Below are 57,671 nucleotides of genomic sequence, written 5' to 3'. Positions count from 1 at the left end.
GGTTGGCCACGATAATGGTCATTTTACCGACCAGCACAGAGGGATCGGGATAGGCGGCGCGGATACCCGAGAAGATCTGACGCTTTTCACCGCCCAGGTCGAGCTGCAGGCGCAGCAGCTTGTCCGACCCCTCAACCAGTTCCGCTTGCTCAATCAGCGCCACGCGCATATCAACTTTGGCGAAATCGTCGATGGTGATGGTGTCACCTACCGGCGCATCGGCCAGCGGGCCGCTTGCGGCCGGTGCACTGGCGGCAGCGGCATCCTCTTTCGAGGCCTCAATCAGTCCTTCAACCTTTGCCATCTCAATGCGGCTGTAGAGCGCTTTGAATGGCGCAACCTGGTGGTCGAGCAGCGGTTGCGCGATAGCATCCCAGCTCAGTTCGCAGTTCAGGAAGCCTTCTGCGCGGGCGCTCAGTGACGGCAGCACCGGCTTCAGCCAGGTCATCAGAATGCGGAACAGGTTAATGCCCATTGAGCAGATCGCCTGCAGATCGGCATCACGGCCTTCCTGCTTCGCCACCACCCACGGAGCCTGCTCATCGACATAACGGTTCGCCAGGTCAGCCAGCGCCATGATCTCACGGATAGCCCGGCTGTATTCACGACCGGCCCATGCGTCACCAATCTTCTCTGACGCGTCCACAAAAGTCTGATAGAGCGCCGGATCGGCCAGCTCAGCCGCCAGTTTGCCGTCAAAGCGTTTGGTGATAAAGCCCGCGTTACGTGACGCCAGGTTAACCACTTTGTTGACGATATCGGCGTTTACGCGCTGGACGAAATCTTCCAGATTCAGATCGATATCGTCGATACGTGAAGAGAGTTTCGCCGCGTAGTAGTAACGCAGGCTGTCCGCATCCAGATGCTGCAGCCAGGTGCTGGCTTTAATAAAGGTGCCGCGCGACTTCGACATCTTGGCACCGTTAACGGTGACATAGCCGTGCACAAACAGGTTGTTCGGCTTGCGGAAGTTGCTGCCTTCCAGCATCGCTGGCCAGAACAGGCTGTGGAAGTAGACGATATCTTTACCGATGAAGTGATAGAGCTCGGTCGTGGAGTCTTTACGCCAGAATTCGTCGAAGTCGATGTCGCCGCGCTTGTCGCACAGGTTCCTGAACGAGCCCATGTAGCCGATAGGCGCATCCAGCCAGACATAAAAATATTTGCCTGGCGCGTCCGGGATTTCAAAGCCGAAGTAAGGCGCGTCGCGGGAGATATCCCACTGCTGCAGGCCCGATTCGAACCACTCCTGCATTTTGTTCGCCACCTGATCCTGCAGCGCACCCGAGCGGGTCCAGGCCTGCAGCATGGCGCTGAACGAGGGCAGATCAAAGAAGAAGTGTTCAGAGTCGCGCAGAACCGGCGTTGCGCCAGAGACCACCGATTTTGGCTCGATCAGCTCGGTCGGGCTGTAGGTCGCGCCACACACTTCGCAGTTATCGCCATACTGATCCGCAGATTTACATTTCGGGCAGGTGCCTTTTACAAAACGATCCGGCAGAAACATCCCTTTTTCCGGATCGTAAAGCTGGGAGATGGTGCGGTTCTTAATAAAACCGTTCTCTTTCAGACGGCCGTAAATCAGCGCAGACAGCTCACGGTTTTCCTCGCCGTGGGTCGAGTGATAATTGTCATAGCTGACATTGAAACCAGCAAAGTCGGCTTCATGCTCGCTTTTCATTTCTGCAATCATCTGCTCCGGTGCAATCCCTAATTGCTGAGCTTTCAGCATGATTGGGGTGCCGTGCGCATCATCGGCGCAGATGAAATAAACCTGATTGCCACGCATTCGCTGATAACGCACCCAAATGTCGGCCTGGATATGCTCGAGCATGTGGCCGAGATGGATTGAGCCGTTCGCGTAAGGCAGTGCGCACGTTACCAGAATTTTTTTAGCGACTTGAGTCATAGTTTGCGTAGCTTTCTGTTGATTGAAAAAACGGGCTTAGATGGTAACTGAAGGCTTCTCCTGCGTAAACACAAGGGATTCCCCACTGCCAGTCACCGCAGATCCACGAGCATCTGATATCATTGACAATACATCGCTGAAACACAGCGTAAGCACAGCAGAAATAAGGAGTAGGGGATGACAGCACAATCCCGGGAACCGCAGACGCCAGAAGGCCTGCGCGCCATCGTGGCTGGCGTATTGAGAAGCTTTGAGCATCCGACGCTTAAGCAGAATCTTACTGCCCTGAAGGCGTTACATCACGTGGCGCTGCTTGACGGTACGCTGCATGTAGAGCTGCTGATGCCGTTTGCCTGGGCCAGCGGGTTCGACGTCCTGAAGGAGCAGGTCAGCGCTGAACTGCTGCGTCAGACCGGCGCCCGGGCTATCGACTGGCGACTCAGCCACGACATTGCCACCCTGAAGCGGGTGAAAAACCAGCCGGGCGTCAACGGCGTAAAAAATATTATTGCGGTCAGTTCCGGTAAAGGTGGCGTGGGTAAATCCAGCACCGCCGTGAACATGGCGCTGGCGCTGGCTGCAGAGGGAGCGCGGGTCGGCATTCTGGACGCCGACATTTATGGCCCGTCAGTGCCGAACATGCTCGGCACCCAGGATCAACGGCCTTCCTCGCCTGATGGCACCCACATGGCACCGATCATGGCGCATGGGCTGGCAACCAACTCCATTGGTTATCTGGTCACGGACGACAATGCGATGGTGTGGCGCGGGCCGATGGCCAGCAAAGCGCTGATGCAGTTGCTGAACGAGACGCTGTGGCCTGAGCTGGATTATCTGGTGCTGGATATGCCACCTGGTACCGGCGACATTCAGCTGACACTGGCGCAGAACGTACCGGTCACCGGGGCGCTGGTGGTGACTACGCCGCAGGATATCGCTCTGATTGATGCCCGCAAAGGGTTGGTGATGTTTGAAAAGGTCAATGTGCCGGTGCTTGGCGTGGTGGAAAACATGAGTCTGCATGTCTGCAGTCAGTGTGGCTTCCATGAGCCGATTTTCGGCACTGGCGGCGCACAGAAACTGGTAGAGGATTACCAGACGCAGCTGCTGGCCCAGCTGCCGCTGCACATTGACCTGCGTGAAGATCTCGATGAAGGTCAGCCGACGGTGATTCGCCGGCCCGATAGCGAGTTTACCGCGCTGTATCGCCAGCTGGCCGGACGCGTTGCTGCCCAGCTTTACTGGCAGGGCGAAGTCATCCCCGGCGACATCGCCTTCCGCGCGCTTTAAGCCCGACCCGACCCGCTGGCATATTGCGAGGCCAGCGGGTAGTGCATTAACACGTAGCCGCCATGTTCGCCTTCGCCCTGTGAAATCATTTTCCAGCCATGTTTCAGGTAAAAGGCCTGCGCCGCTTTATTCTTCTGCAGGCACTTCAGCGCACCGGTTGAGGTAAAGCGCGCCTCTGCCGCCTTAAGCAAAGCGCTGCCCACGCCGCGACCCTGCCAGTCAGGATCGACATAGAGACTGTGCAGGAAGTTATCGTTCTCCAGCAGGCCGGCAAATCCGACCCGCTGCCCGTCAGCTTCCGCGACCAGCACGGTTTCACCCAGGATTGCACCATCAAAATCTTCCAGCTGCCACTCGCTGCCGTCCAGCCAGCGCCAGTTATGCCGACGCGCCGCCAGAAACAGCGTACGCAGGAAAGGACGATCGGCTTCAGTAAACGGACGAATCTCCACAAGTCAGCTCCCTTTTAATCCGGTCTTACAAAACTAGCAGCGATTTGCGGAGAGGGGCGAAAAAGATAAAGCGGGTTAAATGTCACGTAAATCGCTGTACACTGCCTGTCGGGCCAGAGAGCATCAGGCTCTCAGCGTTTGATAGCTTTCGTTAATCAGATTGATAACGTCTGCATATTAGATGTTGGCCCGAAAATTATGTAACCTGCATCACATATTTTAACGGAGGCCACCAGATGTCTATTATCAATACCAAAATCAAGCCGTTCAAAAACGCAGCATTCAAAAACGGCGAATTCATCGACGTAACCGAGAAAGACGTTGAAGGTAAATGGAGTGTGTTCTTCTTCTATCCAGCTGACTTCACCTTCGTCTGCCCGACCGAATTGGGCGACGTAGCTGACCATTATGAAGAGTTCCAGAAACTGGGCGTAGACATCTACTCCGTTTCTACCGACACCCACTTTACCCACAAAGCCTGGCACGGTTCTTCTGACACCATCGCGAAAATCCAGTACGCGATGATCGGTGACCCGACTGGCGCGCTGACCCGCAACTTCGAAATCATGCGTGAAGACGAAGGTCTGGCTGACCGTGGTACCTTTATCGTTGACCCGGAAGGCGTTATCCAGGCAATCGAAATCACCGCAGAAGGCATTGGCCGTGACGCCTCTGACCTGCTGCGTAAAGTGAAAGCGGCTCAGTACGTGGCTTCTCACCCAGGTGAAGTGTGCCCGGCTAAATGGAAAGAAGGTGATGCAACACTGGCTCCGTCTCTGGACCTGGTTGGCAAAATCTAATCCCGCTTCGCCCTTTCGACCATTCTCCAATCGGGTGCTGCGGCACCCGATTTTTTGACCAGGATATCACTATGCTCGACACAAATTTGAAAACCCAGCTCAAGGCTTACCTTGAGAAATTAACCAAACCTGTTGAGTTGATTGCCACGCTGGACGAAGGTGCAAAATCAACCGAGATCCGTGAACTGTTAGTTGATATCGCCGGTTTGTCTGACAAAGTCAGCTTCCGCGAAGAGAACGATCGTCAGGTGCGTAAGCCCTCATTTCTGATCACCAACCCAGGTTCGAACAGCGGCCCGCGTTTTGCCGGTTCACCTCTGGGTCACGAATTTACCTCACTGGTACTGGCACTGTTACAGACCGGTGGGCATCCGTCGAAAGAAGCACAGAGCCTGCTGGATCAGATTGCCGCGCTGGACGGCGACTTCCATTTCGAAACCTACTATTCACTCTCATGCCATAACTGCCCTGACGTCGTACAGGCGCTGAACCTGATGGCGGTGATTAACCCGCGCATCAGTCATACCGCTATCGACGGTGGCCTGTTCCAGAACGAGATTCAGGAACGTAACGTGATGGGCGTGCCAGCGGTTTACCTCAATGGTAAAGAGTTTGGTCAGGGGCGGATGAGCCTGGCAGAAATCGTCAGCAAAGTGGATACCAATGCGGATAAACGCGCGGCGGAAGAGCTGAACAAGCGTGACGCCTATGAAGTCCTGATTATCGGCAGCGGCCCGGCGGGCGCAGCGGCAGCCATCTACTCAGCACGTAAAGGTATCCGTACCGGCCTGCTGGGTGAGCGTTTTGGCGGCCAGGTGCTGGACACGGTTGATATCGAAAACTATATCTCCGTACCGAAAACTGAAGGGGCAAAACTGGCCGGTTCACTGCGCGCACACGTGGATGATTACAACGTGGACGTCATTGAAAGCCAGAGCGCCATCAAACTGATCCCGGCAGCGAAAGAGGGCGGAATGCACGCCATCGAAACCGCCTCTGGCGCAGTATTGAAATCACGCAGCATCATCCTGGCGACCGGCGCTCGCTGGCGTAACATGGGCGTGCCGGGTGAAGAAGAGTATCGCACCAAAGGCGTCACCTACTGCCCACACTGCGATGGCCCGCTGTTTAAAGGCAAACGCACGGCAGTGATCGGCGGCGGTAACTCCGGCGTGGAAGCGGCCATTGACCTGGCCGGTATCGTTGAACACGTTACGCTACTGGAGTTTGCCGGTGAGATGCGCGCTGATCAGGTGCTGCAGGATAAGCTGCGCAGCCTGAAGAACGTGGATGTGATCCTGAACGCCCAGACTACCGAAGTGAAAGGCGACGGCACCAAAGTCACCGGCCTGCACTATATCGACCGTACGACGCAGACCACTCATGAGCTGCCGCTCTCCGGTATCTTCGTTCAGATCGGTCTGCTGCCGAACACCCCATGGCTGGAAGGCGCGGTTGAGCGCAACAAAATGGGTGAGATCATCATCGATGGTAAATGCGAAACCAGCCTGAAAGGCGTGTTCGCCGCGGGCGACTGCACCACCGTACCGTACAAGCAGATCATCATCGCCAGCGGCGAGGGTGCTAAAGCCTCACTGAGCGCTTTTGACTATCTGATTCGTACCAAATCGGCTGAGTAACATTTAGTCAGCCAGACAATAGCCCTTCAGCACGTGTGCTGAGGGGCTTTTTTTTAATAGCCCGCCAGCGTCATCAGCATCATCCAGACTGGCGTTGTCACCGCCGCAAACACGGTAGAAAAAAGCATGCTCGCCGCCGCCGGGCCGGTAATGACATTAAACTTCTGCGACATCAGATAGACGTTAACCCCGACCGCCATCGATCCCAGCAGCACCACCACTTTACTCTCCAGCGGCGGCAAGTCGGTCAGCCACGCGATAGCCCATACCGTCATCGGTTGCAGCACCAGTTTCAGCAGGCAGATGGTATAGCTCTCTTTTAAGCCATCCCGCACCCGATAGTGCGCCAGGCTCATGCCCAGCGTCACCAGCGACAGGGGGGCGGCCAGTGAGGCCAGCATCTTTAACGGTTCCGCGGCCAGCAGCGGCAAGGGACGTTGCAGAAAGCTCCAGGCTGTACCGCTGAGAATACCGATGATCAGCGGATTCTTCAGCACGCCGAGCAGGGTGCGCCAGAGTCCTTCCAGCGAGAAGCTACCCTGCTTTGCCCACTCGACCGAAACGGTCAGTAAGGTCCAGAGGATCAGGCTGTTAAACACCAGCACCAGTGCGACCGGGGGCAGGGCTTCTGGCCCCAGCAGTACCGTGGCCACCGGGATCCCCAGCATCACGTTATTGGAAAAGATGCCGCCCAGCGCAAAAACCGACGCCGCTACGCCATCCAGATTAAACAGCCTTGTTGCCAGCAATCGCCCCACGATAAACACCAGCAGGCAACTGCCGAAAAAGGCCAGCAACAGGCGTGCATCCACCGGCGGACTTTGCGAGAAGGTGCTCATCACCCGAAACAGCATGCAGGGCAGGGCAACATTAAACACAAAGCGGTTCATCCCTTCGCTGATGCTGGAGGGCCATTTCCCCAGGCGCGTCAGGCAGTATCCCAGCAGGATCAGGATAAACAGCGGGGCTGACAGGTAAATTTGATGGCTCAAGCTTTCAAACAGCTGTGACATAGAGAGAGTCTGGTCAGACGATGATTAGTTACCAGACTAACAAATTGCTAACTAACTGTTAACTTTAACTGCGTCGGGAATGACCGTTGCCGGGACGTTAATCTAACCAGCGGCGCGCCTGCCGATCGCTGATGTCGCGATAATAGACCCGGTGAATAATTTCGCCACAGCCTGTGCAGCGGGCGGAAATATAGGTGGAGAGATACTGTCTGCCATTGGGTGCTATGGCACCCTTGCGTTCAATATGAATATCCTGCCATCGATGGCGGTGTGGAATAAGCGCTAAAAATCGCATCATACATCCCGAATAGTATGAAGTTCCGCTTCAGGAATTTCTAACTCCATGAAATAAATTGTTTTTTACGATGATGCTACAAGCAGGTTAATTATTATGGGGAAACCAGAGTCTCTGCGGGAAATATTACCCGTCCGGGCAATAAGCGGAGCTACCTATAAAGAGGTACCTCGTTAACCCGCAGCATTAAGCCTTTTTTTGCACCCTCAGGCGTTGATCGGGATCATGTGAATTGTTTCAGCTCTGATTATTTCCCAGGCGGGAGTCGCTTGCTTTCGCTGCGCGGCTTGCCTATGCTGCAAGCCGTAACACGACTCGGGGTGCCGCTTTCCGTCAGGAGAGGGCTGAGAAAAACCCGCTGACCTGAACTGGATAATGCCAGCGTAGGGAAGTCTGATGCCTGACCGCATTCGCCTTCTTGTTCGCCGGTTGGGAGCTACGATGACACATCAATCTCAACACCTTTCTGCCGCGCATTTCGCGCCCATTCTGCACGCTTTTCGCCGCCAGTCACCGCTGGTGCACTGTATGACCAATGACGTGGTCCAGAACTTCACCGCCAACGTGTTGCTGGCACTCCATTCCTCACCGGCGATGGTGATCGATGCCGTTGAGGCCGCCCAGTTCAGTCGCATGGCCGATGCACTGTTGATAAACGTGGGCACCTTAACCCGCGAGCGCCAGCAGGCGATGCAGGCTGCCGTGACCGCGGCTAATCAGGCGGGCACGCCCTGGACACTCGATCCGGTTGCCGTCGGCGCACTGACGCTGCGCAGTGACTTCTGCCAGCAATTGTTAAGCCAGCAACCGGCGGTGATTCGGGGAAATGCGTCAGAGATTCTGGCGCTGGCACAACAGGCCAGCGGCGGGCGCGGTGTCGACACGCTGCATCAGGCGGATGCAGCACTCGATGCGGCCCAACAACTCGCGGAAACCTGGAGCACGCTGGTGGTCGTCACCGGTGAAGTGGACTACGCCACCGATGGTCAGCGACGCCTTGCTGTACAAGGTGGAAACCCGTTAATGACACGGGTAGTCGGGACCGGCTGCGCCCTCTCGGCAGTGGTGGCGGGGTTCAGCTCTCTGCCGGGCGATCGGCTGATGAATGTCGCGGCCGCCTGTCAGGTGATGGCGCGAGCGGGTGAAAAGGCGGCGGCGCAGGCTGCCGGCCCCGGCAGCTTTGCCACAGCGTTTATTGATGCACTCTGGACGCTGGAGGAGAAATCATGAAGCGCATTAATGCTCTGACGATTGCCGGAACCGATCCCAGCGGCGGCGCAGGGATTCAGGCCGATCTCAAGACCTTTTCCGCCCTTGGGGCCTATGGCACCAGTGTCATCACCGCGCTGGTGGCACAGAACACCTGCGGCGTGCAGTCGGTTTATCGCATTACGCCTGACTTTGTTGCCGCCCAGCTTGATTCAGTGCTCAGTGATGTGCGCATCGACAGCGCAAAAATTGGCATGCTGTCTGAAACGGCTATCGTGGAGCAGGTTGCTGAACGGCTGAGCAATGCGGATATCCCGTTTATCGTGCTGGACACGGTCATGGTCGCGAAAAGTGGTGATGCGCTGCTCTCGCCAGACGCCATAGCCAGTGTACGGGAGCTGTTATTGCCGCAGGTCTCGCTGATCACACCTAATCTGCCGGAAGCGGCGGCGTTGCTGGACTGCGCCATTGCGGCAGATGAGGCGGAGATGCGCGAGCAGGGACGGGCATTGCTGGCACTGGGTTGTCAGGCCGTGCTGATGAAGGGCGGTCACCTTGCGGCCGCGGAGAGCCCGGACTGGCTGATCACGCACTCAGCAGAGCAGCGATTCAGTACGCCGCGCGTGAATACCCGTCATACGCATGGCACCGGCTGTACGCTGTCGGCAGCCTTAGCCGCGCTGCGACCGCGTCATACTGACTGGGCAGAGACGATTGGAGAAGCCAAAAACTGGTTACAGCAGGCGCTGCTGCAGGCGGATTCGCTGGAGGTCGGGAAAGGTATCGGACCGGTTCACCATTTTCATCAATGGTGGTAATGACGAAGGCCCGCCTCGACCTGGTCATCGGGCGGAGCGGGCGGCTTCAGGTTCAGGGTGCTTCAAACCAGGCGCTGTTACGCTCGGCAATCGGGGTGATAGAGAAGATCATCTCCTGCAGATGACGGCGCATCGCCGCTTCGGCTGCATCGGCGTCATGACGCTTCAGCGCGGCAAAAATCTCTTCATGCTGCTCAATCAGCTTGTCCGGTGGAGAGACTTCACTCAGCGTCAGAAACCGCACCCGGTCCATGGCCGCTTTGATGTTCTCCACCGTTTCCCAGGCCAGCTTACAGTCAATGCTTTCAGCAATCAGGCGATGAAACTCATCGTCCAGAGTGAGAAAAGCCTGGCTGTCATGCCGTTCAGCGGCCATGCGCTGCAGTTGCAGGTTATGCTCCAGCGCCATCAGGGCCGGATCATCAATCTCCAGTGCCGCACGGCGAACCACCGACACCTCAACGGCCTCCCGGATAAAACGGCCATCCGCCACCCGCTTAGCGGAGATTTTGCGCACGAAAGTGCCACGCTGCGGCAATACCTGTACCAGTCCGGCTTCGGCCAGCTTGATGAACGCTTCGCGCACCGGCTGGCGTGAGACGTTGAAGCGCGCGGAGACCTCTTTTTCCGAGAGCAGCGAGCCCGGCTGAATTGCGCAGGTGACGATATCTTTGCGCAGATACCGGTAAATCTGCTGATTTACCGGTTCGCTGGTAGTAATGGTATAGGCGATCGACATGCAGCAATATCCATATTACGGCTGACAGGGGCCAGCGCGATGGGAAAGTGTCAGTCTAATCAGCGCGCTGCGTCTGCGCCAGCGCTTTGTCACCAGGCTGTTATGCCTGGCGCATACACTGTTGCACCGTCGCCCGCGCGCCCTGCGTCGTCAGCTGCTGGTAATGTGTCGTCAGTCGGGCAACCAGATCGGCGTTCTGCGCCAGATCGTCGCCAAAGATGTCGCGCAGACCTAATAGCGCACGGACACGCGCTTCGCCTTCTTCGCTTCCGGCAACCGTCTCTGCCAGCGTGGCTTTCAGCGGATCGCGGATCTCAATCGGTTGACCCTGTTCATCGACGCCGCCGACATAGCGCATCCAGCCCGCCACGCCCAGCAGCAGCAGGTCGCAGCGGCTGCCGCGCTGCAGGTGCCAGCGCAGACTGTCGAGCATGCGTTGTGGCAATTTTTGCGACCCATCAGTGGCGATTTGATATGTGCGATGTTTAATGGCACGGTTTTCGTAACGGGCGATCAGCGAATCGGCATAGGCGTTGAGATCCACGCCCTGGGTACGCAGCGTCGGTGCCTGTTCATCGAGCATCAATGAACGGGCGGCGGCGCGGAAATGGGGATCGGCCACGCAGTCGCTGATGTACTCATAACCGGCCAGAAAGCCGAGATAGGCCAGGAAAGAGTGGCTGCCGTTCAGCATGCGCAGTTTCATCTCTTCATAGGGCAGAACGTCACTGACCAGTTCTGCACCCGCTTTTTCCCACGCCGGACGGCCACTGACAAAGTTATCTTCTATCACCCACTGAAAGAAGGGCTCCGCTTCAACCGCCACCGGATCACGGGAGCCGAGCCGTTCGGCTAAAGAATCAAACGCTGCATCGGTCATCGCTGGCACGATGCGGTCAACCATGGTCGACGGAAAGGTAATGTGTTGCTGAATATAGTCTGCCAGTGCCGGATCCTGATGCTGTGCCAGTTGCACAACAACGTTGCGGGTCACGTGACCGTTTTCCGGCATGTTGTCACAGGACATCACGCTAAAGGCGGGTAAGCCCTGATCCCGTCGGCGGCGAATAGCGGCCAGAATCAGACCGGGTAGTGAACGCGGCGAATCAGGATTCTGCAGGTCATGCACGATATCAGGGTGATCGGGATTTAAATTGCCACTGGCTGGCTGGTGACAGTAGCCTTTCTCGGTGACGGTCATGGAGACAATCGCCACATCAGGCTGGCTCATGGCATTGATCACCGCCTCAATACCGTCACTTTTGCCGTGCAGCGCCTGAGTAATGACGCCAATCACCCGGGTTTGCAATGAATCATCGGCCATCTCGGTGAGGGTATAAAGCAGATGCTGCTCTCGCAGGGCCACAATCAACGCGCCGCTGTTGAGGTTCACTTCACAATATCCCCAGTCGCTGCCCTGTTCAGCCAGCTTATCGCTGCAGAGCGCCTGATGGGCGCGGTGAAATGCACCAAAACCGATATGTACCATGCGGGTTTTTAACTGGCTGCGGTCGTAAGCGGGGCGTTTGACCTCCGCGGGCAGGCGATCAATCTGTAACATAGTCCATCCTTATGGCAAACGGGGCGCAAAGCGCCCCGAAATCATACATCTGTTAGCGAAACAACACTCAGACCGAAACCGGTTTATCCTGGGTTTTCGGACTGCGAATCACAAATAACACCAGGAAGGCACCCAGCGCGGCGACACAGCCCGCAAGGATAAAGGCGCTATCGAATTTACCGGTGTGCTGAACAATGAAGCCGGTGACGATCGGCCCGATGATGCCGGAGAGGCTACCCACCAGATGGATAAAGCCACTGATGCTGCCGATACGGCTCTTGTGCACCACATCCTGAATAATCGCCCAGTAGATTGCACCGGTGATGTAGAGAAAGAAAATCGACACCGACATCATAATTACCGCAGGCACCACATCTTTTATCGTACCCGCCAGCGCCACACAAATTGCGGCGGCCAGCAGTGAGACCACCAGCACAATTTTGCGGGACAACAACAGCTTGCCGGTGATGTTAAAGATCTTATCGGAGATCCAGCCACCCAGCGCCAGGCCAACAAAACCGACGATCCACGGGATCATGGTGGTGATGCTCATCGATTTGATATCCAGGCCGTGCGCCTGCACCAGGTAGGCCGGGAACCAGCTCAGGAAGAAGAACAGAATGTAGTTGTAGCAGAAGAAGGCAAAAGCGGTGACCAGGATAATCGGCTGGCGCAGGTAGTAGCCAAACGGATGTGACGTTTCCGACAGATCGACTTCATCATTCGGGTTCGTTGCTTTCAGGCGATCAATCAGCAGACGTTCCTCTTCTCTGACGCGCTTGCTCTTTGCCGGATTATCAGCGGCGAAGAACAGCCAGAACGCCATCCACACCAGACCGATACAGCAGACAATCACGAACGCCGGACGCCAGCCATAGGCCAGGGCCAGATAACCAATGATCGGGCCGGCGACCGCGCCACCCAAAGGTGATCCGGCACTCAGTAAACCCATCGCCGTTGCGGCCTGTTTTTTCGGGAACCAGCCGTTAATCGCTTTGTTGGCCGAGGAGCAGATCGGGCCTTCAGCCATGCCGAACAGCACACGCAGGATCAGCAGCGACCAGAAGCCGGTGGCCAGTGCGGTCATGCCGCAGAAAATGGACCAGGCACCTACTGCCACAGCCAGCACGATTTTAGGGCCATAGCGGTCAGTGGCAAGGCCGCCAAGAAAGTTAAACAGGGCATAGCCAAAGAAAAAGCTGCCGAAGATCATGCCAAACTGCTCAGCATTGATCGCCAGATCTTTCTCCACCAGCGGCACCGTCAGCGACAGGGCGACACGATCGAGGTAGTTAATCATGTAAACCAGGAACAGCAGCAAAACGAGGGTCCAGCGCAGATTCTTGAACATACAAACTCCGTGATCTGTTTTATCTTTATAGTCATGCCGGCGGGTACGCACCGGCTGAGGAGACCTGGTGTTCAGCGGATAATTAACCCATCTGAAGGATGACTTTGCAGCAGGTGCGCGGATCTTTTTCGAACAGGGTCATCGCACGCTCAATCTCCTGCAGCGGGAAGTAGTGCGTGACCAGTTTCTCTGGCTGGATTAACCCTTTTTCCATCCATTCGATCACCTGTGGGAAACGATTGCTGTTTAGACGTGAGGTAAACAGCGACAGCTCCTTGCTGGTCAGGCTCTGCTGCGTAATGCTGGATGGCTCGCCGGAGAAGCCCAGCAGGCCGATGCGCGCGGCCGGTGAGGCGAGGGCAGCCGCTTCAGCCAGAATGGTGGGATGGCAGGCCGCGTCGATAATCAGCGTAGGCTGCACGCCCTCAAGCTGTGCCGCCAGCGGGATTTCGCTGTTATCGAACCGTTGATCGGCACCGCTCTGCTCTGCAAGTGCCAGCCTTTCCGGCAGGCGATCCACCACCATCACCTTTTTCACCTTATAGACGCCCTTCAGCACCTGAATCGCAGTGAGTCCCATCGGACCGGCACCGTAAATCAGTGCCACATCATCTGGCTGGGGCTTGAGAAACGCGGTGATATTGGCGGCGATAGTGAAAGGCTCAACCAGACTGGCGAGCCGATCGGGGATGCTGTCCGGCAGGGAAAAGGCATTTTTTGCCGGAGCCAGCGCAAACTCGCTGAAGCCGCCGTCACGGTGCACGCCAATCACCTGCAGTGTGGTGCAGACATTGGGGCGTCCCACCGAGCAGGGATAGCAGCTGCCGCAGCTCACCACCGGATCCACCGCCACGCGGTCGCCCAGCCGGGCTGGATCAACACCGTCGCCCACCGCGTCAATCACGCCAAAAAATTCGTGACCAATTACCCGTGGATATTTCGCGAACGGGTTATGACCGTGCCAGATATGCACATCAGAGCCGCAGATACTGGCATACGCCACTTTGACCCGGACTTCGCCTGCCGCCGGTTGAGGCAGCGGACGTTCAGCCACCACCAGTTCACCCGGCTGTTCAATAACAACGCTTTTCATCAGCTTCTCCTTACCAGTTCCACAGTGTGCCATCTTCAAGACGGGCGACCGGGAGGTAGGCAGGTTCATAGGGATATTTCGACGCCAGTTTCTCGTTGAATTCAATGCCGAGACCTGGTTTGTCGCCTGGATGCATGTAGCCCTGGTCAAAGGTCCAGTTTGCATCAAACAACTCCATCATCTGTTCGGAGAAGCCCATATACTCCTGCACACCGAAGTTCGGCACCCAGAGGTCAAAGTGCAGTGCAGCCGCCATGCAGACAGGGGAGAGATCAGAAGGACCGTGCGAGCCGGTGCGCACCTGATAGAGCGAGGCAAAATCAGCGATACGCCGCATACCGGTAATGCCGCCGGCATGCGTAATGGTGGTGCGGATGTAGTCGATCAGCTGTTCTTCAATCAGCTGCTTACAATCCCAGATGCTGTTGAACACTTCACCCACGGCAATCGGCGTAACAGTATGCTGGCGGATCAGGCGGAAGCACTCCTGATTCTCAGCAGGCGTCGGATCTTCCATCCAGAACAGGCGATAATCTTCCACGCTTTTGCCAAAACGCGCCGCTTCAATCGGCGTCAGGCGATGGTGCATGTCATGCAGCAAGTGCTCGTCGAAACCAAACTTGTCACGGATGGCCGCGAACAGTTTCGGGGTGAAATCGAGGTATTTCTCGGTTGACCAGAGCTGCTCTTCGGGCCAGTTGCCTTTGGTTGCAGGCTCATAGGCCAGACCTTTGCCTTTCGCCATACCGTAAGTGGTTTTCATGCCCGGAACGCCGCACTGCGCGCGAATCGCTTTGAAGCCCAGCTCTTTGTGCTTCGCGTAGTCATCCATCACTTCATCAATGGAGTGGCCGGTGGTGTGGCAATAGACCATTACACCGGTGCGTGATGCGCCACCCAGCAGCTGATAAACCGGCATATTGGCGGCTTTGCCTTTGATATCCCACAGTGCCATATCGACGGCCGAGATAGCGGACATGGTGACCGGGCCACGACGCCAGTAAGCGCCCTTGTAGAAATATTGCCAGATGTCTTCGATCTGATGCGCATCGCGGCCAATCAGCTGCGGGCAGACGTGATCTTTCAGGTAGGAGGCGACCGGTAATTCACGGCCATTCAATGTGGCATCGCCAATGCCGGTCAGACCCTGATCGGTGGTGATTTTTACGGTGACAAAGTTTCTGCCTGCGCAGGTTACAAATACTTCTGCCTTAACAATTTTCATCCTGGTTGCCTTAAGTCAGCGTTCAATGATGAAAAAGTACGCGATTTAATACTACCATACAAGTTGGGGTGGCAGAGTTGTGAACGGAATCACAGAGTGTTTACATTGCCTGAAAACGCCCGTTAAGACGTGATAAAGCGAGGCAGCAGGGGGAATGTTACGAAGAAAATAGGCGCTATTGGCAAGAGAAGAAAAAGGGGCTTTCGCCCCTGATGCTGGTTCAGGCAAGCAGCGCGCACTGTGGCGGCAGGCGGCAGCTCAGCGCACCCGCCATCACCTCAATCACGAATTCGCGCCCGGAAAGCGGCTCGCCATCAAGGTTAAAGGTCATCTCATGCGGAGAACGGATCGTCAGTGACTCCAGTTGCGTGGTGACGATGCCGGGATTGTCATCATCGCCGGTCAGCGAGTGCAGCAGGGTCGGCAGCAGCTCCTGTGCGGTGACAATACTGATATCCAGTCTGCCATCGTTGATCAGGGCAGAAGGGCATAACCGCTGACCGCCGCCCGCCTGACGACCATTACCGATACCGATTACCAGCGCATCACCCTGCCAGGCGAAATCGGGGCCGCTGATCTCGCAGGTATCCGGTTTCAGCGTATCCATGCGCATCAGACCGTGAATAAAGTAGGAGACGCCACCCAGCGCCGACTTTAGCTTTTCCGGCGTTTCAGTCGTGATACGGGTACCAAACCCGCCGGTCGCCATATTGATGAAGAAGTGGCTCTGGTTTACCCTGGCCAGATCGATGGCGCTTGCTTTGCCCTGAACCGCCAGTCGCAGCGCCGGTTCCATCTCTTCCGGGATGCCAACGCTGGTGGCAAAGTCGTTGGCGGTACCCAGCGGCAGGATGCCGAGCACCGGGCGATGATCCGCTTCAGAAGAAGCCAGCGCTGTCGCAATTTCATTGATGGTGCCATCGCCGCCACCGGCCACCACGGTCGCGGCCTGCAGCGCAATGGCCTCTTTGACGTACCGATCGCCGTCACCTTTTTCAAACGTGACACGCACCGCAATGTCGAAGCCTTCTTCACGCAGGGTCGTAATAGCTTCGCGCAGATCATCATTACCCGCGCCTTTCCCATTCAGGATGAGCAGCGTAAGCGGTTTATTATCCATTTTGCGTTCCTTGAAGATCTACAGAGTAAGAAGGGATTTATACCACAGCTGCCAGCAGTAAATTATTGGCGAAAGAGAGAAAAAAGAAAACCCGCACGGGGGAGCCGGGCGGGTAAATGAGGTGGTTCCTGGTAAATCTGCCGTTTATTGTTACTCGTTAGCAGCAGGCGGGACTATAAAGCAGCGCTGCACAGGGGTCTGTGATCCTGTTCTGATTTCCTCAAAATGTTTCCGTTGGTAAACGATTATGCGGGTCACGGGTATCTTCACCGTGATCGAAGTTGCGCAGCAGTAGCGCAAAACGCAGATCCACTTCCCCGGGCACCCGCAGCCAGACGCGATGGCCATCGCCCGGCGCAACTTCAGTGGGTTCGCCGCGCGCATTCTGCAGCGCGTCCAGCTGGCAATTCAGGTTCCCCTGAGGCGTCATGATCTCCACATTGTCGTGCAGCATAAACTTATTCTTCACCGCCACTTCAGCCCATTCGCCCCGGCGTTCGCCGGTGAATTCGCCGACAAACTGCTGGCGATCGGACACCGAAAAGCCCTGCTGATAATTCTGGTAGCTGTCGTGAGTGTGGCGGCGCAGGAAACCTTCGGTATAGCCACGATGTGCCAGGCCTTCCAGGGTTAACAGTAGTGAGGAGTCAAACGGCTTACCGGCAGCGGCATCATCAATCGCCCGGCGATAAACCTGAGCGGTGCGGGCGCAGTAGTAGTAGGACTTGGTGCGTCCCTCAATCTTCAGTGAATGAACGCCCATCTCGCTGAGCCGCTCGACGTGCGCGACCGCGCGCAGATCCCGCGAGTTCATGATGTAGGTGCCGTGCTCATCTTCGAACGCGCTCATCACCTCGCCGGGCTTCATTTTCTCTTCCAGCAGAAACACCTTGTCGGTGGGCTGACCAACGCCCAGCGTTGGCGTCACATCCTGTACGGCGACAGGCGTGTGAATGCCAACGATATTCCCCACCTCATCCTGCTGACCCTCTGCCACTTTATACTCCCAGCGGCAGGCGTTAGTGCAGGTTCCCTGATTCGGGTCGCGTTTGTTCATATAGCCGGAGAGCAGGCAGCGACCGGAGTAGGCCATGCAGAGCGCGCCATGGACAAAGACTTCCAGCTCCATCTCCGGGACCTGCTGGCGGATCTCGGCGATCTCCTCCAGCGACAGCTCGCGTGACAGAATCACCCGGCTCAGCCCCATCTGCTGCCAGAATTTTACCGTGGCCCAGTTAACCGCATTGGCCTGCACCGACAGATGAACCGGCATCGTCGGGAAAGCGTCGCGCACCAGCATAATCAGGCCGGGATCGGACATAATCAACGCGTCGGGCTGCATCGCCACTACCGGCGCTAAGTCACGAATAAAGGTTTTCAGCTTGGCGTTGTGTGGCGCAATGTTCACCACCACGTAGAATTTTTTACCCAGTGCGTGCGCTTCACTGATGCCCAGAGCGAGGTTTTCGTGGGTGAATTCGTTGTTGCGCACCCGCAGGCTGTAGCGTGGCTGGCCGGCGTAGACGGCATCGGCACCATAAGCAAACGCGTAACGCATGTTCTTTAGCGTGCCAGCGGGGGAAAGCAGTTCGGGTTTCATGGTTTTCTCACTGATGTCAGGTCAGTATGCCGCCTCAGGCGGCAGGGGCAGGGCAGTTAAGCCCTGTAAAAGGTGCGGAATTGTAGGCAGTGAGAAAAGGGAAGTAAATTGATCGGGATCAAACTAGATCAAATGACAGGCATCGGCTTCCCAGCGATAGCCCATGCCGTAGACGGCGCGGATAAAAGGTTGCTCGCTGTCGAGATTCTCCAGCTTGCGCCGCAGGTTCTTGATATGGCTGTCGATGGTGCGGTCCGTGACCACGCGGTAGTCATCATAGAGATGGTTCAGCAGCTGTTCGCGTGAAAAGACCTTGCCCGGCTCCAGCGACAGCGTTTTCAGCAGGCGGAACTCCGCCGGTGTTAAATCCAGCGGTTTTTCGCGCCAGCTGGCGAAGAAGCGGCTCTCATCGACCCGGAGTAATGAGGCGCTCTGCGGCTCTTCCGCCGACCGTTTTACCCGGCGCAGAATTGTTTTGACTCGCGCCACTACTTCACGCGGGCTGAAGGGTTTACAGATGTAGTCATCCGCGCCCAGCTCCAGCCCCAGCAGCCGATCGATCTCCTCGGTGCGGGCGGTGACCATAATAATCGGCAGTTCGGAATGACGACGGATTTCACGGCACAGCGTTAAACCGTCGGTGCCTGGCAGCATCAAATCCAGCAGCATCAGGTCGGGTGGCGTCTGGCGCACATACTCCAGCACCGCGTTGCCGTCGGCAATGTGATGGGTACGGTAGTTCGAGGCATGCAGATAATCGATCATCAGCTGCGCCAGTTTCGGCTCATCTTCGACCACCAGAATCAGCGGGTCGTGGTTTTCCGGGCTCATAAGCGTCTACACAAGGGGAACATAGCGCAAGTGTAGCGCGATTTTCAGTCCACCTAAATCAGAGTGCGTCGCATGAATATCGCCGCCATGTGCGTCAGCGATATTTTTACAGATGGCCAGACCCAGGCCTGAGCCACCGCTGGCGCGATTGCGCGAGCCTTCGGTGCGGAAGAAGCGCTCAAAAATCTGCGCCTGATGTTCCCTGTCGACGCCTGGTGCGCTGTCATCAAAATCAATGCGCCAGTGGGGCGCCTCATACTTCAGCGTCACTTCAACCCGGCCCCCGCTGTCGGTGTAGCGCAGGCTGTTCTCCAGCAGATTAGTGAACAACTGCATCAGGCGGTCGGGATCGCCAAAGAAGGGGGCGTTATCGGGCAGATTCAGTTTCAGCGCCAGGCCGTGTGCCCGATAGCGTTCGGCAAAGCTGCCTGCCGTCACTTCCAGCAGTTGCACCAGATCGGTTGCCTGTTTGCGGTAGGCAAGAGCGCCCTCATCCGACAGCGACAACTGATGCAGATCGTCGACCAGCTTGGTCAGCACCACCACCTCGCTCTGCAGCGAGGCGATCGCTTCCGGCGTCAGTTTGCGGACTCCATCCTGCATCGCTTCCAGTTCACCGCGCAGGATCGCCAGTGGGGTGCGTAACTCATGGGAGATATCAGCCATAAAAGCGCGGCGCATGCTCTCATTTTTCTCCAGCGAGCTGGCAAGGAGGTTAAAGTCCCTGGCCAGCTGGCCCAGCTCATCCCGGCTGCTGACCTCAACGCGGGTGGCAAAATTACCGGCCGCCAGATGATGGGTGCCGTCGACCAGTCGTTTGACCGGAGCCAGCAGGCCGCGCGCCATCAGCCAGGTCGCCAGCGCCGCCAGTAGCGTGGACAGCCCCACGATAATCCAGCTGGTGCGCCGCTGCTGCTGATCAAAGTTAATGTCGGTGCTGCGGGTCAGCCGCTCCGGCGGCGAGCCGATCACCCAGCCAACCACTTTATTATTGCTGGTGGTGATGTTGCGTCGGGTGCCTTCGGGTGGCACCGGCGATTTTGGCCCGGCCAGCACTTTATATTGCTGGTCGAGGATCCAGAACTGGGTGCGCCAGCCGTGCGGCGGCAGCTGACTGCTGCTGTCGGGATTCTGCTCCAGCGAGCGCAGCATGGTGAACACCAGCCGATCGTTGTGGCGCAAAAAATCCCAGTTGCCGTGCTGCTCATACTGATCGGCCAGGGCATCGCTGAGCAGATTTAACCGCTGCTCGTTGCCGCGCTTAATGTAGTCGACAAAACCATGTTCGAAACTGAGGCGAACCCCCCAGTGCATGGTGATCAGCACCAGCATGCAGGTGGCGAAAATCGCCATAAACAGTTTGGCGCCGATGCCCAGGCGCAGGTTAACTCTCATTTTTTTCTCCGGCGTCGCAAATCAACGTTGGTACTCACCTGTGGCGGGACGCGCCAGAACACCAGCGCGGGCAGGATGATAATCAGCGACATACAAAGGTAGGTATAAATAAACATCTGGTGTTCTGTCCCGCTGTTCGCCGCGCTCTCCTGAGCAAATGCCCCCAGCAGCAGCCCGGCTACGGTAACGCCAATACTCATCGACAACTGCATAATCATCGACAGCAGACTGTTGCCGCTGGACGCCAGCTCATCGGGCAGCTCCTTCAGCGTCAGGGTATTCATTGAGGAGAAGCGAATGGCGTTGACCATGCCCTGCATAAACAGCACCAGCGGCAGCAGCCAGACCCAGCCCAGAATTGCCACCAGCGGGAACAGCAGGACCACCAGTGCCAGCGCCACGGTCGACATCACCAGCACGTTGCGGTAGCCATAAAGATTGACGATGCGCACCACAATGCGTTTCATCCCCATATTCCCCAGCACCATCGGAATCATCATCAGACCGGCGTGAAACGGGCTGTAACCCATGCCGAGCTGCAGAAAGATAGGCGTCATAAAGGGCAGCATGCCGCTGCCGATGCGGCCGGTAAAACTGCCGAGCAGGCCGATGGCGTAGATGCGGTTATCAAACAGCTTCAGGCTGAACAGCGCATTATCATTGCCGCGCGCATGCATCAGATAGAACAGCAAAGAGAACATACCCGTCAGTATCATGGCACCCAGCAGCAGCGGAGAGCCGCCACTGCTGCGCTGACCATCCAGCGCCAGCGTCAGGGTTGCCATCCCGGCGGCCAGCAGGATAAAGCCACCGAAATCAAAGCGCCGTGTCTGCATGCTGTAGTTTGGCATCAGCATCAGGGTGGCGATAGCGCCTGCGATGCCGACCGGGATATTGATCAGAAAGATCCAGTGCCAGCTGGCGTACTCCACCAGCACACCGCCCAGCGCCGGACCCAGCAGCGGGCCGATCTGGCCGGGCAGAGTGACAAACGTCATGGCGGACATATATTGCTCGCGCGGCACAATTTTCATCACCGTCAGGCGACCTACCGGCACCATCATGGCACCCCCCATCCCCTGAACCACCCGCGACAGCACCAGCTGATCCAGCGTGGCGGAGAGGGCGCACAGCAGTGATCCCAGGCTAAACAGCACAATCGCGCAGAAGAAAATGTTGCGCACGCCAAAGCGGTCGGCCAGCCAGCCGCTGACCGGCAGCATCACCGCCACCGTCAGCACGTAATAGACGATGACCGAGTGCATGTGCAGCGGGCTGACACCCAGATCGTGTGCCATCGACGGGATCGCGGTATTCACGATGGTGGTATCCAGCGTCTGCATAAAGAAGCCGATGGCAACAATCCACAGTTGCCAGCGGACATTAGTGCTTTGCGTAGTCATCGATCCCCCCGATAAAGGCGTCACGTCCGATGCCTGCTGCCGCCATACCTGTTACGGCTGCTGCGCGGCGGCCAGCGGGCGTTTTTTACGGCGCAACTTATCCATCATTAAATAGACTACCGGCGTAGTGTAGAGCGTCAGCAACTGGCTCATCACCAGCCCGCCGGCAATGGTAATCCCCAGCGGCTGACGCAGTTCTGCGCCGTCGCCGCTGGTCAGCACCAGCGGCAGCGCGCCAAACAGCGCCGCCAGCGTCGTCATCATAATCGGCCGGAAGCGCAGCAGGCAGGCCTGGAAAATCGCCTCCCGCGCACTGAGCTGGCCGTTGCGCTCTGCCTCCAGCGCAAAATCGACCATCATGATGGCGTTCTTTTTCACGATACCGATCAGCAGCAGAATACCGATTAGCGCAATCAGGCTGAAGGGCGTATCGAACAGTTCCAGCGCCAGCAGCGCGCCGACACCCGCTGAGGGCAGGGTAGAGAGAATCGTCAGCGGATGCACATAGCTCTCATAGAGGATCCCCAGCACAATATAGACTGCCGCAATCGCCGCCAGCATCAGCCAGAGCTGGCTGCTTTGCGACTGCTCAAATACCTGCGCCGTACCGGCAAAGCTGCCGCGCACGCTGGAGGGCACGCCAATCGCCGTCATGGTGCGTTCAATCGCCTCCGACGCCTGCGACAGCGACACGCCTTCAGGCAGGTTGAACGAGATGGTCGAGGCGGCCGACAGCCCTTCGTGGCTCACCGACAGCGGCGCATTAGCAGGCTGCCAGTGGGCGAACCACGACAGCGGAATCGCTTTGCCTTCGCTGTTTATCACAAACATCTGCGACAGGGCGCTGATATCCTGGGTGTAACGTGGATCGACCTCCATCACCACTTTGTACTGATTAAGCGGCTGGTAGATGGTGGAGATCTGACGCTGACCAAAGGCGTTATTCAGCAAGTCATTAGCCTGAGAAACGTCGATGCCAAGCCGCGCCATGCTTTCGCGGTCATAGGTCAGCGCCATCTCACTGCCTTTATCCTGCTGATCGGAGTTCACATCCGCCAGCTGCGGCAGGGCGGAGAACGCTGCGCGGATTTTCGGTTCCCACGTCCGCAGCGCGCTGAGATCGTCCGACAGCAGTGAATATTGATAAGCTGCATTCGATTCCCGACCGCCCGCACGCAGATCCTGCACCGCATTCAGATAGAGACTGGCCCCAGGCTCTTTTGCCAGTTTAGTGCGCAGCCGGGCGATAATCTCTGTTGCGCTCTCTTTCCGCTCCGACAGCGGCTTCAGTGAGATAAACATCGAGCCACTGTTGGTGCGCATCCCGCCGGTAAAGCCGACCACGCTCTCCACCGCCGGATCGGCCCCGACAATCTCCATAAAATCCTGCAGTTTACTGCGCATTGCCTGAAACGAAATGCTCTGGTCGGCAGAGATGAAACCGGAAAGGCGTCCGGTATCCTGCTCGGGCATAAAGGTTTTCGGAATATGAACAAACAGCCAGCCGGTCAGGGCAATGGTGGCGAAAAACAGCACCATCACCCAGCGCGCATGGTTCAGTACCACGGCAAGCGAACGACCATAGCCCTGCTGGAGCGCCATCAGCAGCCGACCCGCGCCGCGCCGACGCGGCTGGCTGCGCGGCGCGTGCGGCTTCAGCAGATATGCGCACATCACCGGCGTCAGGGTCACCGAGATAAACAGCGAGATGATGATCGATACTGACAGCGTAATGGAAAATTCAGAGAAGAAGCGACCAATCAGCCCGCCAATCATCAGCAGCGGCAGGAACACCGCAATCAGCGACAGGCTCATCGACAGCACGGTAAAGCCAACTTCCCGCACTCCTTTCAGTGCGGCGTCCAGCGGTTTCATGCCCGCTTCCACGTGGCGGGCAATGTTCTCCAGCACCACAATCGCATCATCCACCACAAAGCCGGTGGCAATGGTCAGCGCCATCAGCGACAGGTTGTTGAGGCTGAAGCCGCACAGGTACATCGCGGCGAAGGTGCCGATCAACGAAACCGGCACCGCGACGGCGGGGATCAGCGTGGCACGGCCCGAGCGCAGGAACACAAACACCACCAGAATCACCAGCGCCACGGCGATGATCAGTGACTGCTCCACCTCATGCAGCGAAGCGCGAATAGTGGGTGAGCGGTCCTGAGCAATCTGCAGATCGATGGCGGCGGGGATCACCTCATGCAGCAGCGGCATTTCGGCGCGGATCCGGTCTACCGTATCGATGACGTTAGCTTCAGGGGTTTTGCGGATCAGCAGCAGCACCGCCGGTTTACCGCGCGACATCCCGGCGTTGCGCACGTCCTGAACCGAATCCTCGACGGTCGCCACGTCCGACAGCCTGACCGCCGCACCGTTGTTGTAATGCACTATCAGCGGCTGATACTCACTGGCGGTCTGCAGCGCGTCATTGGTACGCAACTGCCAGCGCTGCTGCGAATCATCCAGTGCACCCTGTGGCCGTCGCTGATTGGCGTTGGAAATGGCGGTGCGCACCGCATCCAGCGACACGCCCTGATTAAACAGCGCCTGTGGATTCAGTGCCACGCGTACCGCAGGCAGCGAGCTGCCGCCTACGGTAACGTCGCCCACGCCCTCTATCTGCGACAGTTTCTGCGCCAGTTGGGTCGAGGCGTAATCGTAAAGCTGGCCCGGATTATAGGTATCCGAGGTCAGCGTCATGATCATAATCGGCGCATCTGAAGGGTTCACTTTGCGATAGGTCGGGCGCGACGGCATCCCGGTAGGCAGCAGGCTTTGCGCCGCGTTAATCGCGGCCTGGACATCGCGCGCGGCTCCGTTGATGTCGCGATCAAAATCAAACACCAGAATGATACGGGTGCTGCCCAGCGAACTGGTTGAGGTCATTTCACTGACGCCCGCGATGCGTCCCAGCGAACGCTCCAGCGGCGTGGCCACCGACGACGCCATGATCTCCGGTGCGGCACCCGGCAGCGAAGCCGAAATAACGATCACCGGAAAATCAACCTGCGGCAGCGGCGCTACCGGCAGCAGGCGAAAACCCAGCATGCCCGCCAGTGCGATGGCCAGGGTCAGCAGGGTGGTGGCGACGGGCCGGTTGATGAACAGGGCAAAGAACTTCACTCAGCGGCCTCCGTGCGGGCAAAGTGGCGGCGGGTGGCGTGCGCCAGTCGATCAAACAGCAGGTAGATCACCGGGGTGGTAAACAGGGTCAGCACCTGGCTCAGAATCAGCCCGCCGACCATGGCTATCCCTAGCGGATGACGCAGTTCAGCACCGACGCCGGTACTGAGCATCAGCGGCAGCGCGCCAAGCAGGGCGGCCAGCGTGGTCATCAGAATCGGGCGGAAGCGCAGCAGGCAGGCCTGATAGATGGCATCAACAGGCTTCATACCCTGTTCACGCTCGGCCGCCAGCGCAAAGTCGATCATCATGATGGCGTTCTTTTTCACGATGCCGATCAGCAGGATGATGCCGATAATCGCCACGATATCCAGCTCATTGCCGCTGAGCATCAGCGCCAGCAGCGCGCCGACACCCGCCGTGGGCAGCGTTGAGAGAATCGTGATGGGGTGAATAAAGCTCTCATAAAGCACGCCCAGCACGATGTACATCGCCACAATGGCCGCCACAATCAGCCAGACGGTGCTGCTCAGCGCCGCTTCAAACGCCAGCGTACTGCCCTGGAACTGCGTCATCAGCTCTGCGGGCATGCCAAGCTCGGCTTCAGCCTGCGACACCGCTTTCACCGCATCTTCCAGTGAATAGCCGTCAGCCACGTTGAAGGAGAAGGTCGCCGACGGGAACTGGTCAAGATGATTAATGCTGAGCGGCGTATTACGCTGTTCAATGCGGGCAATGGCGCTCAGCGGTACGCTGCCGCCGTCGCTGCTGTTAAGGCGGATCGCCTCCAGGCTCTCCATGCCTGGAGTGGCACTATTGTCCTGCTCCAGCACCACCCGATACTGGTTCGCCTGGGTATAAATGGTGGAGATGAGCCGCTGACCAAAAGCGTTGTACAGCGCGTTATCGACATCCGCCATGCTGATGCCGAGGCGGCTGGCGCTGTCGCGGTCTACTTTGACATAGGCTTCCAGCCCCTGATCCTGCCAGTCACTGCTGACATCGCGCAGCTGTGGCAGGGTGCTGAGCCGGGTCAGCAATGCCGGAACCCAGGTGCTGAGCGAAGACAGTGAACCCGATTGCAGCGTGAACTGATAGGGCGTGCGACTCGCCTGGGTATCGATGGTGAGATCCTGCACCGCCTGCAACCACAGTTGCACGCCCGGCACTTCACTGACCTGCTGTTGCAGGCGCTGCTGAATGGCAGGAATGCGGTCGTCGCGTTGATCCAGTGGTTTGAGGTTGATCTGCAGACGCGCGCTGTTCAGCGAGGCATTGGTGCCATCCACGCCAACAAACGAGGTCATGCTCTCTACCGCCGGATCTTTCATGATGATGGAGGCGACGTCACGGGTGCGCTGCGCCATGCTGGCATAGGAGACCGACTGCGGTGCCTGCAGCGTACCCTGAATAATGCTGTTGTCCTGCTGCGGGAAAAAGCCTTTCGGGATGATCATCCACAGCACCAGCGTCAGCACCAGGGTGCCAAGCGCCACCGACAGCGTGAGCCAGGGATGTTTGAGTACCCGTTTGAGGCCGCGGCCATAGGCGGCCACGATACGATCAAACATCGCTTCGCTGGCCCGCGAAAAGCGGTTCTGTTTACGCAGTGACTCCACGCTCAGCATCCTGGCGCACATCATCGGCGTCAGGGTAAGTGACACCACCGCTGAAATCAGAATCGCCACCGCCAGCGTCACGGCAAATTCGCGGAACAGACGGCCAATCACGTCGCCCATAAACAGCAGCGGAATCAGCACGGCAATCAGCGAGAAGGTAAGGGAGATGATGGTAAAGCCGATCTCGCCGGCCCCTTTCAGCGCGGCAGTCAGCGGCTTTTCGCCTTTCTCGATATAGCGTGAGATGTTTTCAATCACCACGATGGCATCATCGACCACAAAGCCGGTGGCGATGGTCAGCGCCATTAGCGTCAGGTTGTTGATTGAAAAGCCGAGGAAGTACATCGCCGCAAAGGTGCCGATCAGCGACAGGGGCACCGCCACCGCCGGGATCAGCGTGGCGGGCACGTTGCGCAGAAACAGATAGATAATCATCACCACCAGCGCCATCGCCAGCATCAGCTCAAACTGCGTGTCGTTGACCGACGCGCGAATATTGGTGGTGCGGTCGGTGAGCAGTTTCACCTCTACCGACTTCGGCAGGGCTGCGGTCAGAGCGGGCAACATGGCACGGATATTATCTGCTGTGGCGATGATATTGGCACCCGGCTGACGCTGAACGTTGAGCACAATCGCCGCATCGCGGTTGGCCCAGGCACCGAGCCAGCTGTTTTCTGCGCCCTGTTCTATGGTCGCCACGTCACCAAGACGCACCGGTGCGCCGTTTTTGTAGCTGATGATCAACTGACGATAATCTTCCGCTGATTTCATCTGATCATTGGCTGACAGGGTAACTGAGCGGGTCGGACCATCCAGGCTGCCTTTGGCAGAGTTAACGTTGGCATTGCTGATGGCGGTCCGCACCGTTTCGCTGGTCAGACCCAGCGCAGCCAGCGCCTGCGCATTCATTTTCACCCGCACCGCCGGACGCTGACCGCCCGATAGCGTGACCAGCCCGACGCCGCTGACCTGAGAAATTTTCTGCGCGACCCGCGTTTCCACCATGTCCTGCACCTGCGTCAGCGGCATGCTGCTGGTGGTGACGGCAAGGGTCATGATGGGCGGATCGGCAGGATTCACTTTGCTGTAGACCGGCGGATTAGGCAGGTCGTTGGGCAGCAGGTTAGTGGCGGAGTTAATGGCAGCCTGCACCTCCTGCTCTGCCACATCCAGCGGCAGCGTCAGCTGGAACTGCAGCGTCACCACCGAGGCACCGCCGGAGCTTTGCGACGCCATCTGTTTCAGGCCAGACATCTGACCAAACTGGCGCTCAAGCGGGGCGGTGATGGAAGAGGTGACCACATCCGGGCTGGCACCCGGATAGAGCGTGACGACCTGGATGGTCGGATAGTCGACTTCGGGCAGCGCCGAGACCGGCAGGAAGCGGTAGCCCAGCACGCCGGCCAGCAGGATCGCAATCATCAACAGCGTGGTGGCGACCGGCCGCAGGATAAACTGGCGTGACGGTCCGCCACTGTGATCGGGAGGCATGACCTGCATTACTCACGCTCTCCTTTTGACGGCAGGGCGGCGCGGGTAGCGCGCGGTGCGTTGCTCTGTGGCGCGACCACCTCGACTTTGGCGCCTTCCGTCAGGCGATCCAGCCCATCGGTCACGACGCGTTCACCCGCTTCCAGACCGGCGCTGACTACCACTTTCTCGCTATCCTGCAAGCCGGCAATCACGCTTTTCTTGCTGACCTTGTTGTCACTGTTAACCACCCAGACAAAGTTACCTTCGTTGCCCATCTGCAGCGCGGCAGGTGGGATCACAATCGCATCCTGCAGGGTATTGACCTTCAGCCGCACATTCACAAACTGATTGGGGAACAGCGTGTCGTCCTGATTATCAAAACGCGCTTTAACTTTAATAGTGCCGGTGGTGACATCAATCTGGTTATCGAGGCTCAGCAGTTTGCCGCTGGCGATCAGATTCTGATTACTGCGATCCCAGGCCTCTACCAGCAGCGGCTCACCGCTTTTCTGCGCCTTGAGAATCGAACTGATGCTGTTCTCAGCAAGGGTAAAAACCACATCAATCGGGTGCGTCTGGGTGATCACCACGATACCGGTGGTGTCGCCGCTGGTGACGTAGTTGCCGATGTCCACCTGTTTCAGCCCGACCCGGCCGGCAATCGGCGCGGTGATCCGGCTGTAGGTAAGATTGAGCTGCGCACTGGCGACGCTTCCCTCATCCGCTTTCAGCGTGCCGAGCGTTTCACTGACCAGTGAACGCTGGGTATCCAGCTCCTGTTGCGACACCAGCGAGGTTTTTGCCAGCTTCTCGAAGCGCGCCAGGTCACGACGGGCGTTGGCCAGCGTCGCCTGATCTTTCGCCAGCTGGCCCTGCGCCTGCGTTAACGCCACCTGATAAGGCCGCGGGTCGACTTCTGCCAGTAGCTCGCCCGCTTCCACCTGCTGGCCTTCGGTAAAGTGGATTGCCAGCAGATCGCCATTGACCCGGCTGCGCACCGTGGCCGTGTTAGCTGCGGTCACCGTACCCAGTCCGCTCAGATAGTGCGGCACGCTCTGGCTGGTGGCCGTAGCGGCCTGAACCGGCGCGAGGGGACGACGGGCGCCGTCACCGCCGCCTTTGCCGCCACGTGGCGCAGGTGCGTCACTCTGACGGCTGCTCTGGGGCTGGGCATGGCGCTGCCAGGCATAATAGCCGCCAGCGACCACGGCGATCAGGGCCAGCACGATAAGGGTTTTCTTCATAACAGGATGTCGGGTGCTCATGATTGTTGGTGCTCTCCAGCAGTGACGTAGTCCCAGGCGCAGGCATAAAATGGGTAGCCTGCAAACGACAGAGTGTAGCCGCCTCTGACGGGCAGAAGTTGAAGGAAATAAGGATATCTGTCAGGGCGGGGTAATTATGCCTGTTCTTTCATTAATCGCATCACAATCGTCATAAAGCCGTGAAATCACTTTGCTATGCTGAAAGACAGGCGGTTTTTTCAGGCAAATAAGGAACAGGAAATGAGTCAGAATCAAACCCGGCAGTTGGGTGACAGTGGTATTGCGGTGCCGTTGCTGACGTTTGGCGGCAACGTGTTTGGCTGGACAGTGGATCAAACCACTTCCTTTTCTCTGCTGGATGCGCTGGTTGATCGAGGCTTGTGGTTTATCGATACCGCCGACGTCTATTCCCGCTGGGCACCGGGTAATAAAGGCGGTGAATCGGAAACCATTATGGGTGAATGGCTGAAAAAAAGCGGCAAACGCGACCAGATCGTGCTGGCAACCAAGGTTGGCATGGAATTGTCGCCGGAGAAAACCGGACTGAAACCACAATATATCCGTCAGGCCGTTGAAGATTCACTGCGCCGGTTGCAGACCGACTATATCGATCTCTACCAGGCGCACCGCGACGATCAGGATACGCCGCTGGCGGAAACGCTGAGCGCCTTTGACAGCCTGATCAAAGAGGGCAAAGTGCGGGCGATCGGTGCCTCCAATTACAGCGCGGCACGGCTGCAGGAGGCGTTACAGGTCAGTGAAACGCAGGGGCTGGCACGCTATGAAACCCTGCAACCTGAATATAACCTTTATGACCGCCAGCCCTATGAGTCGGAGCTGGAGCCGGTGGTGATGGCGCAGGGTCTGGGCGTTATTAACTACTATTCACTCGCCAGCGGCTTTCTCAGTGGCAAATACCGCGAGGCGGCGGATGCGGGTAAAAGCGCGCGCGGTCAGGGTGTGGTAGATAAATACCTTAACCCGCGCGGTTTGCGGATCCTCGACGCGCTGGATGCTATCAGCGAAGCGCATCAGGTGACGCCGACGCAGGTGGCGCTGGCCTGGCTGATCGCCCGTCCCGGTATTACCGCACCGATTGTCAGTGCCACCTCGCTGAAACAGCTCGACGATCTGACTGGCGCAATGCAGCTGACGCTGACCCCGGCGCAGATTGAACAACTGAATCAGGCAAGCCAGTAAACACAAGGGGCGATAGCGCCCCTTTTTACGCTGCACCTGTCAAAAAACAGACCCCCCGCCCAGAGAATAACCAATCAGCGATCCCGATCACAAATGCGTTAATAAACGGATGTTACGGGTAATTATGCGCACGTATTTACAAAAAACAGAGGGTATCCAGCACTATCCTCTGCGCGTCATTTTCCGTAACTTACATAAGAATAAGCAAGATGAAAAACAGAAAAGCAGAGCAGCGTTTCCCGCTGCGCCGTGTGGCAACCGGCACCCTGATCCTGGCCATGTTCTCCGCGCAGGCACTGGCCGCTGACGCCCTGAGCCCGGACTCCGAATGGATGTTTGGTGACTGGGGCGGTTACCGAACGCAGCTGCAGGAGGACGGCATTAAGTTTGACGTTAACTACACCATGGAAAGCGCCGCGAATCTGGGCGGCGGGGCAGACACCAACACCACTATGCGCTACAGCGATCAGTGGTCGTTCGGCACCAATTTCGATCTCCAGAAGCTGCTGGACTGGCAGGATGCCGAGTTCCAGATGACGGTGACCAGTCGTAACGGACAGAATCTTTCTGAACAGGTCGCGGATCAACGCACCGGTATGCTTTCCTCAGTGCAGGAAGTTTACGGTCGCGGCCAGACCTGGCGTCTGACGCAGTTCTGGTTGCGCAAAGGATTGTTTAACGATGTGGTCGATGTGAAAGCCGGGCGGGTGACGGTGGGGGAAGACTTCGATAACTTCGATGGCAATCTGTTCCAGAACCTGGCGCTGGGCAGCGGGCAGGCGGGTAACTGGCGCGGCGATCGCTGGTTCAACTGGCCAGTGTCTCAGTGGGGCGGCCGGGTGAAATTCAATCTCACGCCGGACGTTTTCTTCCAGGTCGGTTTCTATAATCAGAACCGCGCTAACTACGATCGCGGTGATGGCTTCCGTCTGGATACCAGCAATTCAGAAGGGAATCTGGTGCCGGTCGAACTGGGCTGGAAACCGACCTTCGGGCCGGAGAAATTACCGGGTAACTACCGTATCGGCTACTACTATTCCTCGGTGGATGGCGATGTCTATGGCAGCTGGCGCAACGGCGGCTATCAGGATCAGGCCCATTCCTATGGCGGCTATCTGCTGTTACAGCAACAGCTGACCGCGCAGGATGGCGATGTGAATCGCGGTCTGGGCGTGCGGGTACAGGCGGTGATGAACGATCACAAGACCTCAAAGACCGACAACTACCAGTCTATTGCGTTTACCTGGACAGGCCCGTTTGATGCCCGTCCTCAGGATGAGATCGGCGTGGGCGCGTCACGTGTTCATGTGAACAGCGACTATACCCGCTCGCTGCGTCAGCAGAATCAGGCTAATGGTGAGAGCCGCTTTGACAGCCCGACCTATCTGCCGATTCAGGAAGGTTCAGAGTACAACTATGAGGTTTACTACAACGCCAAAGTAACCAACTGGATGTCACTGCGACCTAACCTGCAGTATGTGGTTGCGCCGGGCGCAGTCAGTGAAGTGAAAGATGCGTTTATCGGGGGTATCAGCGCCAACATCGCCTTCTGATCCTTTGTGAAGGAAGGCACCTGAATGTGCCGGACAGACGGCTCAGAAGTTCAAAGCGATGGGAGGATACGCCTGTAGCAAAGCATCATGCCGCCCGGATAAAAACGTCGGGAGCGTTTTTGAACAACGCAAAGCGTTGGCCCGGCTACGGGCGCACCTCAGGGATGAGGTGCGTAATCGCCCGCGTTGAGCATGCCAGGGACAGCGTCTTTTGCATCTTTGCGAAAGGCGTATGCTCCCTGAACCTATGCACTCTCCGCAAAAAAACGGTACTCACCGGTGTAATGCCAGTCAGTTAAGCGACAGGTGATAACGCAGTCTGGTGCCGCTCAGGGGCTGGCGGTCCTCGCGCCGCTGCGCGGTTCCTTCACTTCATTCCTCTGCCTGACGGACCGCCGGGGATGGCACATCCTGTGCCGCCCAGCCTTTCGCCCGCGTCCTGCGGGCTCTCCTGGCAGACTCATTCTGTTCAGCGCTGCGGATTGCCTGCTCCTGATCGCCACCGGCCTGCTATGAAGCTTCTGGTGCGTGCTGTTAAAAAGGGCAGCAGCAGAGGCGCGCTGGCCCGCACTGCGGCTCGCTCGCCCGGAAAAAAGGCTGCCACGTTTGACCGTGACAGCCTTTACAAATCTAATCTTAATCGATCAGCATTACACCCTCAGGTGCCGTTTTTGCTATTGCAGTGCAAGCCTAGCGGAACATCACTTCCGCCCAGCGGGCCAGCCCTGCGGTGACGGAGGCGAAATCATCACCGCCCGCAATCGGTGTATCCGGCAGCGTCTGCTGCAGCGCCGCGCGCAGCAACGGCGAACGCGCACTGCCGCCGGTGAGGTAAATCACATCGGGCTTAATCTGGCTGGTGGCCAATGCCAGTTGCACCTGTTCCAGAATTTTCTCCAGCGGCTGACTGATGGCGTCCTGCAGCTGATCCACCCCAATCTCGGTCTCTAATGCGGCGGCAATAAAATCCAGGGAAGCGGTATGCGCCGGGCTGGCTGACAGCGCAATCTTGCTCTCTTCCGCTGCGCGCACCAGGCGATAACTGAGCTTCTGCTGCCATACTTTCAGCAGGCGAGCCACGACGTCACCCTGTTCCGCATCCCGCACTAAATCCCGCAGCCACTTTCCGCAGGCGGGACTGTAAAAGTCGCTTTGTGCCGGAACATCATTGATGGCGATCGCATTCCACCACGGCAGCGCAGGCAGGGCGGTGCCTTTCTGGGTATTACCGCCCAGACCGAGCAGCGGCATCAGGGTCTTAAACGTCAGCATGATGTCCAGGTCGTTACCGCCAACGCGGCAACCGCTGTGGCCCAGCAGACTTTCACGGCGGTCCGCTTTATCACGCCACTTCGGTCCCATCAGCAACATCGAGCAGTCAGTAGTACCACCGCCAATATCCACCACCAGTACCCGCGTCTCCTGCTGCAGCGTGGCTTCGAAATCGAGTCCGGCCGCTACCGGTTCGAACTGGAACTCCACGTCGCGGAAACCGGCGCGGTGTGCGGCGCGCAGCAGAATACCTTCTGCCTGCTGGTTAGACTCTTCACTGCCTAAACCCTGGAAGTTGACCGGGCGTCCAATCACCGCCTGATCGATAGCCTGATCAAGCTGGCTTTCACCCTGTTTGCGGATGTGCAGCATCATGGCGCAGACCAGATCTTCAAACAGGGCAATCTGCTGTGGCTTCAGGCCAGTAGCACCGAGGAACGATTTGGGGGATTTGACGAACCAGACATCTTCGGGATCGACCATATAGTGCTGCAGCGCGGTAAGGCCAAACTGCACGCTATTGGGCTGGACCTCGATATCTTCTTCGCGGTTATATCGCAGCGCGCGCTGCAGCAGCGCGGTGGTTTCGCTGTCAGGCGTCGCGACCTGATGATGACGATAGAGCCATTCGCTGATCGACTCGCGGGTCGGCGCACAGATCATCGATGGCAGCAGGCGCTGATCATTTTCCAGCGTTAACAGACGTGGCGTGCCATTTTCGCTGACCGCAATAGAGCAGTTAGCCGTGCCGTAATCGAATCCTATGAACATTTTCGCCCCCATGCCGGAAAAAAGGGGGCGACTTTAGCGCAGCTTCAGCAGGGTGGCAAGCGGGCAGCGCCGGAATTAACGGATCGCGAAGATGTGATCTTCAGCCAGTGAACGCAATGGCTGGCGCCCGGCGACGGCACTGCCCCAGACGCCATTAACCTCAAGGGTCGCGAGGGCGCTGAGCAGGGCCGGTACCGAAACCGGACCGGCCAGCACCGAGATATTGCGCTGTGTTGCCTGGCCCTGAATGATGGTCAGCAGCATCTCATCCATCAGATTATTGTGAACGTTGGCAACCAGTTCAGGTGCCAGCACCAGATAATCGACCACCTCGTCACTCAGCAGATTGAAAGCCTCCAGATTACGGCCAAAATGCTGTAATACGATGCGGCAGCCGCACTGACGCAGTTGCAGCAGTGCGGCGTAGAGCTGATCGCCCAGGCTCAGCACGCTGGCGGCAGGGAAGGCAAAACCACAGCCGCTGCTGGAGAGACCGGCAGCAACAAAGCGCTGGCAGAGTTGCTGCACAAAGGCGGCATCAGTCAGCACCTGGGCGTTAAGCGGCAGAATCACCGGGATGCCTTTTTTACTGAGCCGCTGCACGTCGTGGCGGAAAAAAACCTCAAGAATGTTGTTATCCAGCCGGCGACGCAGCGTTTCATCAGGCAGGTTATTGCGCAGTAGTGTCTCATCCAGCAGCAACCCGTGAGCGGTTAACAACTGCACCTCAAGCAGCCAGATAAAGGCTGCCTGCGGCGTTTTTGGCGGGGCAACGGCCCAGGCGGGCAGTTCGATCTGCAGCGCATCAATCATCGCCGCATCCATGCCCTGATGGCTGCCCGACAGCGGTAAGCGATGCTGTTCGTAGACCACCAGCCGTCCGCGCCCGCTGCGTTTGGCGTTGTAACAGGCGATGTCCGCCTGCGAAAGCACGTCGCTGCTCTGACAGTTTTCTGCTGAAATCTGCGTCACGCCCGCGCTGGCACCGACCTGATAGAGGCGTCCCAGCCACTGGAACCGGTAATCATTGACCGCGGCGACAATGCGCTGCACCACATCATGCGCCTGTCCGATATCGCAATCGGGCATCAGTAGTGCGAACTCATCGCCGCCCAGTCGCGCAAGGAAATCGCTGCTGCGCAGAGGGTGCTGCATCAGATCGGAGAGTTCGCGCAGTAACGCATCGCCTGCAGCATGCCCGGCACTGTCATTGACCGCTTTAAACTTATCAAGGTCGATAAACACCAGCACATGCTGATGCTGATGTTCTGCGGCATCAAACAGCAGACGCTTAAGCTGAAGTTCGAAACTGGCGCGGTTAGGCAGACGGGTCAGGGTGTCATGCAGCGCGCTGTAGCTCAGGTGCTTCATCAGTTTGCGTGACTCACTCACATCCTGAATAACCATCACTGCGCCCTGTTCCAGACCTGCTTCAGAACGCAGCGGTGTGATGCTGTAGTGAATATCGATATGGCCGCCATCCGGGGTATGCAGCACCAGATCTTCAGCGAGACCGGGGGTGACTTTTTCCGGCGGCAGCTGGCGTAACAGCAAATTCTCTACCTCAGGGCCGTTACGTCCCTGCGTGATATGCAGCAGCTCACTCAGCGGCTGACCGGCGGCCTGCTCCTGTGACCAGCCACTCATTTTCTCCGCCACCGGGTTCATAAAGGCAACGCGCATCTCTTTATCGGTGCTGATGACCGCTTCGCCGATGGAATCCAGGGTGATCGCCATGCGCTCTTTCTCCTGAAACAGCGCCTCATTAAGATTGCGGAGCGGTGTGATGTCCTGACAGATGCCCAGCATGCGCTCAATGCGCCCCTCTTTACTCAGCAGCCGGTTGGCCTGCGTGCGCACCCAGTGATGCCCCTGGTCATCAATCACGCGGTACTCCATATGAAACGCGCTGCGAAGCTCAATCGCCTGTTGCACCGTTAATGCGGCATACTCGCGATCGGCGGGATGCAGCAGATGGATCCAGAGGTCATAGCTGGGCGACTCATGCGGGGCAAGGCCAAACAGACCGTACATGCGCTTGTCCCATAACATCTCGCCGGTCAGCAGGTTCCACTCCCACACGCCAATGCCGCCCGCTTCGTTGGCCAGCGTAATACGCTCCATCAGCCGGCGATTCACCTGCTCACTCTGTTTCAGCTCAGAGATATCGATAATCTGCGAAATAAAGTAGAGCGGGGCATAGCTGCCGTCGCGAACCAGCGATACCGTCAGTCGCGTCCAGACAATCTCGCCATCTTTACGGAAATAACGCTTTTCCAGGGTGTAGGTATCAATTTCACCCGCCAGCAGTCGGCTCACCTGTTGCAGATCGAGGCTGAGATCGTCGGGATGGGTGATCTGCTGAAAAGTCAGTCGCTTCAGCTCCTCAGCCGGGTAGCCCAGAATCTGGCACAGCGAGCGGTTGACCTGCAGCCAGCTACCGTGCGGTGCCACCAGCGCCATTCCGATGGCGGAATACTCCATAGCGTGACGGAAGCGGGTTTCACTGTCAGTGATATGGAGCTTTTCGCGCCGGAAAGCATCCATCACCAGCGACATAATATGACTGGGAATTAACACCAGCAGAAAAGGCAGCCAGCTGGAGACCGGACCCAGCGCGGTGTTGTTGTTCACCACGCTGACCAGGTCAAAAGCGAGCAGTATCGAGATAAAACTGGCGTTCAGGAAGAACAGCACAAACGCCTGCAGCTTGGGCAGGCGAACCGCGCACCAGAACAGGATCACCACAATAAAGGTAAAGGGCCACGGTAAAAAGCGCAGTGCCAGATAACTGGCCCCCAGGGTAAGAAGCAGTGTCAGCAGAGATTCGGCCAGTCGCAGATCGCTGAATACCGCCCGACGCAGCGGCCAGGGCAGCAGTAACAGCATCGGGCCTAACACCAGCATGCCGATAATCTCGGAGATCACCCAGGTATAAAAGAAAGGAAACGAGGCGTGGCCGCTGACCTGCAGTGTCCAGAGCGCCAGCAGGCCGCCGAGCACCGGCGTCACGATGCCGACTGACAGCACCATCCGTGCCCAGTCATGCAGCGAATCCAGCGGCGCGCGCCGGTCCAGCAGGGCGCGCAGCAACATTCCACCCACACCAGCCTGGATAAGATTGAGCAGGGCGAATTTAATGTTAGAAAGGGCCGGCCCGATGATGATGGCGTTAGCCGCGGCGGTGCCGAGTACGCACGCCGTCAGCAGCAACGGTAGCTGGCGTGACGGGCAGCGAAAAACCACGACGGTCATTAACGTAGTCGGAAACCAGAGCGGGGAGATTTTCCCGCTGACGACGATCAGTTCAAGACAGAATAGTGTCAGGACAAACACCACACAGCCAAGGATCAGCGCCGAGAACCAGCGGTTTGGCGTGCTATTTTGCGGGGACAGGATCTCTATCGTCATGCGGACTTCCGGCAGGGTGCAGCGCTCCGCAACGGCGAATCAGGCACCAGTCATTCTCTTACTGCATGCTAGCACATCCGGCAAAAAAACAAGGGGTGAAATCAATATTGCCCGTTATTCGGCGGATTGACGGGCACGGTAACATTGATTGCCAGCCCGTTGATTACTGGCGAAAAAGATCGGCGCGGGTATAAGGTTTCTCCATGCCTGCGAGGCTGGCGGCGAAACGCTCCAGGAACTGCTGCGTGGTCGCAACGCGACCGTGACTCATCAATACAAACGGCACTAACAGCGCAGCACCCACCTGCGGCCAGCTGAAACCTTTGAGTGAGGTGCGGCGCTGGGAGATCAGAAACGCCGTGCTCAGCGTGAAGCCCAGCAGCAGACCAGTGACGACCTCACTTTTCGAGTGTGCGTGGATCACCAGGCGGGAGAAACCGACCATCAGGGGAATGAGATAGCCGACCCCAATCGCCCCGATGCGCCACATCGCTGACCAGCGTCCGGAAATCAGCCACAGCATGACCGGCCACAGCGTGGCGGACATGGCGCTATGGCCGCTGAAACCGGTAAAATTAAAGCGTGCGCTGCCAATGCCAAACCCCAGAAACAGAATTTTAGAGATGCTGACGGTCAGGCCAGCCAGGCCAAATGCCACAATCCAGTAAAAGACCGTATGACGATTATCACTCTTCCACGGCAAAATCAGCGCAATAATCACGGCTGTTGGTATCAACAGCATGCTGTCGCCAAAATAGGTCAAAGTCTTCCAGTGCATACTACTCCTGATGCATCTTCGGTCGTCACGTTAGCGACACGCGTTGTCTGAACAGCGCGCCGCGCAGGCCATTTTTTTTATAGTATGGTGTGCCGTTAGTTTATCGGTGAAATGAGTGGCGTCCAAAGGAGAAAGTCTGAAAAGTCGCTGACGCCATTTCTCTGGCATCAAAAGGCCGAAATCCCTATACTTAGCGCGAACATACCCTCTCCATTTCGGCCCGTCCGCTGCCCGCGTAATGTGTGACCAGTGGCAGGCTCCAGTTATCAGGTCTTAAAAAAGTATGACTGACAAGTCTCATCAGTGCGTGATTGTAGGCATTGCCGGCGCTTCCGCATCCGGTAAAAGTTTAATTGCCAGCACGCTCTATCGTGAAATCCGTGATCAGGTAGGTGACGAGCACATCGGGGTCATCCCGGAAGATGCTTATTACAAAGATCAAAGTCACCTCACCATGGAAGAGAGGGTTAAAACCAATTATGACCATCCGAGCGCGATGGATCATGATTTGCTGTTGCAGCATCTGCAGGCGGTGAAAGCCGGTCAGGACATTGAGTTGCCGGTCTACAGCTATGTTGAGCACACCCGCACCCAGCAAACGCAACATCTGAAGGCAAAAAAGGTCATCATCCTTGAAGGCATTCTGCTGTTAACCGACGCCCGTCTGCGTCAGGAACTCAACTTCTCAATCTTCGTGGACACGCCACTCGACATCTGTCTGATGCGCCGTATGAAACGTGACGTCAACGAGCGTGGCCGCTCAATGGATTCGGTAATGAGTCAGTATCAGAAGACCGTGCGTCCGATGTTCCTGCAGTTTATCGAGCCATCAAAACAGTACGCCGATATCATTGTGCCGCGCGGCGGAAAAAACCGTATCGCCATCGATATTCTTAAGGCGAAAATCAACCAGTTTTTTGAATAACGCCCGTCCGCCCGGACGTGGTGCAAACCGGCGGCGGGCAGGCCTGCCGGTTTGCTACACTTATGCCATGGAGTTACCGCAATGAGATTATGCGATCGCGATATTGAAGCCTGGCTGGACAATGGCAAACTGGCCATTGAGCCACGCCCGCCGGTCGAGCGCATTAACGGGGCCACCGTCGATGTGCGTCTGGGTAATCAGTTCCGCACCTTCAGCGGTCATACCGCAGCCTTTATCGATCTGAGCGGCCCGAAACAGGAAGTGAGCGCGGCACTGGATCGGGTCATGAGCGATGAAATCGTGTTGCCTGACGGCGAGGCCTTTTTCCTCCATCCGGGAGAGCTGGCGCTGGCGGTCACGCTGGAGTCTGTAACGCTGCCGGACGATCTGGTCGGCTGGCTGGATGGCCGTTCCTCACTGGCGCGACTTGGGTTGATGGTACACGTTACGGCTCACCGCATTGATCCAGGCTGGCAGGGCCGAATCGTGCTGGAGTTCTACAATTCAGGTAAACTGCCGCTGGCTCTGCGTCCCGGCATGTTAATCGGCGCGCTGAGTTTTGAACCGCTTTCAGGCCCGGCTGCGCGTCCTTACAACCGGCGTGAAGATGCGAAATATCGCGGTCAGCAGGGCGCTGATGCCAGCCGTATCGACAAAGACTGATCTGAGGATGTAATGAAAAGAGTGATAACCACGCTGGCCATCCTGTTAGTGGTGGTCGTAACGGGAATGAGCACGCTGGTGCTGCTGGTCAATCCCAACGACTTTCGTGCCTATATGGTGCAACAGGTCGAACAACGCAGTGGTTATCGCCTTGAGGTCAGCAGCGATCTGCGGTGGCACGTCTGGCCTCAGCTCAGCATCCTGGCTGGCCGGATGAGCCTGACCGCGCCGGGTGCCAGCCAGCCGATGGTCTCGGCGGAAAACATGCGGCTGGATGTGGATCTCTGGCCACTGTTATCCCATCAGCTCAGCGTCAGCCAGGTGATGCTGAAAAATGCGATAGTGCGCGTGACGCCAGACAGCCGCGCGCAGCGCGCCAGAAATGCGCCCCAGGGGCCGCGTGATGCGGAGCCGGCTTCTCCTTCCAGCGGCTGGTCATTTGATATCGCTAAACTGCAGGTCGCAGACAGTCTGTTGATCTGGCAGCAGCCAGGCGGCGACGAATATAATTTCCGCAACCTCAACATCAACATGGAACAGGACGCGAATAAGCTGGCGACCCTGTCGCTGAGCACCACGCTGATGCGCAATCAGCGCAACGCCACACTGAATCTCAAAGGCCAGCTGGATGCCGCGCAATATCCCCATCGCCTCAGCGGCCAGTTGCAGCAGCTTGATTACACCTTGTCCGGCGCCGATATTCCGGCGCAGGGGATCAAAGGTTCGCTGAGCCTGCAGGGCGACTGGAATGGCGACCGCCAGCAGCTCTCCTTCAGTAATCTGCAGCTCACCGCCAATGACAGCACCCTGACCGGGCAGGGCAGTGGTCATATTACGCCACCGCAGCAGCTGGCGCTGGATCTGAAAGCCAGCAATCTTAACGTCGATAATTTGCTCATCAGTGCGCCCGTCTCTGAGGCGCCTGGCGTGCAGCACGCCACCGTGGCCCGTTCGCCGGTGATTGCTGCGCCGCGGGAACGCACCAACGCTGACTCGCCGCTGAATGACCTGGATCTGGCGCTGAAGTTACAGGCGGACAATGCGGTATGGCGCGGACTCTCTCTCACCCGTCTTTCGGTAAACGCCAGCAATCAGCAGGGCGTGATGACACTGAAGACGCTCAGCGGCAAGCTGGGTAATGGCAGCTTCTCCATTCCCGGCAGCATCGATATCCGGCAGCCAGCGACGCGGGTCAGCCTCAAACCACAACTCCGGTTCATTGCGATTCAGCCGCTGCTTAAAGCGTTTGAACTGCCGGAAAGTGTGCAGGGAAACCTGAGTCTTGATGGCGACCTGTCGGGCGATACACTGACCGTCGAAGCAGCCAAACGTCGCTGGCAGGGCAAGGCGACCATCAGCGCCAGCAACCTGAAGCTGGCACAGCTGAATCTGCAGCAGATGGTGCAGCGTGCCGTGGCACGGGTCAGCGACAAGGTCAGTAGTGAAGGGACGGTGGATGAGGGAATTGAGTCAATCAGCGGACAGGTGGCGCTGAATAAAGGTGTACTGAGCTTCAGCGATCTCAATGGCAACGGCCAGAATCTGGGCTTGCAGGGCGCGGGCAACATCGACATGGTGCAGCAACAGCTGGATATGACCCTGGGGCTGAAAATCAGTGGCTGGCGTGGCGATGATGCGCTGGTGAAGGCGCTCTCCAGTCAGCCGGTTCCGCTGCGCATGTATGGTCGCTGGGACAACCTGCAATATTCCCTCCCGGTGGATGACGTTCTGCGTAACCGGCTGCAGAGTGAGGCGAAATCACGGCTGAATCAGTGGATCGATCGCCAGAAAGAGGGCGAGAACAAAGAGAACCTGAAGAAAATCATGCGCCCGTAACGGGCGCATTGCCCATACCCGGTAATCGCTTAAACCTCATAATCGCTGTCGGGCTGCAGCAGGATCTCGACTTTCTGCACCCGATGATTTTCGACCTGCAGGGTGCGCAGCAGATAATCACCCAGTTGCAACACTTCGCCTTCCTGAGGGATGTGTTGAAGCTTATCCATCAGTAATCCCGCCAGCGTATGATAGTCACCCTGCTCATCGAGCGGCAATTTCACATAGAGCGCCAGATCTTCCAGCGGCATATGACCGTTAGCAATCCAGTGACCTTCACCCTGAATCTGAATATCGTAGCGTGCATCGATTTCACCCGCCTCATTCGGCAGATTACCGGCGATAGTCTCCATCACATCGCTCAGCGTGACTACGCCTTCCACCGAACCAAACTCATCGACCACAAACGCGAAGTGAGTATGGGCATGACGAAACTGCTCCAGCGCCTGCAGCACCGTCAGCCGCTCAGGAAAGACCAGTGGCTGACGAATCAGAGCACGTAAATCGAGTGAATTCTGATGTAATGACTGATGCAGCAGATCGATAACGTGAACCACGCCCAGCGGTTCGCTGGAGTTGTCCGTTATCAATATTCGCGTGTGCTGGTTGCGGTCGAGGCGCGACATAATCTCTGCCGGATCATCACTGAGATCGATATGTTCGACGTCGTGGCGCGAGGTCATGATGCTGTTAATGTGGCGCTGACCCATGCCCAGTACGCGGGCAATCATCACCCGTTCCTGACGGTTAAACAGCATACTGGCATCGCTGTCAGCGATCAGTGATGACGTTTTCGCATCCAGCTCCGCCGGTTCTGCCGCGCCGCGCAGCAGCCGTAACACCGCTTCCGCCGTACGCTGGCGTAGCGGACGTCCCGCCGACAGCACCCGCCGACGATTAAAGTGTGCCAGCTGGTTCAGTGCTTCAATCACCACTGAAAAGCCGATTGCCGCATAGAGGTAGCCTTTGGGGATCACAAAGCCAAAGCCTTCCGCCACCAGGCTGAAGCCGATCATCAGCAAAAAGCTTAAGCAGAGGATCACAATCGTCGGATGATTGTTCACGAAGCGGGTCAATGGCTTGCTGGCGAGCAGCATCAGCAGAATGGCGATGGTGACCGCAATCATCATCACCGGTAAATCATTGACCATGCCGACGGCAGTAATCACCGCATCCAGCGAGAAGATGGCATCCAGCACCACGATTTGCGCTACCACCGGCCAGAATTTAGCGCCGCCTTTTTGTTGACCGGATGCCTCATCACCTCCTTCAAGACGCGCATTCAACTCTGTTGTGGCTTTAAAAAGCAGGAAAATCCCGCCTGTCAGCAGCAGTAAATCGCGCGCGCTAAAAGCGTGGCCCGCGAGCGTAACCCAGGGTTCTTTCAGCATAACCAGCCAGGAAAGCGATGCCAGCAGCAATAATCGGCACAATAATGCCAGTAGCAGTCCGATCACGCGCGCGCGGTCCCGAAGCGGCCCGGGAAGCTTCTCAACCAGGATGGCGATGAAGATCAGATTGTCGATGCCTAAAACCAGTTCCAGAACGATTAGCGTGACTAATCCCGCCCATAGCGAGGGATCTGCGATTACCTCCAGCATGCCTTGTTCACCTGAATGTCTTAAATTGAGTTTTCTCTGATGATAGTGGAGTGCGAAGCCACCGACAAATGGCAGGGCAGGGGGCATGTTCTCAGGTAATGACGCTATATCGTGCAAAATATGAACATAACAGTGTGACGATTTGATTAACTTCACAGAGCGCAGAGGAGATAATTCTTAGTCATTTGCTAAACGGAAAGAGATATTCACCTGTCTGGCTTATGCGATTTATCTTATCGGGTGTATGGCATTAATCCGAATTGTGAAGAAAGGATTGCACTCCCTGTCAGGCCTCAATACTAATTGCTGGTAGTCTTTTTCCTAAAATAGTCCAGGGATGGCGGGACCTGCTTGTAAACAAGCCAGTAATAACTAGTATAGCAACAAGTTAGCAAACTCTGCCCCAGAGTCGTAATCTGCGTACCTATTCGACATTAATCGCAATGTCACGAATGAGTAATTCGCCTGTGAACGTCTGTATGATGCGTTGCGGTAACGTAAACGCATTACGGGGAGCAATATGAATGATGACAGCGATATTGGCAGCGACAGCCAAGGGCGGTAGCGTGCCCGAATCGCGTTTTTGTTGATAAAGTGAGCAGCGCTGGCGGTGATTAAGTCAGAGTAATCTGTTGGTATTCATCACAATATTATTGGTTTCATGGTTAAGATCATTGGCGTAAACGCCGCAGGAGCTCCCCTTAGAAACGGCTCACTCTGGAGAGGTTTCGTCGCTTAATGATTAAACAGGCGATAGCCGTTGCGGGTTTAAGGAAATAAAATAAAGAGTTAAATATGCGCGATACAGAATTTACGTTTAAAAGTCTTATTACCAAATTAATGCTGGCATGTTCAGACTTAATTTGTTTCAACGCAGCGTTATTTTTGGCGATGATGCTAATTAATTTGCAGTCAGATTCGCCGCTGGCAGATATTTCTGAAAAAGAAATGAATTTAAAAATTGCCACACACATTTGTCTGTCGGTAATTTGTATTGGCTGGTTCTGGGTAAGGCTTCGGCACTACACTTACCGCAAACCTTTCTGGTTCGAATTAAAAGAAGTTTTTCGTACCATTCTTATATTTTCTGTCATCGACCTGTCGATTACCGCTCTGTCGCAGTGGCAGATGTCGCGTTTCGTCTGGTTACTGACCTGGATCCTGGCGCTGATTTTAATTCCGACCTGCCGCGCGCTTTCTAAACGTCTGCTGAATAAAAAGGGCTTGTGGAAAAAACAGACCATTATTATCGGCAGCAGCAAAAATGCGCACGAAGCCTGGCAGGCACTGCAAAGCGAAGAGGTCATGGGTTTTGACGTTATCGCCTTCTATGACGTTGATGGAACCTGTCCGCAGGAGATCATGAACGGCGTGCCGGTGCTGCGTGACGAGCAGGAGCTCTGGAGCCTCACCAACAGCGAAACCCAGTTCATCGTGGCAGTGGAATATGAGCAGAGTCAGTACCGTGATGTCTGGCTTAAATCGCTGGCGATGCACAACTGCCGTTCAGTGTCAGTGATCCCAACCCTGCGTGGTGTACCGCTCTACGGTACCGATATGGCCTATATCTTCAGCCATGAAGTGATGATTCTGCGGGTTCAGAACAACCTGGCCAAACGCACTTCGCGCTTCCTGAAGCGGGCATTCGATATCGTGGGTGCGCTCTCGATTATCCTGATGCTGATGCCAGCGCTGCTGGTACTGGGCTTCCTGGTGGGCCGTGACGGTGGACCGCCGATTTATGGTCACGAGCGTGTGGGAATGAATGGCCGTAAATTCAAATGCCTGAAATTCCGCTCGATGGTCATTAATTCAAAAGAAGTGCTGGAAGAGGTGCTGCGCACTGATCCGATTGCTCGTGCGGAATGGGATAAAGATTTCAAACTCAAAAATGATCCACGTATTACGAAAGTGGGTCACTTCATCCGTAAAACAAGCCTCGATGAGCTGCCTCAGCTCTGGAACGTGGTGCGCGGTGATATGAGTCTGGTCGGGCCTCGTCCGGTCATTGAAGATGAACTCTGTCGTTATGCCGGTGATGTTGATTATTACCTGATGGCAAAGCCAGGCATGACGGGATTGTGGCAGGTCAGCGGTCGTAACGATGTTGACTATGAAACCCGCGTCTATTTCGACTCGTGGTACGTGAAAAACTGGTCACTGTGGAACGACATCGCGATTCTGTTTAAAACAGTGGGCGTGGTGTTGAAACGCGACGGTGCCTATTAATCGTGAGTCGGAATGAGCGCGTTAACGCGCGCTCAGAGGTGTTTTGCCGTTGTCAGGCGTGTCGTTGATAGTGGCCATCATCAGGGATATCGCAGTGCATCCATAGTCCGCTATGATGCGTGGCGTTCCGGGTACACCCTGGTAGATGGCCGCTACTTATAACAAGTGGAGCAAGGATAATGAACGACAGGTTCAGTGCTTAAGTCAGGTAGGATTTACTTTTTGTTGGACGCTTACACAGCGGCGGTTTCGCCTCTATCAATAAATAACTGATAGCGAAGATCTAAATGATTACAATCAAAATGAAATTGATACCCTTGCTGGTATCCGCCACATTCCTTAGCGGGTGTACGATCGAACCAGGTTCTCACCTTTCTACATCAGGAAAAGATGTTGTTGAACAGCAGGATAGCAACTTTGACATCGATAAATATGTCAACGTCTTCCCGCTGACGCCTTCACTGGTTGAAAAGATGCGTCCGAAGCCACTGGTGGCTCAGACGAATCCTGCCCTTCAGAACGAAATTCAGAACTACGAATACCGTATCGGTGTGGGCGATGTCCTGACCGTGACGGTCTGGGATCACCCGGAACTGACCACCCCAGCGGGTCAATACCGTAGCGCCAGCGACACCGGTAACTGGGTACATTCTGACGGCACCATTTTCTATCCCTACATCGGTCGTGTGCGTGTAGCGGGCCGTACCGTCGGCGAAGTGCGTGACGAAGTGTCACGTCGTCTGGCTCAGTACATTGAAAGCCCACAGGTTGATGTCAGCATCGCCTCGTTCAAATCGCAGAAAGCTTATGTGACGGGTTCAGTGACCACCTCAGGTCAGCAGCCCATCACCAACGTTCCGTTGACCATTCTGGATGCGATTAACGCCGCAGGCGGCCTGGCCGCTGATGCTGACTGGCGTAACGTCGTGCTGACGCACAACGGTCGTGAGCAGCGCGTCTCTCTGCAGGCACTGATGCAGAATGGCGACCTGAGCCAGAACCACCTCCTCTATCCAGGCGATATTCTTTACGTTCCGCGTAACGATGATCTGAAAATCTTCGTGATGGGTGAAGTGAAGCAGCAGACTACCCTGAAAATGGACCGTAGCGGCATGACGCTGGCGGAAGCACTGGGCAATGCGGCCGGGATGGATCAAACCACCTCTGACGCCACCGGTGTATTCGTTATCCGTCCACTGCATGGCACCGATCGCAACAAGATTGCCAACATCTATCAGTTGAACACCAAAGATGCGGCATCCATGGTGATGGGAACCGATTTCCAGCTCCAGCCTTACGACATCGTTTATGTCACCTCTACGCCGCTGACGCGCTGGAACCGTGTGATTGGGCAGTTGATACCGACCATCGCAGGTATCAACGATGCAACACAGGCCGCATCGCGTATCCGTACCTGGGGTAATTAAGGTCCCATCATGATTAAGTCCGTGTTAGTCGTTTGTGTCGGCAACATCTGCCGCTCTCCTACCGGAGAGCGCCTGTTCAAACGTGCGCTGCCCGATTTAGACGTTCGCTCTGCTGGCCTGGGGGCGCTGGTCGGCCACCCGGCCGACAAGACGGCGTCTGACGTCGCCGCTGCGCAGGGTCTGTCGCTGGAAGGACATCAGGCGCAACAGTTGACGGCAGAGATGTGCCGCAACGTTGACCTGATTCTGGTGATGGAAAAGCGACATATTGAACAGGTGAATCGCATCGACCCGGCCGCGCGTGGCAAAACCATGCTGCTTGGGCACTGGCTCAATCAGAAAGAAATTGCGGATCCGTACAGAAAAAGCCGTGAGGCCTTTGAAGAGATTTACGGATTACTGGAAAACGCTACCCAGAAGTGGGTGAACGTATTAAGCCGATAGTTGGGATTATCCATGAATATAAAAAATAAGGTCAGAACCGCGCCGGGAGAGGATTCGAATGGATGGGATCTGGCGCATCTTGTGGGACAGCTAATTGATCATCGCTGGATCATTGTTGCCGTTACCGCTTTTTTCATGCTGGCGGGAACACTCTACACACTGTTTGCAACACCCATTTATAGCGCAGATGCGTTGGTTCAGGTTGAGCAGAAGAATGCCAGCACCGTTCTGAACGAAATTGACAGCATTCTGCCACCGACACCAGCCTCTGATACGGAAATCGAGATTCTGGAATCCCGTATGGTCATCGGCAAAACCGTTGACGATCTGGGTCTGGATACCGTCGTTGAGCAGAACTATTTCCCGGTTATCGGTAAAGGTCTGTCGCGCCTGATGGGCAATAAACCGGCCAATATCGCGATTTCGCGGCTGGAAATCCCACGCACTATCGACAAACGTAACGTTGAACTGGAAGTGACCGGTCCGGATAGCTACACCGTCTCAAAAGATGGCGATGAGCTGTTCAAAGGTAAAGTCGGCCAGCTGGAGTCGCACGGCGACATCAGCATGCTGGTCAGCGAGATTCACGCAGACGAAGGCACCAGCTTCACCGTGACCAAGCTGAATGACCTGCAGGCGATCCGTTCTGTGCTCTCTAACCTGACCGTGGCAGACAAAGGTAAAGATACCGGCGTGCTGGGTCTGGAGTATCTGGGTGAAGATCCAGAGCAGATCAGCAAAGTGCTGAACCAGATTGTGAACAACTATCTGTTACAGAACGTTGAGCGCAAGTCAGAGCAGGCAGAGAAAAGCCTGGAGTTCTTACGCACTCAGCTGCCTGCCGTTCGCAGCAAGCTGGATGAAGCGGAAAACAAGCTGAACACGTTCCGTCGTCAGAACGAATCTGTTGACCTGTCACTGGAAGCGAAATCCGCTCTGGACTCCTCTGTCAGCGTGCAGAGCCAACTGAACGAACTGACCTTCCGTGAAGCGGAAGTCTCTCAGCTGTTTACCAAAGATCACCCGACGTATCGCGCGCTGCTTGAAAAACGCAAAACGCTGGAAGGTGAGCAGGCTCAGCTGAACAAGAAAATTGCTGGCATGCCACAGACTCAGCAGGAAATCCTGCGTCTGACCCGTGACGTTCAGTCTGGTCAGGAGATCTACATGCAGCTGCTGAACCGTCAGCAGGAGCTGGGTATCAGTAAAGCGAGCACCGTGGGTGATGTCCGCATCATCGATGGCGCGCAGACCGCTAACTCGCCTGTTGCACCGAAGAAGCTGCTGATTATCGCCGCGAGCCTGATTTTCGGTCTGTTCGTGTCAGTGGGTCTGGTTCTGCTGAAAGCGCTGCTGCATCACGGCATCGAGAACCCGGATCAGTTGGAAGAGCTGGGCATGAATGTCTATGCCAGCGTTCCACTGTCAGACTGGCAGCGTAAGAAGGATACCGAAGCCCTGGCGCGTCGTGGCAGCAAGGTGAAAACCGATCCGCACGAAACGCTGCTGGCGCTGGGTAACCCGACTGACCTCTCCATCGAAGCGATTCGTAGCCTGCGTACCAGCCTGCACTTCGCGATGATGGAAGCGAAAAACAACATCCTGATGATCACCGGTGCCAGCCCGGGTATTGGTAAAACCTTTATCTGTGCCAACCTGGCGACCCTGGTCGCGAAAGCGGGTCAGCGTGTTCTGTTTATCGATGGCGACATGCGTCGTGGTTACACCCACGAACTGCTGGGCGCAGATAACAAATCAGGTCTGTCCAACGTGCTGTCCGGTAAAACTGAGTTCAGCCCGGCGCTGATTCAGCAGGGCGTGTATGGTTTCGATTTCCTGCCACGTGGTCAGGTTCCGCCGAACCCGTCTGAGCTGCTGATGCATCGTCGCATGGGTGAGCTGCTGGAGTGGGCGAGCAAGAACTACGACCTGGTGTTAATCGATACGCCGCCAATCCTGGCCGTCACCGATGCTTCCATCATCGGTAAGCTGGCCGGTACCTCACTGATGGTGGCGCGTTTCGAAGCCAACACCACGAAAGAAGTGGACGTCAGCTTCAAACGCTTTGCCCAGAACGGTATTGAGATTAAAGGTGTGATCCTCAACGCCGTGGTGCGTAAAGCCGCGAATGCGTATGGCTATGGGTATGACTACTACGCCTATGACTACGGCAAGACGAACAAAAGCTGATCATTGAGCAATAAAACAGGGGGCGGTCTGACCGCCCCTTTTTATCGTCCCTTTGAATGACGACACGCATCAATTTACACAGGTTATTCTGTCCAAACCCACAAAAGCGATACATCTATAAATCGCATGGCGAGCGTCACTCAACAGAATTCATCACCAGCCGGCATCGCCCGCACGCAATTTGTGACCGTGCTATCAGACTCGCTGTAAAGCCAGTCGGGAAGGCGAAGCGTGATTATTGCTGGCATGAGAACTTGTGGAATTAAGGAATCACACCATGGCTCCATATTGGTATGTATCAGGCTTTTTACTGCTGCTTTCGCTGTTTGAAATAGCGCTAAAAAAAGACGAACGCACAAATTATATTCTGACCTGGCTACTCTGTTTTGCCGCCGTGACATTGATTATTTTCGGGGGAATACGCGGTCTGGGTACCGGCATGGATGACTTTCAGTACCGGAGCTTCTTCGAAGACTTTGTAAGACGTATTGAGATTAACGGCTTCTTTAATACCGTTGCGTTTTTCCGTTACGAACCGCTGATTTTTGCGATGGCCTGGCTCACCAGCCTGTTTTCGCACAATGCCAGCATCTTCCTGTTTGTCTTCTGCGCCATTGCCGTTTTCATCAATACCTGGTTTTTCAGGAAGATGTCTCCGTATCCGGTGCTGGCGCTGGTGCTCTATTCGGCGCACATCTTTATCAACAAAGACATTAACCAGATTCGCTTTGGTCTGAGTTCCGCGCTGTTCCTGGGCGTTCTCTGGTCGATCTATCTCAAGCGCTACTGGTGGGCATTTGCCTTCTTTATTCTGTCGTTCACGAGCCATAACACCGGTGTCATGGTGGTGACGCTTGTGCCGTTCCTGTTTATCCGGGACTGGCGCTGGTGGCCGGTCATTATCATCGTTGCCAGCCTGCCTCTATCCGTTGTGGGCGGCTCGGGCTTTATTGCCCTGATCGCGGGTCATCTGGGATCGCTGGGAGAGAGGGCATCGGGCTATAACAATGACCCCTCCTATGCAATGGGTGGCAGCATCCTGGCCGTATCGAACCTGAAAAACATCATGCTGGTGTTTGTCTTCTTCTATTTCATGCTGACCGATAAGCTGAAACGCGAGAATTATGCCCAGTATCGCCTTAACTACCTGCTGATTTTAAGTTTCGCCATCGGCGGGGCGATCAGGATCTTCCTGTATAACTTCCCGTCAGGTTCGCGCCTGTCCAACTACCTGCAGCAGGTGGAGCCGATCATCCTGACCTCACTGATTTATCAGGCAAGGCGATCCTGGAAGCCAGCGCTGTATGCCATGCTGGTGTTTTTCCTGCTCTATTACCTTTACTACAACACCATTTCAACCAAACAGGCCGTTACCGGTTATGAAGTGGCGCGGGAGTTTTGGCTGATCCACTAATCAATCTGACGACCGCCTCTGGGTGACGAGTTTCACCCAGGGGCGGTCGCCGATCAGAACACAGGTTTTTCATCGACTGTTGTCGAATGAACTGTTTATTTTGAACTACTTTAATGAGGTGCTGGCAATGAAGGACATTCGTTTCTCCATCGTAATTCCGGCTTATAACGCGTCAGAATCGATTGTCACGACGCTTGATTGCGTTAAAGCACAAACGTATCGCAATTTCGAAGTCATCATCGTTGATGATAAATCTGCGGATGCCGCCGCGCTGGCGGAGGTGGTTCGCAGCGAACGCTACCAGGATCTCGATATCAATCTGGTGCTTTCCGAGGTCAAGCTCAACGGCGCCGGTGCGCGTAACAAAGGTATTGAGCTGGCGACCGGTGACTATGTCAGCTTCCTTGACGCGGATGATGAGTGGGCTGCGGACAAACTGCAGCAGGTGAGCGAAAAAATTGCTCAGCTGGAGGCGCAGGGCAAAAAGAATTTCGTCATTTTTAGCCAGGTGAATATCTATCAGGATGGCACGTTCCTGAAAGTGATGCCGATGCAGCCACCGGGTAAAAATGAAACCGTCGCGGAGTATCTGTTTGGCTGCTACGGCTTTATCCAGACCAGCACCATTGTGCTGAAGCGGGAAGACGCGGCGAAAATTCAGTTCGATACCCGCTACATCCGTCATCAGGATTATGATTTCTGTATCCGTGCCGACCGCATGGGCTATGACTTTGTGATGATCGCCACACCGCTGGCGAACTACCACCTGGTCACGAAATTTGGCTCGAAACACAAAGGCGAATCGGTGAACTACTCGATGTTCTGGCTTGATACCATGAAGCCGCATCTGACCCCGCGTGACATCCACACCTACAAAGCTTTTAAGCTGCCGCTGCGCTACAAGATGGATGGTAAGTCGCTGATGGCGAGCCTGAGCTTCGCGCGCTACTTCTTCCTCACCAACAAAGACAACCGTGCTTACTTTATGAACCGGGTTAAAGACAAGGTCAAAGCACGTTTCGGCGGTGAGAAAGCGATCTCCTGACGCGCGCCGCGCCTCGCTCTGCTCCTGATGCCAGGGGCGACTCTCTTTTCGATTAATTCAGGGTTGAAGATGAATACTTCTGTTGGAACCGTTGGCATTGTTATGCCTATGTATAATGCACGTCAGACGGTGTTACGCGCGGTGCAATCGGTTATCAATCAGCACTATACCGACTGGCACCTTTATCTGGTCAACGATAAATCGACCGATGACTCGCTGGAATTTGTGCGTGAGCATTGTCAGGATCCGCGCATTACCATTCTGGATAACGCGGTCAACATGGGCGCAGCAGAGACCCGCAACGTCGGACTGCGCGCCGCCACTGAAGAGATTATCGCCTTTCTCGACAGTGACGATGAGTGGCATGCGGATAAGCTGACCCGGCAGGTCGCCGCCATTGCGGCCGGTGATGATTTTGTGATTACCGAATATCACTATAAAACCCGCAAGGCTGAGCACGACATTACCTACGGCAAACCTTACCTGCAGCAGGAAAACTTTGTGAAGAAGCAGTATCGCGTCTGTTTCTCCTCTGTCTGTTTCCGTCGTCCACCGCAGGGGCTTTTCTTCCAGCGCAAAGGCCACGAAGATTTCCTGTTTTTGTATGAATTATTCACCCGCTATAAGCAGGCGCGCGTAATTCAGACGATTCTGGTCAACTATTACGAATTAGGCGATTCCCTTTCCCGTAATAAGAACAAAGCGGCCCAGTGGCACCTTGAATTATTAAGAATTATCTATAAAAACAATCCTTTAAAAATCTATTACTATTACGCCTGGTATATGGTGAATGGTGTGCTGTTTACCCTTAAGCATCGTTAAGCCTGTCGGCAGGATTGTCTTTAAAATTTGAGGTGGATAGCGTTTCATGAAAAAAATTGTCCTGGTGATCAAAGATGCTTATTCGTATGCGGGCACCGAGAACATCTGTAACTTCATGTCAGAGTGTCTTGGCGAAACGCATGAAGTCACCATCTACTCGCTGGAAGGCAGCGGTAAAACCTTTTATCCGTTTGAGCACGTCAAACAGATCGTCAGCTTTGAAGGGCAGAGCAACCCAATCAAAAGCGCGGTTGCCCGGATTCACGAAGAGGGTTTCGATACCGTCTTCCTGATCAGCATGGGTCGACTGAGCGTGATGTTCGCCTTCTGGAATCTGCTGGCAATGAAGAAGAAGCGGGGCAAAGCCTACGCCTGCGAACACATCGCCATTAACTCCTTCAGCAAACCGATTAAGTTCCTCAAGTTTCTGCTGCTGCGCTACTACGACCGCGTGATTGTTCTGACCGACAAAGATCATCAGGTGTTCAGCCGCTGGCGCATTCCCAGCAAGCAAATCCCCAACCCGGTGGTTTACAAGGACTATCAGCGCCAGACCCGTCATCGCCAGGCGCTGGCGGTCGGCCGTCTGGATAACCAGAAGGGCTTTGACCTGATGCTGGATATCTGGCGCGATTTCGCCCGCAGTCATCCCGACTGGACGCTGGTGATTGCCGGAGACGGTGAACTGCGTCAGCAACTGCACGATCAGGCTGCTGTGCTGGGCATTACCGACAGCGTGAAGTTTGTCGGTAAGGTCAGCAACATCAATGACTACTATCGCGACAGCGATATGGCGCTGATGACCTCGCGCTATGAAGGATTGCCGCTGGTGCTGCTGGAAGCAAAATCCTGGTCACTGCCGGTGGTGGCATATGACTGCCCGACCGGGCCACAGGAGATCATCAACCACGGTGAAGATGGTTTCCTGGTTCCAATGAACGACAAAGCCACATTTCTGGCCCGAATGGAGCAGCTCGCCAGCGATGACGCGCTGTTCTATGCCATGAGCGAAAAAACCAAACAAACCGCGCTGAAATTCGACGGTAATCAGATAAAGCAAAGCTGGCTGTCATTGGTTTAACCGGAGCTGGAAAAGCTCACTTGCGACGTGCCTCAGGGACACCGCCATGGCCAATGGCCTTATTGACTACGGGAATTGATGCATGAAAAGAAGAGAAGTTTTACAGACCGCCGCCTCCGCTCTGGTGGGGGCTCTCTCCGTGAGCACCTTTTCCAGCTACGCTGCAAAAAGTAACGGTATCGCCCTGAAGCCGGTTGATGCCACTGACATCCCCAAAGGCGACGTGCCGATCCTGACGCCGGAAAATGTCTACGCCATGCCGCCGCAGTTCTGGCAGGGCTTTGAAGGGAAATTGTGGATTGGTAAAGCAGGTGCAGATGCCAGCAAACCGGGTAACCAGATCCCGGTTTTCCTGCGTGACGCCAGCGGCAAAGTGTCAGAGATTGCCCAGCCTATCTCACTGAACAAAGGCAACTTTGCTCAGTTTATTCAGGATAATGCCGCGCTGATTGCCGATCCTTCACATTCGATGACGGTTGAGGACAGCAACGGTCAGACGCTGTTTAACATCGCGGATGTCAGCCGTCCGGGCGCGGCAGATTTCAGTCAGCGTCTGGCGCAGCCAGCGGGTTATCAGCTGATTGGTGAGATCCCGTCCGTAGCAGAGTTACGCAAAACCCGTCCGCTGTTTGAAGGGGCCAAGGTTAAGCTGAAAAGCTGGCACGAGGGACGTGAAGTCGGCGGCGGCGAGTTTGTCGGCAGCTTCCAGCCCGCTCAGAATGATGGCGGCGTAAACTTTGCCGGTGAGGGCTTTTCCTGGCGTCGCGTGGTAGACGATTTTAACCGCCTGACCCTGTTTGATTTCGGTGCGATTGCCGATGGCAAAACTGATACGGCGCCCGCCATTATGGCGATGTTCCAGTGGTCACAGCAGGCTAACCAGCAGATCTGCGTCCAGTTCCCGGCCGGTACCTTTATGGTCTCAGCCTGTAACCTGGGCGATAAGTATCTCAACTTCTTCCGCATGTCCGGTGCGATGGTGAACTTCGGCTACTTCCCGGCGACCACCATTGTCTCGGATGGTAAGTCAGCGTTCGTTTTTGAGATGAATGCCCGTCGGGTTGAGCTTTCCAACCTGAACTTTAACGGCAACAGTGATAAAAGCTCCAACCAGCAGGGCTTTTTCCATAACAACTGCCCTGGCGGACAATATTTCCGTGGTGCCTGCCTGCGCTTTAACGCAGTCGGCGGCACTGCCATCAGCCTGCAGGATACCCTCGATTGTAAAATCGATCAGTGGTACGCCTCTCGCTGCAGCGGCGATGTGATCAAATCGGGCTGGTCAGGTCAGAAGCAGGGCAAATGGGATCACAGTACCGCAATCGAACTGTCGAACTTTAATGCGCAGTACTGTCGTGGCGGCAAAGTTCTTAACCTGCCGCGTTGCGGCCAGTCGATTATTCATAACGGCTGGATTGAGCACTGTGATAACCCGGGCGATCTCTCCAACGGCCAGTGGATTGTCGATGCGCTGAGCCTGGAGGATTGTAAGAATCCGCTGATCGCGCACAACACCCGTCTTAATATGCGCCAGACCAGCCTGCAGTCAGGCAGCTGGATCGACAACTCCATGCAGGGCGATCGTCTGCTCAGCATCTGGGAGATGGGATCGACCCGCGTGGAGTCCTATGGCGTCGCGCTGGATGGCAGCCTGAAGTACAACTACATCACCTCGCGCTGGCGTTTAGAGAACAACACGAATCAGGAGACCTGGTTTGATCTCGGTAGCCTCTACTCACCCACCGTGGGCGACTCGTGGGAGATCGAAATTTTTGGTCAGGCGCAGTTCAGCAACGGCAGTGGCGATAAGCCGCTGATGAACCTGATCGGTGACAAGACCACCGGTGGCCGCGCGGTGATCCACGTACAACGCAAAAAAGACCTTTCTGAAGCGAGCTGGTCGGCTGAAGGCAGCAGCCCGATTGTCGACGTGCGCTATGTGGCTGAGCATGACACCGATGTCCGCATCTTCGTCAAACTGGCGGGCTGGACGCCGTCGGCGGCCGTGCTGGTGAAAACCACCGGTAAAGATCGCTTTGTCACTGGTCGCTGTGCGCGGGTCAACGCGAAGATGGAGAAGGGCAATCCTCCGGCGGGCGACGCAACTAAACGCGCGCCGCAGCGCTTCAGCCTGCACAACGGCAAAGCGGGGGTGGGTGCCAACGAGCAGGGCGATCTGCTGATGGCTTCGCGTCCGCTCTCTGCCGATCAGGTCGATACCAGCAAGCCGGAAGGCTTTGTTTCCGTCGTGATCAACGGCAAACAGGTCGCACTGCCATACTTCGCGATTAAGTCGTAACACCTTGCCTCACGGCCGCCACAATGGAGGCGGCCGGTTTTAACAGGAGTACTACCTTTGGGTGCGTTATCCCGTAAAGCATGACTTTAAACAGAGTTCATTTTGCCCATTGCGGATCTGGGCGGCTTACAGAATTAAAAAAAATTTATTCGGAGTTGTTATGAAAATTTTATTGGTGGGTAACCACACGTGTGGGAATCGCGGGGATGGCGCGATTCTTCGTGGACTGATTGATTCTATGAAGTCTGCACGCAGTGATTTAGAGATTGATGTTATAAGCCGTTATCCAACCAGCTCCGGTTATCTGCTCCAGCAGGATATTCAGCAGGATGCGCTGTACCTGCACAACAGCAAATCAGGCAAAGGCCTGGTCGGTTCGTTTAAGCGTAAAGTTGCGAACCGCCTGATGCCCGATATCATGATGGCGCATCTGGGCGAGGGCGGCATCTTTAAGTCTTTCTCTGTACCCCCGCACCTGAAGGCGTTTACTGACAGCCTGGCAAAATATGATGCGATTATTCAGGTTGGCGGATCGTTCTTCGTTGACCTCTATGGCGTGACCCAGTTTGATCATGCGCTCTGTGCGCTGATGGCAAAAAAGCCGATCTACCTGATCGGTCACTCGGTGGGGCCATTCCAGAACCCGCGCGTCAATGCGCTGGCGAACTTTGTCTTTGATCGGGTCGACAGCCTGGTGCTGCGTGAATCGGTCAGCCTTGACCTGATGAAGCGCGATGGCGTGACCAGCTCTAAAATCGCGTCTGGCGTTGATACCGCTTTCCTGGTGCGGGCACGCGAAGTCGAAAACCCGAGCCACAACCTGCTCTACTGGCAGGGCATTATCGATGGCCGTAAAACCATCGCGATTACCGTGCGTGAACTGGCACCGTTTGATAAACGTCTGGGTGTGACGCAGAAGGAGTATGAAGCGGCGTTTGGCCGGGTGATCAATGCCATGATCGCGGAAGGCTATCAGGTCGTGGCGTTCTCAACCTGTACCGGCATCGACAGCTATGCCAAAGATGACCGCATGGTCGCACTGACCCTGCGTGACCACGTAGCGCAGCCTGAACATTACCATGTCATCATGGATGAGTTTAATGACCTGGAACTGGGCATCCTGCTGAGTCATTGCCATCTGACCATTGGTACCCGCCTGCACTCGGCGATTATCTCCATGAACTTTGGCACCCCGGCTGTGGCGATCAACTACGAGCACAAGTCGATGGGTGTGATGAACCAGCTTGGTCTGCCGCAGATGGCAACCGATGTGAAAAGCCTGATGGATGGCTCACTGATCGACAAAGTGAAAACTGTGCTTGCCGATTACGACAACATCAAGCTTAAGGTCGACACGGCCGTTGCGAATGAAAGGGAAATTGGCAACCGGATCACTGAAGAGATTCTCAAAGTATTAGGGTAATGTGATGAAACTGACTTTTTTCACCATGCGTTTCCCGGTTGCCTCTGAGACATTCGTATT

Annotated in this window: 42 protein-coding genes and 1 riboswitch (2 of these 43 only partly in view); of the genes, 21 read left to right on the top strand and 21 right to left on the bottom strand. The window is 56.1% G+C overall.

The window, feature by feature from the left end:
- Positions 1-1,909, bottom strand: partial view of a methionine--tRNA ligase gene (gene metG, locus AC0T7J_RS05045; protein ID WP_473792583.1) — the 5' portion only. It extends 125 nt beyond the left edge of the window; only the first 1,909 of its 2,034 coding nucleotides appear in the window; its start codon is at positions 1,907-1,909; the stop codon falls past the left edge of the window.
- Between the two features lie 177 nt (positions 1,910-2,086).
- Here metG and apbC point away from each other — a divergent pair, with 177 nt between their 5' ends.
- Positions 2,087-3,199, top strand: coding sequence for an iron-sulfur cluster carrier protein ApbC (gene apbC, locus AC0T7J_RS05040; protein ID WP_473792581.1), 1,113 nt, complete (start codon positions 2,087-2,089; stop codon positions 3,197-3,199).
- Here apbC and AC0T7J_RS05035 read toward each other — a convergent pair.
- Complete coding sequence (locus AC0T7J_RS05035) at positions 3,196-3,651, bottom strand: GNAT family N-acetyltransferase (protein WP_473792579.1); 456 nt, start codon at positions 3,649-3,651, stop codon at positions 3,196-3,198. The genes apbC and AC0T7J_RS05035 overlap by 4 nt on opposite strands.
- Before the next feature lie 236 nt (positions 3,652-3,887).
- Between AC0T7J_RS05035 and ahpC the strand changes: the two genes are divergently transcribed.
- Together ahpC and ahpF are read left to right on the top strand one after the other, a co-directional pair.
- Entirely contained in the window at positions 3,888-4,451 is a 564-nt protein-coding gene (ahpC, locus tag AC0T7J_RS05030; RefSeq protein ID WP_013358496.1) for an alkyl hydroperoxide reductase subunit C, read from the top strand.
- Positions 4,452-4,522: 71 nt separating this feature from the next.
- Positions 4,523-6,091 carry an alkyl hydroperoxide reductase subunit F gene (ahpF, locus tag AC0T7J_RS05025; RefSeq protein WP_311977575.1) on the top strand — a complete coding sequence of 523 codons (1,569 nt, stop codon included), beginning with the start codon at positions 4,523-4,525 and terminating at the stop codon, positions 6,089-6,091.
- A 53-nt stretch (positions 6,092-6,144) separates the two neighbouring features.
- Here the strand turns inward: ahpF and AC0T7J_RS05020 are convergent, their stop codons facing one another.
- Together AC0T7J_RS05020 and AC0T7J_RS05015 are read right to left on the bottom strand one after the other, a co-directional pair.
- Positions 6,145-7,104, bottom strand: coding sequence for an AEC family transporter (locus tag AC0T7J_RS05020; protein WP_473792577.1), 960 nt, complete (start codon positions 7,102-7,104; stop codon positions 6,145-6,147).
- A gap of 97 nt (positions 7,105-7,201) precedes the next feature.
- A complete protein-coding gene (locus tag AC0T7J_RS05015; RefSeq protein WP_473793183.1) occupies positions 7,202-7,399 on the bottom strand; it encodes a hypothetical protein in 198 nt (65 codons plus the stop codon).
- A 306-nt stretch (positions 7,400-7,705) separates the two neighbouring features.
- A riboswitch (TPP riboswitch) is annotated at positions 7,706-7,806 on the top strand.
- Positions 7,807-7,840: 34 nt separating this feature from the next.
- On the opposite strand from AC0T7J_RS05015, the gene thiM reads away from it, so the two are divergent.
- Complete coding sequence (gene thiM, locus AC0T7J_RS05010; RefSeq protein WP_473792576.1) at positions 7,841-8,629, top strand: hydroxyethylthiazole kinase; 789 nt, start codon at positions 7,841-7,843, stop codon at positions 8,627-8,629.
- Complete coding sequence (gene thiD, locus AC0T7J_RS05005) at positions 8,626-9,426, top strand: bifunctional hydroxymethylpyrimidine kinase/phosphomethylpyrimidine kinase (protein ID WP_473792574.1); 801 nt, start codon at positions 8,626-8,628, stop codon at positions 9,424-9,426. Before thiM ends, thiD begins: the two co-directional genes overlap by 4 nt.
- 52 nt (positions 9,427-9,478) lie before the next feature.
- Here the strand turns inward: thiD and AC0T7J_RS05000 are convergent, their stop codons facing one another.
- The 13 genes from AC0T7J_RS05000 to AC0T7J_RS04940 form a co-directional block, all read right to left on the bottom strand.
- Complete coding sequence (locus AC0T7J_RS05000) at positions 9,479-10,165, bottom strand: GntR family transcriptional regulator (RefSeq protein ID WP_010248206.1); 687 nt, start codon at positions 10,163-10,165, stop codon at positions 9,479-9,481.
- Between the two features lie 100 nt (positions 10,166-10,265).
- Positions 10,266-11,726 carry a mannitol dehydrogenase family protein gene (locus AC0T7J_RS04995; RefSeq protein WP_473792572.1) on the bottom strand — a complete coding sequence of 487 codons (1,461 nt, stop codon included), beginning with the start codon at positions 11,724-11,726 and terminating at the stop codon, positions 10,266-10,268.
- 67 nt (positions 11,727-11,793) lie between these two features.
- Positions 11,794-13,077 (bottom strand): MFS transporter, encoded by a 1,284-nt coding sequence (locus AC0T7J_RS04990; RefSeq protein WP_473792570.1) that lies wholly within the window; start codon positions 13,075-13,077, stop codon positions 11,794-11,796.
- An 82-nt stretch (positions 13,078-13,159) separates the two neighbouring features.
- The gene (locus AC0T7J_RS04985) at positions 13,160-14,170 is read right to left on the bottom strand and encodes a Zn-dependent oxidoreductase (protein WP_473792569.1); all 1,011 of its coding nucleotides are present in this window, start codon (positions 14,168-14,170) and stop codon (positions 13,160-13,162) included.
- 10 nt (positions 14,171-14,180) lie between these two features.
- Positions 14,181-15,395 (bottom strand): D-mannonate dehydratase ManD, encoded by a 1,215-nt coding sequence (gene manD, locus AC0T7J_RS04980; RefSeq protein WP_010670990.1) that lies wholly within the window; start codon positions 15,393-15,395, stop codon positions 14,181-14,183.
- Positions 15,396-15,615: 220 nt separating this feature from the next.
- A complete protein-coding gene (gene yegS, locus AC0T7J_RS04975) occupies positions 15,616-16,515 on the bottom strand; it encodes a lipid kinase YegS (protein ID WP_473792566.1) in 900 nt (299 codons plus the stop codon).
- Between the two features lie 220 nt (positions 16,516-16,735).
- Positions 16,736-18,115 (bottom strand): prephenate-dependent tRNA uridine(34) hydroxylase TrhP, encoded by a 1,380-nt coding sequence (gene trhP, locus AC0T7J_RS04970; protein ID WP_473792564.1) that lies wholly within the window; start codon positions 18,113-18,115, stop codon positions 16,736-16,738.
- Between the two features lie 123 nt (positions 18,116-18,238).
- The gene (gene baeR, locus AC0T7J_RS04965) at positions 18,239-18,946 is read right to left on the bottom strand and encodes an envelope stress response regulator BaeR (protein WP_425026284.1); all 708 of its coding nucleotides are present in this window, start codon (positions 18,944-18,946) and stop codon (positions 18,239-18,241) included.
- 6 nt (positions 18,947-18,952) lie between these two features.
- Complete coding sequence (baeS, locus tag AC0T7J_RS04960) at positions 18,953-20,341, bottom strand: envelope stress sensor histidine kinase BaeS (protein ID WP_473792562.1); 1,389 nt, start codon at positions 20,339-20,341, stop codon at positions 18,953-18,955.
- Complete coding sequence (mdtD, locus tag AC0T7J_RS04955) at positions 20,338-21,744, bottom strand: multidrug transporter subunit MdtD (RefSeq protein ID WP_473792561.1); 1,407 nt, start codon at positions 21,742-21,744, stop codon at positions 20,338-20,340. Before mdtD ends, baeS begins: the two co-directional genes overlap by 4 nt.
- 51 nt (positions 21,745-21,795) lie before the next feature.
- Complete coding sequence (gene mdtC / locus AC0T7J_RS04950) at positions 21,796-24,870, bottom strand: multidrug efflux RND transporter permease subunit MdtC (protein ID WP_473792559.1); 3,075 nt, start codon at positions 24,868-24,870, stop codon at positions 21,796-21,798.
- On the bottom strand, positions 24,867-27,989 hold the full coding sequence (locus AC0T7J_RS04945; RefSeq protein ID WP_473792557.1) for an MdtB/MuxB family multidrug efflux RND transporter permease subunit: 3,123 nt from the start codon (positions 27,987-27,989) through the stop codon (positions 24,867-24,869). Before AC0T7J_RS04945 ends, mdtC begins: the two co-directional genes overlap by 4 nt.
- Positions 27,989-29,227, bottom strand: a complete 1,239-nt coding sequence (locus tag AC0T7J_RS04940; RefSeq protein ID WP_473792555.1) for an MdtA/MuxA family multidrug efflux RND transporter periplasmic adaptor subunit — start codon at positions 29,225-29,227, stop codon at positions 27,989-27,991. The genes AC0T7J_RS04945 and AC0T7J_RS04940 overlap by 1 nt, the downstream gene beginning before the upstream one ends.
- Before the next feature lie 240 nt (positions 29,228-29,467).
- Between AC0T7J_RS04940 and AC0T7J_RS04935 the strand changes: the two genes are divergently transcribed.
- Positions 29,468-30,427: an aldo/keto reductase gene (locus AC0T7J_RS04935; protein ID WP_473792553.1), complete on the top strand. Its 960-nt coding sequence runs from the start codon at positions 29,468-29,470 to the stop codon at positions 30,425-30,427.
- Between the two features lie 209 nt (positions 30,428-30,636).
- A complete protein-coding gene (locus tag AC0T7J_RS04930) occupies positions 30,637-31,980 on the top strand; it encodes a carbohydrate porin (RefSeq protein ID WP_473792551.1) in 1,344 nt (447 codons plus the stop codon).
- Positions 31,981-32,670: 690 nt separating this feature from the next.
- Here the strand turns inward: AC0T7J_RS04930 and yegD are convergent.
- From yegD to AC0T7J_RS04915, 3 genes are all read right to left on the bottom strand, one after another.
- Positions 32,671-34,023, bottom strand: a complete 1,353-nt coding sequence (gene yegD / locus AC0T7J_RS04925; RefSeq protein ID WP_031591370.1) for a molecular chaperone — start codon at positions 34,021-34,023, stop codon at positions 32,671-32,673.
- A gap of 75 nt (positions 34,024-34,098) precedes the next feature.
- Positions 34,099-37,434, bottom strand: a complete 3,336-nt coding sequence (locus AC0T7J_RS04920; protein WP_473792549.1) for a diguanylate cyclase — start codon at positions 37,432-37,434, stop codon at positions 34,099-34,101.
- Positions 37,435-37,597: 163 nt separating this feature from the next.
- Positions 37,598-38,212 (bottom strand): phosphatase PAP2 family protein, encoded by a 615-nt coding sequence (locus AC0T7J_RS04915; protein WP_473792547.1) that lies wholly within the window; start codon positions 38,210-38,212, stop codon positions 37,598-37,600.
- A 283-nt stretch (positions 38,213-38,495) separates the two neighbouring features.
- Between AC0T7J_RS04915 and udk the strand changes: the two genes are divergently transcribed.
- The 3 genes from udk (at position 38,496) to asmA (ending at position 41,636) form a co-directional block, all read left to right on the top strand.
- Positions 38,496-39,137 (top strand): uridine kinase, encoded by a 642-nt coding sequence (gene udk, locus AC0T7J_RS04910; RefSeq protein ID WP_004571279.1) that lies wholly within the window; start codon positions 38,496-38,498, stop codon positions 39,135-39,137.
- 81 nt (positions 39,138-39,218) lie between these two features.
- A complete protein-coding gene (dcd, locus tag AC0T7J_RS04905; protein ID WP_004571280.1) occupies positions 39,219-39,800 on the top strand; it encodes a dCTP deaminase in 582 nt (193 codons plus the stop codon).
- 12 nt (positions 39,801-39,812) lie between these two features.
- Positions 39,813-41,636, top strand: coding sequence for an outer membrane assembly protein AsmA (asmA, locus tag AC0T7J_RS04900; RefSeq protein ID WP_473792544.1), 1,824 nt, complete (start codon positions 39,813-39,815; stop codon positions 41,634-41,636).
- A 29-nt stretch (positions 41,637-41,665) separates the two neighbouring features.
- On the opposite strand, the gene AC0T7J_RS04895 is transcribed toward asmA, so the two are convergent.
- Complete coding sequence (locus AC0T7J_RS04895) at positions 41,666-43,237, bottom strand: TerC family protein (RefSeq protein ID WP_473792543.1); 1,572 nt, start codon at positions 43,235-43,237, stop codon at positions 41,666-41,668.
- A 795-nt stretch (positions 43,238-44,032) separates the two neighbouring features.
- Here AC0T7J_RS04895 and wbaP point away from each other — a divergent pair.
- The 11 genes from wbaP to AC0T7J_RS04840 form a co-directional block, all read left to right on the top strand.
- Positions 44,033-45,466 (top strand): undecaprenyl-phosphate galactose phosphotransferase WbaP, encoded by a 1,434-nt coding sequence (wbaP, locus tag AC0T7J_RS04890; RefSeq protein ID WP_473792541.1) that lies wholly within the window; start codon positions 44,033-44,035, stop codon positions 45,464-45,466.
- A gap of 287 nt (positions 45,467-45,753) precedes the next feature.
- Positions 45,754-46,893, top strand: a complete 1,140-nt coding sequence (locus AC0T7J_RS04885; RefSeq protein WP_473792540.1) for a polysaccharide export protein — start codon at positions 45,754-45,756, stop codon at positions 46,891-46,893.
- A gap of 9 nt (positions 46,894-46,902) precedes the next feature.
- Complete coding sequence (locus tag AC0T7J_RS04880; protein ID WP_473792538.1) at positions 46,903-47,337, top strand: arsenate reductase/protein-tyrosine-phosphatase family protein; 435 nt, start codon at positions 46,903-46,905, stop codon at positions 47,335-47,337.
- A gap of 12 nt (positions 47,338-47,349) precedes the next feature.
- On the top strand, positions 47,350-49,527 hold the full coding sequence (wzc, locus tag AC0T7J_RS04875; RefSeq protein WP_473792536.1) for a tyrosine-protein kinase Wzc: 2,178 nt from the start codon (positions 47,350-47,352) through the stop codon (positions 49,525-49,527).
- 277 nt (positions 49,528-49,804) lie between these two features.
- On the top strand, positions 49,805-50,941 hold the full coding sequence (locus tag AC0T7J_RS04870) for an EpsG family protein (RefSeq protein WP_473792534.1): 1,137 nt from the start codon (positions 49,805-49,807) through the stop codon (positions 50,939-50,941).
- Between the two features lie 127 nt (positions 50,942-51,068).
- Positions 51,069-51,986, top strand: a complete 918-nt coding sequence (locus tag AC0T7J_RS04865) for a glycosyltransferase family 2 protein (RefSeq protein ID WP_473792532.1) — start codon at positions 51,069-51,071, stop codon at positions 51,984-51,986.
- 69 nt (positions 51,987-52,055) lie between these two features.
- Positions 52,056-52,808 carry a glycosyltransferase family 2 protein gene (locus AC0T7J_RS04860; protein WP_473792530.1) on the top strand — a complete coding sequence of 251 codons (753 nt, stop codon included), beginning with the start codon at positions 52,056-52,058 and terminating at the stop codon, positions 52,806-52,808.
- A 46-nt stretch (positions 52,809-52,854) separates the two neighbouring features.
- Positions 52,855-53,889 carry a glycosyltransferase gene (locus AC0T7J_RS04855; protein WP_010670977.1) on the top strand — a complete coding sequence of 345 codons (1,035 nt, stop codon included), beginning with the start codon at positions 52,855-52,857 and terminating at the stop codon, positions 53,887-53,889.
- A gap of 82 nt (positions 53,890-53,971) precedes the next feature.
- A complete protein-coding gene (locus AC0T7J_RS04850; RefSeq protein WP_473792528.1) occupies positions 53,972-56,188 on the top strand; it encodes a phage tailspike protein in 2,217 nt (738 codons plus the stop codon).
- A gap of 160 nt (positions 56,189-56,348) precedes the next feature.
- The gene (gene wcaK, locus AC0T7J_RS04845) at positions 56,349-57,611 is read left to right on the top strand and encodes a colanic acid biosynthesis pyruvyl transferase WcaK (protein ID WP_473792527.1); all 1,263 of its coding nucleotides are present in this window, start codon (positions 56,349-56,351) and stop codon (positions 57,609-57,611) included.
- A gap of 4 nt (positions 57,612-57,615) precedes the next feature.
- On the top strand, positions 57,616-57,671 hold the start of the coding sequence (locus AC0T7J_RS04840) for a glycosyltransferase (protein WP_473792525.1). Its footprint extends 1,168 nt past the window's final position; 56 of the gene's 1,224 nt are visible here — the first part of the coding sequence; its start codon is at positions 57,616-57,618; the stop codon falls past the right edge of the window.

It is taken from the genome of Pantoea sp. E956-1 (genome assembly GCF_982223955.1).
Note: the sequence above shows the minus strand (reverse complement) of the source record. Positions and strands in the feature narration are given on the sequence as shown.

Coding starts and splice junctions, on each gene's coding strand:
- AC0T7J_RS04895 (WP_473792543.1), bottom strand. CDS start 43,237: ATGCTGGAGGTAATCGCAGATCCCTCGCTATGGGCGGGATTAGTCACG.
- apbC (WP_473792581.1), top strand. CDS start 2,087: ATGACAGCACAATCCCGGGAACCGCAGACGCCAGAAGGCCTGCGCGCC.
- AC0T7J_RS04935 (WP_473792553.1), top strand. CDS start 29,468: ATGAGTCAGAATCAAACCCGGCAGTTGGGTGACAGTGGTATTGCGGTG.
- AC0T7J_RS04860 (WP_473792530.1), top strand. CDS start 52,056: ATGAATACTTCTGTTGGAACCGTTGGCATTGTTATGCCTATGTATAAT.
- ahpC (WP_013358496.1), top strand. CDS start 3,888: ATGTCTATTATCAATACCAAAATCAAGCCGTTCAAAAACGCAGCATTC.
- manD (WP_010670990.1), bottom strand. CDS start 15,395: ATGAAAATTGTTAAGGCAGAAGTATTTGTAACCTGCGCAGGCAGAAAC.
- wbaP (WP_473792541.1), top strand. CDS start 44,033: ATGCGCGATACAGAATTTACGTTTAAAAGTCTTATTACCAAATTAATG.
- AC0T7J_RS04880 (WP_473792538.1), top strand. CDS start 46,903: ATGATTAAGTCCGTGTTAGTCGTTTGTGTCGGCAACATCTGCCGCTCT.
- yegD (WP_031591370.1), bottom strand. CDS start 34,023: ATGTTCATAGGATTCGATTACGGCACGGCTAACTGCTCTATTGCGGTC.
- AC0T7J_RS04930 (WP_473792551.1), top strand. CDS start 30,637: ATGAAAAACAGAAAAGCAGAGCAGCGTTTCCCGCTGCGCCGTGTGGCA.
- AC0T7J_RS04870 (WP_473792534.1), top strand. CDS start 49,805: ATGGCTCCATATTGGTATGTATCAGGCTTTTTACTGCTGCTTTCGCTG.
- AC0T7J_RS04990 (WP_473792570.1), bottom strand. CDS start 13,077: ATGTTCAAGAATCTGCGCTGGACCCTCGTTTTGCTGCTGTTCCTGGTT.
- AC0T7J_RS04995 (WP_473792572.1), bottom strand. CDS start 11,726: ATGTTACAGATTGATCGCCTGCCCGCGGAGGTCAAACGCCCCGCTTAC.
- AC0T7J_RS04985 (WP_473792569.1), bottom strand. CDS start 14,170: ATGAAAAGCGTTGTTATTGAACAGCCGGGTGAACTGGTGGTGGCTGAA.
- AC0T7J_RS04850 (WP_473792528.1), top strand. CDS start 53,972: ATGAAAAGAAGAGAAGTTTTACAGACCGCCGCCTCCGCTCTGGTGGGG.
- asmA (WP_473792544.1), top strand. CDS start 39,813: ATGAAAAGAGTGATAACCACGCTGGCCATCCTGTTAGTGGTGGTCGTA.
- trhP (WP_473792564.1), bottom strand. CDS start 18,115: ATGAAACCCGAACTGCTTTCCCCCGCTGGCACGCTAAAGAACATGCGT.
- thiM (WP_473792576.1), top strand. CDS start 7,841: ATGACACATCAATCTCAACACCTTTCTGCCGCGCATTTCGCGCCCATT.
- AC0T7J_RS04915 (WP_473792547.1), bottom strand. CDS start 38,212: ATGCACTGGAAGACTTTGACCTATTTTGGCGACAGCATGCTGTTGATA.
- wzc (WP_473792536.1), top strand. CDS start 47,350: ATGAATATAAAAAATAAGGTCAGAACCGCGCCGGGAGAGGATTCGAAT.
- AC0T7J_RS04940 (WP_473792555.1), bottom strand. CDS start 29,227: ATGAGCACCCGACATCCTGTTATGAAGAAAACCCTTATCGTGCTGGCC.
- baeR (WP_425026284.1), bottom strand. CDS start 18,946: ATGAGCCCGGAAAACCACGACCCGCTGATTCTGGTGGTCGAAGATGAG.
- AC0T7J_RS04865 (WP_473792532.1), top strand. CDS start 51,069: ATGAAGGACATTCGTTTCTCCATCGTAATTCCGGCTTATAACGCGTCA.
- AC0T7J_RS05000 (WP_010248206.1), bottom strand. CDS start 10,165: ATGTCGATCGCCTATACCATTACTACCAGCGAACCGGTAAATCAGCAG.
- AC0T7J_RS05020 (WP_473792577.1), bottom strand. CDS start 7,104: ATGTCACAGCTGTTTGAAAGCTTGAGCCATCAAATTTACCTGTCAGCC.
- dcd (WP_004571280.1), top strand. CDS start 39,219: ATGAGATTATGCGATCGCGATATTGAAGCCTGGCTGGACAATGGCAAA.
- baeS (WP_473792562.1), bottom strand. CDS start 20,341: ATGAGAGTTAACCTGCGCCTGGGCATCGGCGCCAAACTGTTTATGGCG.
- mdtD (WP_473792561.1), bottom strand. CDS start 21,744: ATGACTACGCAAAGCACTAATGTCCGCTGGCAACTGTGGATTGTTGCC.
- udk (WP_004571279.1), top strand. CDS start 38,496: ATGACTGACAAGTCTCATCAGTGCGTGATTGTAGGCATTGCCGGCGCT.
- AC0T7J_RS04855 (WP_010670977.1), top strand. CDS start 52,855: ATGAAAAAAATTGTCCTGGTGATCAAAGATGCTTATTCGTATGCGGGC.
- AC0T7J_RS05015 (WP_473793183.1), bottom strand. CDS start 7,399: ATGCGATTTTTAGCGCTTATTCCACACCGCCATCGATGGCAGGATATT.
- AC0T7J_RS04885 (WP_473792540.1), top strand. CDS start 45,754: ATGATTACAATCAAAATGAAATTGATACCCTTGCTGGTATCCGCCACA.
- wcaK (WP_473792527.1), top strand. CDS start 56,349: ATGAAAATTTTATTGGTGGGTAACCACACGTGTGGGAATCGCGGGGAT.
- AC0T7J_RS04920 (WP_473792549.1), bottom strand. CDS start 37,434: ATGACGATAGAGATCCTGTCCCCGCAAAATAGCACGCCAAACCGCTGG.
- yegS (WP_473792566.1), bottom strand. CDS start 16,515: ATGGATAATAAACCGCTTACGCTGCTCATCCTGAATGGGAAAGGCGCG.
- ahpF (WP_311977575.1), top strand. CDS start 4,523: ATGCTCGACACAAATTTGAAAACCCAGCTCAAGGCTTACCTTGAGAAA.
- thiD (WP_473792574.1), top strand. CDS start 8,626: ATGAAGCGCATTAATGCTCTGACGATTGCCGGAACCGATCCCAGCGGC.
- AC0T7J_RS04945 (WP_473792557.1), bottom strand. CDS start 27,989: ATGCAGGTCATGCCTCCCGATCACAGTGGCGGACCGTCACGCCAGTTT.